The organism is Shewanella sp. SG44-2 (assembly GCF_014164215.1).
GTDB lineage: Bacteria > Pseudomonadota > Gammaproteobacteria > Enterobacterales > Shewanellaceae > Shewanella > Shewanella frigidimarina.
The window spans coordinates 1-57,671 of sequence record NZ_JACJEU010000008.1 but is presented as its reverse complement, the minus strand read 5'-3'; the positions used below and the strand labels follow the sequence as shown (position 1 = coordinate 57,671).

Here is a 57,671-nt window from a genome sequence, read left to right as displayed (position 1 = left end):
TTGCCCCAATAATCGGCAAATACAAGGATATACATATAAATGGCGCAAATTATTGTTGTCACATCAGGTAAAGGCGGTGTGGGTAAAACAACATCCAGTGCAGCAATTGCCACAGGATTGGCCTTAAAAGGAAAGAAAACTGTCGTTATCGATTTTGATATTGGCTTACGTAATCTTGACTTGATTATGGGTTGTGAACGCAGAGTCGTATATGATTTTGTTAATGTTATTAATGGTGAAGCTAATTTGAACCAAGCATTAATTAAAGATAAACGCTGCGACAAACTGTTTATCTTACCCGCGTCTCAAACACGCGATAAAGATGCGCTCACTAAAGAAGGTGTTGGTCGAGTACTTGAAAATTTAGCCAAAGATTTCGATTATATTGTTTGTGACTCACCTGCGGGTATTGAACAAGGTGCCATGATGGCACTTTACTTTGCCGACATTGCAATCGTGACTACGAACCCTGAAGTGAGCTCAGTACGTGACTCTGATCGTATTTTAGGCATGTTACAGAGCCGTTCACGTCGTGCTGAATTGTCTTTGGAACCCATTAAAGAATATTTATTGTTAACTCGTTACTCTCCAGCACGAGTCAAAACGGGTGAAATGCTCAGTGTTGAGGATGTTAAAGAAATCTTGGCTATTGAATTACTCGGAGTAATCCCTGAGTCTCAATCGGTACTGAAAGCATCAAACTCTGGTGTACCGGTCATAATCGACCAAGAAAGTGACGCAGGTTTAGCATACGGCGATACAGTCGCGCGCTTATTAGGCGATGATGTGCCTGTTAGATTTATTACAGAAGAAAAAAAGGGATTCCTTAAAAGGATATTTGGGAGCTAATTATGTCGATACTTGATTATTTTAGAAGCAGTAAAAAGCCCAATACCGCATCATTGGCAAAAGAACGATTACAAATTATTGTGGCTCACCAGCGTGGAGAGCGTGGTGCACCTGATTATTTCCCAAAGATGAAGCAAGAAATCATTGAAGTGATCCGTAAATATGTGCAAATATCAGATGATCAGGTCTCTGTGCAACTTGATCAAAACGATGATAATTTATCAGTGTTAGAGCTAAACGTTACATTACCTGATTCAAAGTAATCAGCCAAGGTTAGGTTGCCCTACTCTGCTTAAAACAAAAAAGGATACTCGCGTAATGCGAGTATCCTTTTTTAGTTTGGTGGTATTACTGAATAACTAGAGCTAAATTAACTAAAGCGTACTGGCTCTAGTAAATCACCTACCAACTGCCCACGCCAACCGACCAAGAGTATCGGTGTTGGCGTTTGTTTGTTGTGGTATAACCATAATAGAAATTCATGAATATGGCGTTTAGAACCAACAAATTCTAATGCGACGTTTTCACGCTCACATAATTCAGTTAAGACTGTTTTAACTTCTTTAAAAGCTGATTTATAACCAGACTTAAGCGCCACAACATCAACTTCTTCAGGGAGATTAATTAAATCTGCCGTCGCCATAACCGTTAATAAATCTTTGCCGTGAATACGTTTCTCTTGATCTGTTAAGTCATTTAAACTATTCAATTCCGCTAATGTGGTTGGTTGTTTTTTGGCTAATGCAATTAATGCATGGTCTTTTACAACAAAACCTAGCGCAAGATTACGGCTTACCGCTTTGGCTAAACGCCATTTAGCCAATACTTTTAAATAGGCTAGCTGCTGACTCGATAGTTGAAACGCATTTTTAACTTTAAGGTAGACGCTGTCGCCTTCTGGCAATGACATGCGCCCTTCGGTCATACGCTGACCTTCTTCAAACAACCATTCAACACGATTGTCTGCAGCAAGCTTCTGTTGCAGCTGTGGGTATAATTGATACAAGTAAAACACATCATTAGCCGCATACTGTAATTGTGCATCAGAAAGCGGACGATTCATCCAATCCGTGCGTGACTCACCTTTATCTATTTCGACTTGCAAGCATGCGTCAACCAGCTTGGCATAACCTAAACCGTGGCCTAAACCAGCAAAGCTTGCAGCTATTTGGCTATCAAATAGTGGGCTTGGCTGGCATTCACCGTAATGAGCAAATACTTCGAGATCTTCACTGCATGAATGCACTAATTTGACAATATTTTGGTCAGTTAATAACTGCCAAAATGGGCTTAAATCGGTAATCGCAACCGGATCAATTAAGGCTAAAGTTTTGCCATCATAGGCTTGAATAAGGCCTAATTTAGCATAATAGGTTCGAGTGCGGACAAACTCAGTATCTAGCACCAGTAAGGTGCTTTGTTGGTATTGTTCAACTAATGACAACAGGCTGGCATCATCACTGATATATTCAAACGTTAACAAAATAGGCTCCGCTAAAAAAAGGTGTGAGCAATACGATAAGCTGATAACAACCAAACATAAAAAAGCCGGCTCAGTTGCCGGCTTTGATTTTACGCTTTCTTAACTTCATCTCGAAGTTGTCGGCGTAAAATTTTACCCACATTGGTTTTCGGTAATTCGTCTCTAAATTCTACCAGCTTAGGAACTTTATATCCCGTTAAATGATGACGACAGTGCTTAATCAGCTCTTCTTCAGTTAATGATTTGTCTTTTGCTACCACAAAAATCTTCACTAATTCGCCACTGGCATCGTTAGGAACGCCAACCGCAGCGACTTCGATGACTTTAGGATGTAATGCAACAACCTCTTCCACTTCATTCGGGAATACATTAAAACCTGACACTAAAATCATATCTTTCTTACGATCGACAATGAAAAAGAAACCTTTTTCATCCATATAACCAATATCACCTGTGGCTAACCAACCGTTTTTGTCAATGACACTCGCCGTTTCTTCCGGACGCTGCCAATAGCCTTGCATCACTTGTGGGCCTTTAGCAAATAATTCACCAGTTTCGCCCTGGGCTAGAACTTTACCATCATCATCACGTATTTGAATGAACGTTGAAGGCGCAGGAAAGCCAATTGAACCATTGTAACCGCTGAGGTTATATGGGCAGCATGTGACCAATGGTGAGGCTTCAGTTAAACCATAACCTTCGAGTAGACGTGTCTTAGTTAGGTTTTGCCATTTATCAGCTACGGCGCGCTGCACCGCCATCCCGCCGCCAATAGACAACTTTAAACCAGAAAAATCAAGTTGAGTAAATTCTTCGTTATTCACTAAAGCATTGAATAAGGTATTAACACCCGTTAATACCGTAAACGGGTACTTTCTAAGTTCACCCACAAATGCTGGGATATCGCGAGGGTTAGTGATCAGTAAATTTTTGCTACCTTTATGTATAAACAATAAACAATTCACTGTTAGGGCAAAAATATGGTACAGAGGCAATGCTGTCACCACAAACTCAGCACCATCATCAAGCGCTGGCGAATAAGCACCACTAGCTTGTAAAACGTTACTTACTACGTTTTTATGGCTTAACATGGCACCTTTAGATACCCCTGTCGTTCCACCGGTATACTGTAAAAAAGCCAAATCCTCGCCACTAATATCGGCTTTAATGTACTGTAGGCGTCGGCCTTTAGAGAGTGCATCGCGAAATGATAACGCATGAGGTAAATGATATTTTGGCACTAATCTTTTAATGTATTTAACAACAAAATTAACTAAAGTGCGTTTAGGTGCACTGAGTTGATCACCAAGATTAGTAATAATGACTGATTCTATTGGAGTTTGATCGACAATTTCTTCTAGGGTATTAGCAAAGTTAGACACCACAATGATGGCTCTTGCACCCGAATCGACTAATTGATGTTTTAATTCCCGTGGCGTATACAGTGGGTTAACGTTAACCACTACCATTCCCGCACGTAAAATACCAAACAGAGCAATAGGATATTGCAGCAAATTAGGCATCATAATGGCAACACGGTCGCCTTTATTTAAGTGCAGTTCGTTTTGTAAATATGCAGCAAATGCTCGGCTTCGCTCTTCGAGTTTACGGTACGTCATCGTCGCACCCATGTTAATAAATGCAGGTTGGTCAGCATATTTTGCTACTGCATCTTCAAACATGTGTACTAAAGAACTGAATTGAGATGGGTCGATTTCGGCCGGAACATGTTCAGGTAAATTATTAATCCAAGGCTGGTCCACAGGTGTCTCCTAATAATGCCCACTGTGCTAAGACGTGCATTCCCCGTCAGTGGTAAAATATTTTATTGTCTGCGTATCATTAAAATTGTTTTCGCAGGCTTTATTATGTTGCTTGTAGTGAACTAAGTCATACAAGTGTTTTAATTTTCGATCATAATCACATAAATAAACTAAAAATAACAGCGTTTTTACCTATGGTTAACGGCTATTTAGAATAAATGCTCCAATCGATTTAGCAACTTGCTCGGCATTTCCCATGTGAAGATGATGGTCTCCGGCTAAATGAACGATATCAATATTGGAAAACCATTTATTGGCTTGCTCGGTTGATGCTGTTAATTGTTTAAAACCATCATGGCCAACAATAAGTAAAGAAGGCGTGTCACTTATTGTCATCAAAGCATCAACCTGTTCAAAGGTATATCGGTTAAGTGAATCTAATTTTAACCGAGGATCACTACGCCATGAATAATGGCCATCTGTGACTGCCATATTACGTTTGGTGATTATTTCGCACCATGGTAATGCTAATCCAGTGAGTTGATGGCGAGCCTGAATGGCAATATCCATTGAAGAATACGTTGGAGTTGCTCTAGCCAATTGACGATTAAAGCGTTGTTGTTGCTGTAAGCCTTTACGTAAGCGATCTTTAGCTTGTGTAGCAGATTCAGATAACGGTGCAAGGGCTTCTATTAAAATGAGTTTATGGATGTTGTCAGCAAGACATGCATTATAAGCTGACGCCACAATGCCGCCGAGCGAATGGCCCAATAAGATAATGGGACCTGTTTCTTGTGACAGAGTATGGATCACGGCTTGTAGGTCGTAAATATAATCAACCCAATGCAAAGGATAACGCCCGGGACGATGATCTGATAATCCATGCCCTGGCCAATCGATACATATCAGTTGGAATTTATCGAATAACCCTTGCTGGGCAAATGCCTGCGCCAAGGGGATAAAACTGTCAACATTATCAAGCCAACCATGCAAAGCCAATATTACTGGCTTATCGGCTTGACCATATCGTTTAGCAGCAAGAGTAATATGAGCCAACGGCAATTGAATTTCTTCTACATCAATGTTCAACATTGTTGGCTCACTTTGTAATAATTATTTAGCGGCTGTTTTGGTAAATTTGATTGTCATACGATCACTTTCACCAATATCAAGGTACTTCTGTTTATCTTGATCACCCAACGCTAAACGCGGTGGTAATGTCCATACACCTTTCTCATAATCTTTACTGTCTTTAGGATTAGCATTTACTTCAGAGCTGCCGGTTAATTCAAAACCGTATTTATTGGCCAACTCAACCATTTGATTTTGATCCATATAGCCACTTTCTGCCGCCATACCAATATTAGCTCTGTGTTCAACAATACCTAATGAGCCTCCAACTTTTAACACGTCGTGAGCAGCTTTGAATACACCTTCCAACTCTCCTTTCATTGCCCAATTGTGCAAGTTACGGAATGTTAATACGTGGTCTGCAGAATTATCTTTACCCAATGAAAACTTAGCCGGTGGATCTAACGTTACAAACTGTACATTGCCTACACTGGCTTTGTTATCGCTGACCCATTTTTCAAACTTTAGACCCGCCGATTTGTAATAAGCTGTTTGACGGTTTTCTTCTGCCGGTTTTGTTTCAAAATTAGCAGCAACATATTGACCTTTTTCAGCTAAGTAAGGCGCTAAAATCTCAGCATACCAACCGCCACCAGGCCAAAGTTCAATTACAGTTTGTTCAGGCTTTACATCAAAAAATGCTAATGTTTCAGCAGGATGACGATATTGATCACGTAATTTATTATCTGCAGTACGAAACTCGCTAGCCACTGCTTTAGCAAGGGCGGAATTAACCTGCGGTGCCGTCACTGTTTTATCGGCCATACTATCGGCTGCGTATATTGCAGTTGACATACCTAAACTTGATAAGCCAATTAAGGCTCCTAACACCATGTTACGTTTCATTTTGACACTCCCTTTTTTCGATCAACTTTACGCCAACAGAGCAACAGCATAAACCCGCTAAAGGCGAGCCATGTTATTACCCATATCCATGCAGGTAGCCAAGTCATTTCAGCTAACATAACCGCATCGCCTTGGCCGCTTAACCCTAATAACACCATCGGACTTGCCATGGCATTTAAAATAATCATTAGGCCTAATATACGCAGTAAGGTGTTTAACAGACTACTATTTTTTAATTTAAGTGGTAACAAAAAAAGTATTATCAATACGCTAAGAATAACAATAGTTAATACATCTCGAGCCCAAAAAAGTAATGATGCTGCCACAGTAAGCGCGAGTAAAGTCAGGGTAAATCTAATGGTCTGTTTTTGAGTTGCCATCAGAAATATTGAATAGCCCCACAATGCGGCGCCAAAATAGCCAGCATAAGCAATTAGTACGCTGCTGCCGCCTTGGCTAAAACAAAAACCTGCACCATTTGGAAATAGCTGAATATGACTAACAGACCCGCCGGTTAATAATGTCGCGATGCCATGAGATAATTCGTGAAAATAGCTTTCAAACCATTTAAAAGGAATAGAGATATAGGGGAATCGCGTCAGTAAAAAAGCCAACAGTAATTCAATCATAAAACGGCTGCGACTGGGTGTTGCAGACAACTGCACATTAGGCATATAAATCAATACCAACCATTTGTTGAATTTCGTCTCTTTTAGCAGAATGCTGGGTTGATAAATACTGCGCAATAGCACCACGTTGACTGTGAGTATCACGATCGTATTCTACACGGGCTTGCTGTTTGGCTGACAAAGTAGAATCATCAACAATGGCAATGTTGCGAGTTTCAATGCCTTGAACGTCACGTTCTTCAGCAGAAGGATTGACAATAATAGGTTCACGGGCAGGAGTTATCGGCCGATTACCGGCAACAGCTTGGCTCAGACTAATAGGGCCTGATTGATTATTTGCCATTGATAATGCTGCATTTATCGTCATTAACGACACCATTTACCTATATTCGTACCTTATACTCTATGTCAAATAACCGTCAATGGCTATTCTCGGCCCGGAAGTTTTTTCCATGTAACGGTATCACGAAGGTATACCGGCGAAAGTTCATCAACAGTAGTATGCAAACCTTGTTGATGACCTTGTTGTGCCAAAACTAACATAGCTTTCGCATCTGGATAAGTCGCTTCAATGCATGGTGTCATGTGTGGCGCTATCGTTAATAACTGTGGGTAAGCTTCAAAGCCAGTGCCACAAACACTAATATTTTGTTGTGTGTCGAGGATCAACTCAATCGCTTCAGGCGCACTAACGTGCTCTTCGCCTACTAACGTTGCAATGCCGTCTTTGGCAATGTATTGGCCCCAATAAACTTCCTTCATACGCGCATCAATACAGCACAAAACTTGCGTGGCACCTTGTTCTGTTATGGCTAATTGGGCCATTGCCGCTAAGGTCGAAATGCCAATAACCGGTAAATCGAGTCCTAAAGCTAAGCCTTGAGTCATACTGGTACAAATACGGATACCAGTAAAACTGCCAGGACCGCGGCCATAAGCAATCATATCCACATCGGCCAATGTCACTTTGGCTTGAGCGAGCACTTCATCAACCATGGGTAGTATTCGTTGGCTATGCTCACGTGGTGCATCAGCAATAAGCGAAAACACGTTGCCATTAATGGTTAACGCAGCAGAGCAAGTTTCGGTGCAAGTATCAAGAGCGAGAATGGTTAACGGCTTTGGCATTATGATGGGTTACCCAGTAAAAAAACATCAAATAGACTCAATATGATAACTGATGCGCACGGTTTTAAAAAGCTTAAGGGATTTGTTTTAAAAATTGTAATGCTAGGTCTAAGTCACGTGTGCGCTGCATTGGTGGCAACGAATTAATAAACGCCTGCCCATAAGCACGATTAACGATACGGTTATCGCACAAAATAAGCACACCGCGATCTTTTTCATCACGTATTAGCCGCCCGACTCCTTGCTTTAAACTTATCACCGCTTGTGGCAGAGAAATATGGCTAAAGGGATCAAGTCCCTGGCGTTCAGCATTAGCGGCCCGTGCTTTGTATAAAGCATCATCTGGCGATACAAACGGCAATTTATCGATAATCACGCAGCTGAGTAACTTACCGCGAACATCGACTCCTTCCCAAAAACTGCTGGTGCCGAGCAACACTGCATTACCTAATTGCCTAAATTTATTTAATAAACTTTGTTTGCTAGCTTGGCCTTGTACCAATAATGGATAAGCGACTTTACCTTGTAAAGCGGATGCAACTTGTTCGAGCATTTGATGACTAGTAAACAATATGAACGTACGGCCTTGAGCGGCGTTGATAGCTTGAACACACACATCAACTAATTGTTTAACTGTATGTTGCGACTGCCCTACTTTACCTAAATGGCGCGGCACACAAAATACCGCTTGATTAGGGTAATCAAACGGACTGTCTAAAATAATTTGCTTCGCGGATGATAAGCCAAGCTCGGTCGCAAAATGGCCTAAACTTCGGTTTACTTGCAAGGTCGCCGAGGTAAAAATCCAACGGGTTTTGACATCAAACAGCTGCTGGCATTGTTTGGCCACATTAATGGGGCTAAGCCGAAGCATGATAAAACGTGGGCCTAACTCGACACTATAAGCCGCTTGCATGTCTTTGCATTCAAAATAGTCTTGTAGCTTTTCAGCAAGCTCGTGTAATTGTTCAAACGCTAAATCGAGCAGGTCTTCGCGGCCAAGATGATGGCGAAGCACATTCGCAAGATCTGTTAATGATTGTTGTAGTGCCCATGACACGGTTGCTAATTGCTTATTAGCAAGCACTTTACGCCAATCTGACACTTGATTGTCATACATCGCATTGTGCCAATCACTTAATGCCACCAGCCCACGTTGCGATAGTTGCTGTATTTGAATACTGTCACGAATAACCTGTTTATGTATTTTGATGATGCCATTGAGTAACAGATCGATTTCGCGACTGGATATATGACTGCCAAAATAATTGATACAAATATCGGGTACCAAATGGGCTTCATCAAAAATAACCACATCGGGATCTGGCAATAACTCGGCAAATCCGGTGTCTTTTAGCAATCGGTCAGCAAAAAATAAATGGTGATTAACCACCACCACTTTGGCCTCCATTGCTCTAATACGTGCTTTACGGGTAAAACACACATCATAATGATCGCATTTTTTACCCGTACAGGTTTCTTTAGTGCTCACAACGGTGGGAATAACTTCTGAATGCTCTGCCACCGAGGTTAAATTGCCGATATCGCCATCTTTGCTCAAATGTGCCCATTGGTTAATTTTTAGCAAGTCATCAATATAATATTCGCTAAATTGACTGGCATTTTGCATTTGTTTTTCTAGGCGTAACTGACATAAATAATTGTTACGCCCTTTTAATAACGCAATAGGTACATGTACATCTAGCATGGCGAGTAATGCAGGGAGATCTTTAAGAAATAGCTGCTCTTGCAGGTTTTTACTGCCAGTACTCACAACCACTTGTTTACCGCTGAGTAAGGCCGGAATTAAATACGCATAGGTTTTACCCACACCCGTACCAGCTTCTAAAATCAGATTATGCTTTTTAGCAATAGCGTCACTTACCGCAACGGCCATATCTGTCTGACTTTGTCGGTGGTGATAATGATGCACATGTTTGGCTAACGCGCCGCGATCGCTAAATTCATGGATTACAGATTGGGTAAGTGTAGAGCTCAAAGCATCCTCAAATTATCGCGCTAACGTTGATGTAATGTGGTTTGGGCTATTATGCTTATAACGGCTTCATGTTCCAACTGTTTATCACCAAAAATTGTAAAGGCAGTTGTATTAACAATATCGATGATTTGGCTTATTAGGCCGGAAACAAAAAATGCTGGCCACCAGCGTGACTCAGCATTTTTGACTCGGATAAAATATAATCAATCGTTTATCTTTTAGTTATTCAGATAGCAGGTTTTAAATGTGCTGTTCAGGGGTGAGTTCAAACGCCATTTTTTGATTGGCCGCCTTGTGTTTCACACTCATGCTCATGACTTTTTCAGCCTCGGCTAGGCCAAACAAGTCAAATGACAATATATCGGACATAAAAATCACCCGTAAAACATATCTTCTATATCCACATTGCCATTTGATCTTTAGTGGGTTTACTGCCTTTATGGACCACTTTCTCATCAACGACTACCGCTGGCGTACTCATTACGTCATAAGCCATAATTTGCGCCATATCGGTTACTTTTTCGATTTTTATAGCAACACCTTTTTCGTCGGCAACAGCTTGGGCAAGCTCTGCAGTTTCAAGACACTTTTTACAACCAGAGCCTAATACCTTAATGATTTTCATTTAATGTTCCTTATGACTAACTCGTAGATGATAGCAACGGAGCAAATGCATTAAATATCCACCCCACTAAAGTGAATGAAACTAATAGCATGCTGAATAATATCGCCAGCAAGCGCCATTGCATCACTTGTTTTAACAAAATAAACTCAGGAAAACTGGCTGCTACGGTACTCATACAAAATGCCAATGTAGTACCAATCGGTAGCCCATTCACAATCAGGCTTTCCATAATAGGAATAACGCCTGTCGCATTGGAATAAAGTGGAATACCCAACAGTACCGCAGCGGGTACAGACCACCATTGTCCGTCGCCCAAATGCGCTTCAATCCAACCATCTGGCACAAAACCATGTAATGCGGCGCCTAACCCCACACCAATAATGACCCATTTCCAGACACGGCCGAATATATCTAGCATTTCAGTTTTGGCAAATTGATGTCTTTGTTGTAACGACATAGTTTGCACATTGGCACTCTCATCAGCCGTATTGCCAACCCCCTTCTGCTGGCCACGCTTTAAGGCTTCGGCCGCAAACGATTGTAGCCAACGTTCAGCCTTAATACTGTCGAGAAACAAACCGCCTAACATCCCCACACTCATTCCAACGGCAATATACAATAAAGTAAATTTGAGTCCCAATAAGCTCATCAATAGTAATATTGCGACCTCGTTGATTAAAGGCGAGGTAATCAAAAAGCTCATAGTGATCCCCAATGGGATCCCGGCAGAAGTAAAGCCTAAAAATACAGGAATGCTCGAACAAGAACAAAATGGCGTTATGACACCAAAACCAGATCCCATTAAATAGCCTAATCCTCGGTGCTTTCCAGCTAGATAATCTCTGACCCGTTCAACATTTAACGAAGCCCGGATTAAGGCAATGAAATAAATCATCACCAGTAGTAAAGCAAAAATTTTAGTCACGTCTTCAACAAAAAAATGCAGCGCATCACCGAGTTTTGTCTCAGCAGACAACCCCAATACACTATAAATAAGCCAAGATGCAAAATCAGAAAATATCTGAAACATAAGTCATTACTCAATAAAAACGCTACTGTAAAGATAGCCTTATTTGAAGTCGCAGTATAAGATCCAGATCTCGATTTTGTTGATGATAGGAATAAACACAGAGTATCCGAAATAATATGTGGTTAATTCTTGTCTCAGTAGAACGTCTCTTTTTTGTCCGTTTTACGAATCATGACTCGTTCAAACTCAAAATTTAAATGTCGATAACAAATACATATGAAAGTTAATGAGTTAACTATCTTTTCATGACATTAATTACTGTATGATTCATTGCAATGTAAACAGCATCATAATAACGTAGCCTAAAGAGAGATTTGTTCATCGGCAACAAGCTTAAGGAAAAGCAATAATGAAATGGTTAATCGTAGTGGCAATTAGTTGGTGTATCGGGTTTATCAGTTTTCCGCTGATATGGCCTAATGACACCCCAAACACTACTGAACATCGCGGTTTACTTTCTAAAACACAACCAACTAATACTTCAAAATCTGTCTCTACAGGACAATCTAATATTACCTCAGAGAATAATTTACCCCACAATACTCACGACCGGGAAGCATTTAAGGCATCGTTAAGCAATGATGAAACGCCTTACATGTCGATTTTTCGTATCATGCAACTGGCCGAACAAGACCCTTTAGAAGCATTACTCGTTGCCGAAGAAACTCAACATGAAGACTTATATGGATTAATTTTAGAAATAGCTGGCAAAATGCAATTTTCAAATGTCATTTCATGGCTAGAACAGCAAAAATCGACTGAACAGTATGAGTCATTACTCGACGGTTATTTGCGTGGTTTAGCGTCTGTAAATCCGCAACAAGCATTAAGCGATGTCGAGTTATTGGCAGTAGAACCGATGAAGTCATCGATCATCATGTCGATTGTAGACTCATGGGCCAATACCGATGCAATTGCCGCATTTGAATGGTTAAAGCAGCAAACAGAAACTCAATCAACGTTAAAAATGTACTTAAATACCATGTATTACTATATTGAACAGTCACCTAATGAAGCCGCAAATCTTATTTCATCACTGCCACTAAATGAGTCGACTAATTATCTTATAACGTCGATGGTATATCAGTTGGTTGAAAAAAATACTCAAGATGCTGTTGACTGGTTAGATACGATTGCCGTTGAGCAACGTGCCAGCGGGATATATATTGTCTCACGAAAAATGGCAGAAACCGATCCTGAGGCTGCTTTAGTATTTTTAAACAATCAGAAACAAGCCTACGATTTAAACCAAGATTATTTCAACAGTGCCGTAGCTGAAATCGCCAGTGTTGAACCCAATATGATGTTAGCGCGAATAGATAATTATGAAGCTAATGTTCAGCGAGATATCATTATCAACGCCAGTTATGCCCTCGCAGAACATTCGGAAGTCGATTTTTTGCAGGTTATTAATTCACTGTCTGATGACAACAAAGACATTGCATTTCGTCAACGATCGGCACAATTGAGCCAAACGGATCCTCAACAAGCGTTTAATGTAGCCGAACGTATTAATGACACTACCATTCGATTAGAGTCTATTGCTGGTACCGTCAATGTGTGGAGTGGTTTTGACAAACGAGCAGCGCTGACGGCGATTGATAACTCAACCCTATTAACTGCCAGTCAAAAAGCCGAAATAAGCAGTCAAATACAATTGCAGCTAACATCATCAAATATAATTTATCCTTGAGTAGCCATTTGATTATTTGGCTAATTAACTTGTTCTATTGATTCCCATAACAGCTAACATCTTGTATAGAAATCTGCTTTCAACACAGATGCATAGAGTCGTTATGTTGATTATGATGACGGCATTAAATATTAAGTTAATGCAGATCAAAGAGGCCACATAATGCAACGCAGACAGTTTTTAAAAGTAAGTGTAATGGGTGCCGCTGTTGGAATAACTAGTGCCAGTGCAATATGGTTAAGCCAAGGCAATGCTCCTGAGCAACTCACCATTACTGCACTATTAGCCAAATTGAATCAGTTAACAATGTTATCTACCGAACAACTTGCGCATTTAAGTCACGGAAAATGGAACAGTGCTGAAGTGTTTGCACATTGCGCGCAAAGTGTTGAATTTTCAATGAGCGGGTTTCCTGAACATAAATCAGCACTGTTTAAACAAACCGTTGGTGCACTGGCATTTACGGCATTTGCCACCAAAGGCGCGATGTCACATAACTTAGCCGAACCAATTCCTGCGGCGCCGAAGTTAGATCGTAATCTTGATGTTAATTTAGCGCTTGCTAGGCTGATACAATCTTTAACTGATTTTCAACAATATCAAGCTGAGTTTGCTCCGCACTTTGCATATGGTGAATTAAACAAAGCTGATTACGAACTTGCCCATGTACTGCATTTTTATAATCACCAACAAAGCTTTACCAAAATGAGTTAATTTCTCCCAGCACCTAATCAAAATTAACGGCTTGTGCCCACTGAAACCACAATGCTAATTCAACTTAGATTGCCTACTTTTAGCGATATTATTAACTCGCAATGCCCAATTACCATTATGTTGCTGCTCACAAGCGGTTTCAGTATCAAAACTAACATGTTGATTAATGTCTCTGAGGTTAATCTGGTATTGAGCAAGAGTACGTTGAATTAACGTTAACAGTACCGCTTTATCGCCACTTTGGTTAAATTGCGTTAGCAGTGACTCATTGTCAAATATACAAATAATCTGTAAGCTTTTAGGGAATAGTGTGTAATCAACTACGTGTGTAATCCATGCAAAACCAGGATAATTATCCAATGCATGTTCACATACGGCAGTTAATCCCTCTCTTAATTGATTATCTATTTTTTTATCAGTTTTACGCATACTTAAAATATCATTCCTTATCTGTACAACTAAATGAATTCAGCGCCTTATTAAACACTATTAAGCAAAATTTTGTTGTGGATAGCACATCGAAAACCATCGCTCTGATTGTAATTCATGAAGACCAGCTACTTTCAAAAACGTCTTGTTCAAGTTTAAAGCCCGAGCAAAATAAAGTTAGGCAATAACACTAGGTAGCATCGTCTACACCAACATCAACTCGGTTACCGCCGGCATTTTTTGCTCTATACATTGCTTGATCTGCATACTGAAGTAATTGCTGCTCATCATCACCATTATCTGGGTAGCGAGCAACACCGATACTCGGTGAAAGTTGCAAATTAAGATCATCAAATTGATAAGTTTTTTCGAGCTGAGCACGAATATTTTCAGTAATAACCAGCACATTATCAAATGAATCTATGCCATTTAACACCACCACAAACTCATCGCCGCCAAAACGTCCAACCGTATCGGACTTACGGACACAATCACGTAAACGTTGAGCTATGTTCTTAAGTAGCTTATCACCTACAAGATGACCATAACTGTCATTAACATGTTTAAACCCATCAATATCAATAAATAACAACGAAAGATGGCTACCTTCACGACGAGCTAATCCAAGTGACGTTTGTAAGCGACCAAACAATAATGCTCTATTAGGTAATTCAGTTAATGGATCATGTCCTGCAATGTAATGCAGTTGTTGCTCCATTAATTTTCGTTCAGTAATATCGTGAGCAATCGCAATTCTAAATTGGTGATCTTCAGACCATCTAGCCGACCAAAGAATGTCGATAATTTTGCCATCTTTACGGACCCAACGATTCTCAAAACGAGGTTGTTTTTTACCCTCCATCAATGATTCAACAACTTTAAGTGTTTTTATGCCATCTTCTGGATAAACATGGTCAATCATGGGTTTGCCTATCACTTCGTCTGGCGAATATCCAAAAATATCTTCAAATGCAGCACTAACAAAAACAAAAGTTCCCGCTTTATCAACCACGCAAACAGCATCTAGCATCAAATCCATAACATCTCTAAGCGCCACTAAATCAATGGTCTTCATACAGTGCATACCTCGAGGCGTTAGCTAAATTAATAAAGAGTAATACACGCCAGCTTATAAGTAGCGTCCAATAAACTCAATGGCTTATAACGATATGATTTAAACATTGCGATTCATAAAGACTGAAGGAACAAGTTTCATCACACTAAAACATCGTTTATCCCTTGAATAATCGACTAGCACACGGCTCTTGTTGCATAAGAGTCAAGCCATTAAACGGTATCATTAACCTAAGTGATGTAGAGTGCCAAATGGGAGGCGTCATTACGCTAACGGTCTACCTATGTATTTATTGAGTTCTCAAAGTCATTTATCGACAAACAACAAACAACAAACAGAGGTTTATCCCCAGGGACATTGATAGCTAACATATTAAGCCGTTGTGCTTTTAACGCTTTGCTTAACTGGCTCTAATGATCACCAATCGACAAGAAAGCATATCTTATGCAAAAATATGGTAATTAAATAACATTAATGCTTTGTTCACTCTTGCAAACAAGCATAAATGAGGTTAAGTTAACAGCGAGTCGATAAATACGACTTCAATGAGTGCATAAAACCTCATTTAAACTGATTAACTAATATCAAGTTAATATCAAATAAAGAGTATTGAAATGAACATCCAAGTGACTACAATCCACCATCATCACCATATGCGGTAGCCTTCGGATGCTAACTGCCGAAGGACGTTATCCTTCTGGTGGTGAACACTTATTCACATAAACCCCTGGAAGGAATTTCAGGGGTTTTTTGTTTTTTTAAATTTATATTTTTAATTTTCAACAATTTATATTTTATATATTAAGGAAGTACCATATGAGCCAGTCAAAGCGTTTACGCATCGCCATTCAGAAATCGGGCCGTTTATCTAAAGAGTCTCAACAGTTACTTAAAAGCTGTGGTGTGAAATTTAACGTCAATGAGCAACGCTTGATTGCACACGCAGACAACATGCCAATCGATTTATTACGCGTTCGTGATGATGATATTCCAGGCTTAGTCATGGATGGTGTTGTTGACCTAGGTATTATCGGTGAGAACGTTCTAGAAGAAGAACAAATTGAACGCCAGCTAGCTGGAAAACCAGCTGAATGCACCAAATTACGTGAATTAGATTTTGGTTCATGTCGTTTATCACTTGCTGTACCCAATGAGTTTGAATACAAAGATGCCAACTCACTTGAAGGCCTTCGCATCGCGACCTCTTACCCAAACTTGCTGCGCCGCTTTATGCAAGAAAAAGGCATTAACTACAGCGACTGTATGTTGAAAGGCTCAGTTGAAGTAGCACCACGCGCAGGATTATCAGATGGCATTTGTGATTTAGTCTCTACTGGTGCAACCCTTGAAGCAAACGGCTTATATGAAACCGAAGTCATTTACCGCTCAATGGCGTGCATCATTCAATCAAATAAAACTCAATCTACTGAAAAACAAGCACTCATCAACAAAATCTTATCGCGTATTAATGGTGTTATCCGTGCCCGTGAAAGTAAGTACATCTTATTGCACGCCCCAGTTGAAACTTTAGACCAAATTGTTGCCCTGCTCCCAGGCGCTGAAAACCCAACAGTATTACCACTCAATGACGACACCAATCGCGTGGCTATTCACGTTGTAAGTACAGAAGATTTGTTCTGGGACACCATGGAAGAGTTAACAGCATTAGGTGCCAGCTCAATTCTAGTGATGCCAATTGAAAAAATGATGGGGTAACACACATGCAAATTCTCGATTGGGCTTCTTTATCTACCGAACAACAACGACAAACGTTAGCGCGCTCGCCATTAATTGGTGATACAAGTGTAGAACAACGTGTTCGTAACATTATTGAGCAAGTGAACGCTCAAGGTGATAGCGCGTTACTGGCTTATAACAAGCAATTTGACGGTGTTGAACTGACTCAACTAGCGTTATCAACTGACGAGATTGCTGCAGCATGTGCACGAGTAGGTGACGACGTCAAACAAGCTGTTGCGCAAGCGGTGAATAACATTGAAACCTTTCATAAGGCGCAAGTGTTTCAGGGTGTTGATATAGAAACTCAAGCGGGAATTCGTTGTGAATTGCGCAGCGAACCCATCGAGCGAGTCGGCTTATATATTCCCGGTGGTACTGCGCCATTAATATCCACTGTGATGATGTTGGCGTTACCAGCAAGAATAGCCGGTTGCGAAAAGCGTGTATTAGTCAGTCCACCGCCGATTAATGATGCGATTATTTATGCTGCTAATGTATGCGGTATTACAGACATCTTTCAGGTCGGTGGTGCCCAAGCCATTGCAGCATTAGCATTTGGGACAGAATCGGTGCCAAACGTAGACAAAATATTCGGTCCGGGTAATCGTTATGTGACTGAAGCAAAACGATTAATGTCACAGGACAGCCGTATTAGTGTGTCAATAGACATGCCTGCAGGTCCGTCTGAAGTACTCGTTATTGCCGACAAAGATGCAAATCCTGGTTTTGTTGCTGCCGATTTATTATCCCAAGCAGAACACGGCGTTGACTCGCAAGTAATGTTAGTTACCGACTCATTAACACTGGCAGAGCAAGTCAACCAAGCCTTAATAGAACAATTAGCGCAGTTGAACCGTAAAGACATCGCCGCACAAGCGCTAGAATGTAGCCGAAGTATTATTGTTAGCGATATGGCTCAAGCCGCAAAAGTGTCAAACTTGTATGGCCCAGAACATTTGATTATTCAAACTGCGGCACCTCGAGACGTATTAACGCAAATTCGCGGTGCGGGTTCAGTGTTCTTAGGGGCTTATACCCCTGAGTCTGTAGGCGATTATGCTAGCGGTACTAACCATGTATTGCCGACTTATGGTTATAGCCGCTCGGTTTCAAGTTTGTCATTAGCCGACTTTAGTCGCCGTTTTACGGTTCAAGAGCTTAACCAACAAGGGCTTAAAACCTTAGGTAACACCGTCATGGTGTTGGCAGAAAATGAATTATTAGATGCGCATAAAAATGCTATCGCCATTCGCTTAGCCAGCTTTGAGTCTTGAGTCATTCATATTGTCAGCGCTATCGCTAAGCGCTAGTTAGCACCTTATAGAGTAGAAAGTAGAGAACACCACCATGAGCCAAACCTTAGCTGCGCCTTTTGATCCAAAAACGTTGGCCAGACCCGAATTATTGACGTTGACCCCCTACCAGAGTGCACGACGAATTGGTGGTCGTGGAGATATTTGGATTAATGCCAATGAATCACCATTCAATAATAGTGAGCTTGATAAAGTTAATCGTTACCCTGAGTGCCAGCCGCCAGCATTAATCAATGCTTACAGCGATTATGCTGGCGTAAAAGCCAGTAACGTGATTGCTAGCCGTGGTGCTGACGAAGCAATTGAATTGCTCATTCGAACATTTTGTATTCCTGGTGTAGACAGTATTGCTTGTTTTGGTCCGACCTATGGTATGTATTCAATTAGTGCAGCCACGTTTAATGTGGCGGTTACCGCGTTAAGTTTAACCGATGACTATCAATTACCTGATGCATGGTCAACTCAAATCGGTAGTGCCAAAATTGTATTTATTTGTAATCCAAATAACCCAACAGGTACAGTGATAGCTAAAGATAAAATTGAACAGGCTATTCAAGCGGCGCCAAATGCAATTGTGGTGGTAGACGAAGCCTACATTGAATTTTGCTCAGACTACAGCGTGGCTGATTTACTGGGTACATACCCTAACCTTGTCGTGTTACGTACATTATCAAAAGCATTTGCGTTAGCGGGCGCACGTTGTGGTTTTATGCTCGCAAATGATGACATTATTGATTTAGTCATGCGAGTTATTGCTCCTTATCCGGTGCCATTACCAGTGTCAGACCTTGCAGTAAAAGCGTTAAGTCGTGCTGGTATCGACACAATGCGAACTCAAGTGGCCAGTTTAATTGAACAAGGTAAACGTTTAAGTACTGCATTAACCGCTTATGGCGCTAACGTATTACCTGCCAACGGTAATTACGTATTAGCTAAATTTGACGATGTAAATGCAGCAGCAAAAAGACTCAGTGATTCCGGTGTGGTTGCCCGTGCGTACAAAGATCCACGCCTTGCTGATGCAATTCGTTTTAGTTTTACCTCAGCCAAAGAAACCGATGTGATTATTCAGTTATTTCGTTAAGGCACGTTACATATCGGCCAATACCCTATACATCATAAATAAGAATTAGATATCACCATTTAAGGTAGTTAGCATGAAACAGAAAATCCTTTTTATCGACCGCGACGGTACATTAGTTGAAGAACCAGCCATCGATAAGCAACTCGATAGTTTGGCCAAATTAGTATTTGAGCCAAAAGTGATCCCAGCGTTACTTAAATTACAGAATGCAGGTTTCCGCTTAGTGATGGTCAGCAATCAAGACGGTTTGGGCACACCTTCGTTTCCAAAAGAAGACTTTGATGCCCCGCACGACATGATGATGCAAATTTTTGCAAGCCAAGGTGTGATATTTGACGATGTGGTTATCTGTCCACACTTTAATGATGAAAACTGCAGCTGCCGTAAGCCCAAACTGGGCTTAGTAAAAGACTACTTAACCCAAGGCAAAGTGGATTTTACCGAATCGGCAGTCATTGGCGATCGTGAAACCGACGTTGAACTTGCCAATGCCATGGGCATTAAAAGCTTTAAATATAATCGTCAAACACTCGACTGGGACACTATTGCCAGCGCGTTACTGAGTAAAGGTCGCGTTGCTACGGTCGTGCGTACCACCAAAGAAACTGACATCAAAGTCACCATCGACTTAGACAGCCAAAGCAAAGGTAAGATTGATACTGGTATTGGCTTTTTTGACCACATGCTAGATCAAATTCAAACCCACGGTAACTTTAAAATGGACGTCCATGTTGACGGCGACCTAGAAATTGATGACCACCACAGCGTAGAAGACACAGCTCTCGCGATTGGCGACGCAATTCGTCAAGCCTTAGGCGACAAGCGCGGTATTGCTCGTTTTGGTTTCAGCTTACCGATGGATGAAGCCAGTGGCGAATGCTTAATGGACATTTCTGGTCGTCCGTTTATAAAATTCAGTGCTGATTTTGACCGTGAAATGGTGGGTGAAATGGCTATCGAAATGGTACCTCACTTCTTCCGTTCATTCGCTGATGGTCTGCGTTGCACATTGCACATTGGCTCGAAAGGCGACAATGATCACCACAAAGTGGAAGCGCTATTTAAAGTGCTAGGCCGCACACTTCGCCAAGCGGTGAAAGTGGAAGGTGACATACTGCCATCAAGCAAAGGTGTGCTGTAAGGAGTTCATGTGACACAAATATTGAATGCTTCAAGCTCTACCAATGATCTTACTGTGATTATTGATACCGGTTGTGCCAATTTAAGCTCTGTACGGTTTGCTTTTGAGCGCCTTAACGCCAATGTTATTGTCAGCGCTGACTTTGATGTCATCCGCAGCGCCGCAAGAGTAGTACTGCCTGGTGTTGGCACCGCAGGTGCGGCCATGGACGCCCTAAAACAAAAGAACCTTATCGAGCTAATTAAAAGCTTAACACAACCTGTTATGGGTGTGTGTTTAGGCATGCAAATGCTGGCATCTTTGTCTAATGAACATGGCGGTCGCAGCGAACAAGATATCACCTGTTTAGGATTAGTGCCCACTGATATTGGCGACTTAGACAGCAAAGGCTTACCGTTGCCGCACATGGGCTGGAATCAAATTGAGGTAAGCGACCATCCTTTATTTGTTGGTATAGAAAATGGCAGCTACGTGTATTTTGTTCACAGCTATCGTGCACCAATCAGTGAGTACACCTTAGCCAGCAGCACATATGGCGAGTCATTCAGTGCAGCCATTGGTAAAGGTAACTTTTTTGGGGTGCAATTCCACCCGGAAAAAAGTGCCAAAGTGGGCGCGAAAATTTTACAGAACTTTTTACAGATGGGGTTAAACATGGGGGCACCACAATGATTATTCCTGCCATTGATTTAATTGACGGCCAAGTGGTGCGTTTATACCAAGGTGACTACGACAAACAAACCACCTTTGACTTAAGTCCACTGGCACAGTTGCAATCTTATCAAGCCCAAGGGGCAAAGCTGCTGCATATCGTCGACTTAACGGGAGCTAAAGATCCTAATAAACGCCAAACTAAATTGATTGCTGAACTTGCTGCAGGGCTTAATGTTGATATTCAAGTGGGCGGTGGTATTCGCAGCGAAGATCAAGTCGCAGAATTGTTGGCCATTGGTGTCAAACGCGTAGTTATTGGTTCGCTTGCGGTTAAAGAACCTGAGCTGGTAAAAAGTTGGTTTGTAAAATACGGTAGCGATGCTATTTGTTTAGCGCTGGACGTTAACATCAATGATAACGGCGACAAGATTGTTGCGGTATCGGGCTGGCAATCTGGTGGTGGTAAATCGCTAGAGTCATTAGTTGCTGAATTTGAAACTGTCGGCCTTAAGCATGCTTTAGTGACCGATATCAGCCGTGACGGCACCTTAACTGGCGCTAATACTGAACTTTACACTGAGTTAGCCGCGACTTATCCAAATATTCTGTGGCAAGCCTCTGGCGGCATTGCAACGCTCGATAACGTCGCTGCGGTACGCGACAGCAAAGCATCGGGTATCATTATCGGTAAAGCACTGTTGATTAATCAATTTACCGTTGAGGAGGCAATACAATGCTGGCCAAACGCATAGTTCCGTGTCTTGACGTACGTGAAGGTAAAGTAGTTAAAGGAGTGCAGTTTCGTAATCACGAAATAGTTGGAGATATCGTTCCCCTCGCCGCCCGTTATGCAGAAGAAGGCGCTGATGAATTAGTATTTTATGACATCACCGCCAGCGCCCACGACCGTGTTATCGATAAATCTTGGGTAAGCCGCGTTGCTGAACAAATTGATATTCCATTTTGTGTCGCTGGTGGTATAAAAACCATCGAGCAAGCCCGTGAAAAGTTAGCCTTTGGCGCGGATAAAATATCAATCAACTCGCCCGCATTAAGCGATCCGAGTTTAATATCACGCCTACAAGATGAGTTCGGCCGCCAATGTATTGTCATCGGCATTGACTCATTTTACGATGCTGTTAGTGATAGCTATAAAGTAAAACAGTTTACCGGTGACGAAGCGGCAACCAAAGACACTCAATGGTATACCCAAGATTGGGTTGAAGAAGTGCAAAAACGTGGTTGTGGCGAAATTGTATTAAACGTCATGAACCAAGACGGCGTGCGCGGCGGTTATGACATCAAACAGCTCAGCATTGTGCGCGCGATTTGCGATGTACCGTTAATCGCTTCAGGCGGTGCTGGCACAATGGAACACTTTAAAGCCGTGTTTGAACTGGCTAAGGTTGACGCCGCATTAGCAGCTAGCGTATTTCACAAAGGCATTATTGATATTGGTGAGTTAAAGCAATACTTGCATGCCAATAACATTGCGATTCGTTTATAGGCTTACGCTTAACGACCAAACCAAACAGTAAATAGCCTCATCAAATAAGAGATTACACATGACAAGCATTACATTTGATAGCACAAGCCTAGATTGGGACAAGCAACAAGGGTTAATCCCAGCCGTTGTACAGCACCACCTAACTGGCAAAGTACTTATGCTAGGTTACATGGATAAAGCGGCATTAGAGAAAACCTTAGCCACTAAACAAGTGACCTTTTTTAGTCGCTCTAAACAGCGTTTATGGACTAAAGGTGAAACCTCAGGTAACACACTTGATCTCATCGCTATCGACAAAGACTGCGACAACGACAGCTTTTTAGTACAAGTCATCCCTAACGGTCCTACATGTCACACGGGGACAGAAAGCTGCTGGAAAGATGGCAACGCTCACCCTTTTATTGATAATCTGACCAATTTGATTATTTCGCGTAAAGGCCAAAGTGCAGATTCAAGTTATACCGCATCACTATTTGAAAGTGGTACTAAACGTATGGCGCAAAAAGTGGGTGAAGAAGGTTTAGAAACCGCCCTTGCTGCTGCGACTCATGATAAAGAGGAACTTGTGAATGAAGCCTCTGATTTGATGTATCATTTAATTGTGTTACTTGAAGACCAAGGCTTATCAATGGCTGATATTAATAGAAACTTATTAGATCGCCATAATAAAGCCAAGTAGCTTTTAAGCGTTAATCGCACAATAAAAAAGACGCATTTGCGTCTTTTTTATTGGAGGTAAACTCAGAGCTGATTTTTATGACTTTGAGTTATCGTCAAATGTCCATCTACATGCAAGTCGCGCTGAGGGTATGCTATAGACACATTATTCTCATTGAATAGCTCGTACATTCTAAAGCGAATTTCGCTACGACGGCGGCGGATATCTGTTTCTGACACGGCGCTGACCCAAAATATCAAGTCAAAAATCAATGCGTTGTCGCCAAAGTCCTCAAATAAGACTGAGGGTTTAGGTTGCGGCAAAATATCATCCCGTTCAGCAATAACTTGATAAATCAGCTCGCGAACTTTAATCACATCCGAACCGTAAGCGACACCAACACGAACAAATGTTCGTGCATTTTTATCAATCAAAGTCCAATTGGTCACTGTATTTTCAAGCAGTTGGCTATTTGGAACCAACATGTGCACCCCATCATTACGGCGTATCAAGGTTGAGCGAGTATTAATACACTCTACAACTCCACGGGCTTCACCAACTTCTAAAAAGTCACCGATTCTAATTGGGCGTTCCCACATTAAAATCCAACCACTGATAAAGTTATTGATGATGTTCTGGGCACCAAAACCAACACCAATAGCAATAGCACCAGACACAAATGCAAAAGCGGTTAATGGAATATTTAACATTTCCATACTGGTGAAAACCAACACCGCAATACTGATAATAAAGTACATGCGAGTGAACAAGTGAATGGCATCAGCGCCCACTTTACGTCGCTTTAGTGCTTTAACAATCAATCGCCCAACACGAGTAATAATAAACCACGCTAAAAATAGGTAGAGAGGTACTTGCAGCAGCTGCAATAAAGTTATTTGATGTTTATCGTAGGTGAATACCACAAACGATAAAGACGTTAATAATTCATTAAAATCCATATAAACCTCTTATTATTTTTGTGTTCATATTATGGTGATAATTATATTTTAGTAAAATTCTTGCTCACCTGGAGGGCGAGTTTTGAGCAATTTTAAAAACCACATATATTGTTCTGGATAAGCGTTAACGACCTGCTCAACGACTTTGTTTAATACGATAGCTTCGTTTTTTTTGCCAATCATTTCATCAGGATTAACCGCTGGCATCACCGTCATAATAAATTGTTTAGCTTGTTGATCGTATCCAATTTTAACAGGCATAACTTGCGCGTTACCTGCTTGAGCTAAGCGCCCTACTACGGGTAACGTCGCTTTAACCGTACCCATAAATGGTGCAAACACACTCTGTTCAGGGCCTAAGTCTTCATCTGGTAAATAGAAAAAGCTGTTATCATTTTTTAACTCTGCTAACAATGCTCTGATGCCTGCTTCACGCATATATACGCGACCATTTTGACTGCTGCGCATCCGATTGCTAAACCAATTAAATAACCCATTGCGATGAGCCTTAGCCATAGTCACTAAAGGTATTTCCATGTTAATACGAAGACCTGCGTACTCCATCGGCCATACATGCGGCATGATGAAAATAATCGGCTGCTTAGCATCGCGTGCGGCTTTAACATGCTCAAAACCATTAAGTTGGATACGTCGTTTAAGGTGCGCGGTAGAACGAATAAGCAGCTCTGCTTGCGATAATAAAGTAATGACAAATGTTTCAACATTTTTTTTGATTAATTCATCGACTTGTTCAGCTGATTTTTCTGGAAAACAATGGGTAATGTTCACCTTTGCTATTCGCAATGGTTTTTTGGCCACTTTCATCACGACTCGAGCCAACAATCTCGCAATGGGATCTCTTACGCTTGCGGGAAGTACGCCAAATAGAAACAACACGGCGATAGCTAGCCATGTTCCCCAGTAACGAGGATGCAATAGTGATTTATTAAAGCGAGTATCAAAATGTTTTGCTTGTCGTGCCAAAAGAAACTCCAAATAAACTGACCGTGACCCACGGTGAAAAATCATATTATAACGATGGCATTATACTAGTGATTAATGAGTGTGAAACAGAAATTATACCAGACAATTCCAAACGTCTGTGTTGCCATACAGTCAGCTCCGTTTTATAGAACAGCTTGGGCAATATTTATCAGATAACAAAGTGACCATGCCAATAACAAGCTGATGGTATAGACGAGGGCATACATTCACCAAATTCAAAAACAAAAGAGCCACTCAATTAAGAGTGGCTCTTCGTAATACAGATCCGTTCGGATTGGCGTATTAACTAGTGAACTATTTTTTACCCGAGTTTGCCGCTTCGACACGTGATTTTAACTTCTGTCCAGGACGGAAGGTAACAACACGGCGTGCAGAAATCGGAATATCTTCACCAGTTTTCGGGTTCCTTCCCGGTCTTTGATTCTTGTCCCTAAGGTCAAAGTTGCCAAAGCCAGATAACTTGACCTGCTCACCACTTTCGAGTGCTTCACGAATTTCTTCAAAGAAAGACTCGACCATCTCTTTAGCCACACGTTTGTTAATGCCTAATGTTTCAAAAAGATGTTCTGCCATTTCGGCTTTGGTAAGTGCCATACTTTAATCCCTCAACGATGCGTTGAACTCGGTCTTTAGAGCCGATACTACTGATTCCATAGTCTCAGTAATATCTTTATCTTCAAGTGTACGAGTAGTGTCTTGTAACGTAAGTGCGATGGCTAGGCTCTTTTTGCCTGGCTCAACACCTTTACCTTGGTATACATCGAACAAGTTTAAGCCAACCAACTGATTTTCGCCAACTTTTCTTATCAAATTCATAACATCAGTTGCAGAAACTGTTTCATCTACTACTACCGCGATATCACGGCGATTGGCAGGAAACTTAGACACAGCTTGGGCTAGCGGCAAACGGGCGTGCAATAATGCATCCAGTTCTAACTCAAAAACAATTGTTTTTCCATTGAGTCCAAACGGCTTTTCCAAACTAGGATGGATAGCACCGATGTAACCAATGACTCGATTATTTCGTAATATTTCAGCACATTGACCTGGATGCAGCGCAGGATGTGTTGCCCCTCTAAAGCTAAATTCTGTAGAGGCAACTGTCAAGCCGATTATTGCTTCTAAATCACCTTTTAAATCAAAGAAGTCGACTGTTTTCGATTCCATTGACCAATGTTCTTCGTTTTGAGCACCAGAAATAACCGCGCCCAGCATAGCTTGTTGACGAACACCAGAATCTGCTTGTGCATCAGGAACAAAGCGTAAACCTGTCTCAAATAAACGTACTCTATTTTGCTGGCGGCTCTGGTTATAGCCTACCGCGGTCAATAAACCCGTAAACATTGATAAGCGCATTGCTGACATTTCGACAGAAATCGGGTTAGGCAACACCATCGCTTCTTCGCCAGGATGAACAATGTTCTGCATCTTTGGGTCGACGAAGCTGTAGGTAACGGCTTCTTGGAAACCACGAGCCACAAAGATACTGCGCACACGTTTTAACGAAATATCCGCTTCTTTGTGATCTGGCATGCTTAACGCCGCTTTTGGTGCGGTATTAGGAATGTTGTTGTAACCGTAAATACGGGCCACTTCTTCGATTAAATCTTCTTCAATCGCCATATCAAAACGATAAGTCGCGGTTGTCACATTCCATACATCACCGCAGGTTTGCACGCTAAAACCTAAACGTTCTAGAATTTCAACCACGTCAGAGTCAGGAATAAAGTGACCTAAGGTTTTATCTAACTTGCTACGACGCAGAGTTATTTTAGCCGCTGTTGGTAAATGCTCAGTAGACACAGCTTCAATCACTTGCCCTGCTTCACCACCACAGATATCCAATACAAGGCGAGTAGCGCGGTCCATGACCTTATGTTGCAGCTCAGGGTCTACACCACGCTCAAAACGGTGTGACGCGTCTGTGTGTAAGCCTAAACGACGAGATTTACCCATAATGGCTAACGGTGCAAAGAAGGCGCACTCTAAAAGAATGTCTTGAGTGTTTTCATTCACACCAGTACTTTCGCCGCCAAACACACCCGCAAGCGCTACCGCTTGTTTGTCGTCTGCAATCACTAAGGTATCGCTTGGAACGGTAATTTCGTTGCTATCCAGTAAGGTTAGCTTTTCAACACCATCAGCTAAACGCACGGTAATACCGCCGTTTAAGGTATTTAAATCAAACGCATGCATTGGCTGACCAAATTCGATCAACACATAGTTGGTGATATCAACGATTGGATCAATTGAGCGAATACCACTGCGACGCAATTTTTCTTGCATCCATAATGGCGTAGCAGCCTTAACATTGATGTTTTTAACCACACGGCCTAAGTAACGTGGGCACAAATCTGGCGCAACAACATTAATGCTAAATGGCGCGTCAATCGTGGCCGTTACCGCGTCCCAAGAAGGTTCTGTCACTGCTTGGCGATTTAAGACACCCACTTCACGTGCAAGTCCTGCCATGCCTAAACAATCAGCACGGTTAGCCGTTAAATCAACATCAATAATGGCGTCATCTAATTGCAAGAATTCACGTACATTGACACCGATTGGTGCATCAGTCGGTAGCTCAATAATGCCATCGCTTTCGATGTCGATACCTAACTCGCCATACGAGCACAACATGCCCATTGACGGTTGACCGCGCAACTTAGCTTTTTTAATTTTAAAATCGCCAGGTAACACAGCGCCAACCATTGCTACAGCAACTTTTAAGCCTAAACGACAGTTTGGTGCACCACAAACAATGTCGATAAGCTCATCGCCGCCAACATTGATTTTGGTGACGCGTAATTTGTCTGCATCTGGATGTTGGCCACATTCAACCACTTCACCAATTATCACGCCGCTAAAATCGGCAGCTACGGCATCAATACCGTCAACTTCAAGACCGGCCATGGTGATTTGGTGTGATAATGCGTCACGACTTACTGATGGGTTAACCCACTCACGAAGCCAAGATTCACTGAATTTCATCTAATTTTTGCTCCGTTATTTGAATTGCTTAAGAAAACGTAAATCGTTTTCGAAGAAGGCACGTAAATCATTTACGCCGTAGCGCAACATGGTTAAACGCTCAACACCCATACCAAAAGCAAAACCAGAGTATTTCTCAGGGTCAATACCAACACTGCGCAGTACATTTGGATGTACCATGCCGCAGCCTAATACTTCTAACCATTTGCCATTTTTACCCATCACGTCTACTTCAGCAGAAGGTTCTGTAAATGGAAAGTAAGATGGGCGGAAACGGACTTCTAAGTCTTCTTCAAAGAAGTTACGTAAAAAATCATGCAAAATGCCCTTAAGCTCTGCAAAGTTAACGTTTTCAGCAACCATTAACCCTTCAACTTGGTGGAACATTGGCGTGTGAGTTTGGTCGTAATCATTACGATAAACACGGCCTGGAGAAATGATCCGAAGTGGCGGCTTTTCATGTTCCATCGTGCGAATTTGTACGCCCGATGTTTGGGTGCGTAACATCACTTTAGGATTAAAGTAAAAAGTGTCATGATCGGCACGAGCAGGATGATGCTCAGAAATATTTAACGCATCGAAATTATGGAAATCATCTTCGATTTCAGGACCTTGCTTAACAACAAAGCCTAACTCACCAAAGAAGGTTTCAATACGTTCGATAGTACGCGTAACCGGATGCAAACCACCGATATCTAAGGTACGACCGGGTAAAGTCACATCAATATTTTCAGCAATTAATTTGGCTTCTAATTCCGATGCTTTTAATCCGTCAATACGCTCAGTCAACTGCTGTTGAACGGCTTGTTTAGCTTGATTGACTGCGGCACCAAAGGCAGGTTTTTCTTCTGCACTTAATGATCCCATCATTTTCATCATGTCAGTGATTTTACCTTTTTTACCAAGGTAATCGACACGGATATCATCCAATGTCTTTAGATCACTGGCCTTATCAATGACTTCTAAGGCTTGTTCTACGATCTCGGTTAACTGCTGCATGTTATCATCCACTGCATTTTTGCATTTAAATGCGATTGGGCGTCTTGTCGGCTATGCGAGTACACAAAAGTGAAACTCGGTAGTGAGTGACGACGCGGTAGTTTGACGCTTATTATGACAAATAAACCATCAAAACTGGGGTTAAAATAAAAGAGTGAAATTTTACGTTAGCGAGTCTAAATTTACTAGTCATTATTGGTATATTTAATGGCAAATAGTTGTATTTACCTGCAATTAACCCACTTAGCATGTATCGGTGACGACAAGTAATAAGCTAACAGTCTTGCTAAGCAAAATCGTCGGTCTACTGATGATGAGAATGAATGAATATCTATTGGGCTTGTATGTAACAATTTGGAGGTGTCGAAAAGTTATCACAAAGGACGTTTTGTATGGAGAAAGCACAATAAAAAAGGCGCATGTTACGCCTTCCTTATTATTTGTAGCGAATATTTATTCACAAATCGACAATATTGACCTATCTAAAATTGAGTGTTGCAGTGTCTTTTTCACCGTCATTATCGACAACCGTCAGTGACACAGCTTTATCGCGACGACTGAAACTAAACGCGATTGGCCCATGTGCTTTACGACCATTGTTAAATAGCCAGTTTTGACGTTTAATAAAACCGTCTTGGTCATAGCTAGTTGAAATAAATAATTTCATAAACCATAAGTTGACCAGGTGTATTTGCGCAGTAGGCGCGATATTAGTCGGTTCAACAACCACATTGATGGTTTTAACGGTTGTCACAACGTCGCCTTTATTGTCAGTAACAGTAAGCTGGACTTGATAATTGCCTGATTGCTGATATTGATGCGAAGCCGTTTCTCCATTAGCAACAGTACCATTAACGATAGTACCATCACCAAAATCCCATTCTAATAACGTAATGTCACCATCATTATCAATAGAGGTAGACTGAACCTTTAGCTGACTACCATTAAGTTGATGGTCAAAACTGGCGATTGGGAGCTCATTTTGGATCTCAAATTGCAGCGAAACAATCACTGGATCATGGTCTGAAGAACGGAAACCATCAGCTTGATACAAGTCTAGTATCTGAGCTGCTGATTTATACTCTTCGTTATAATCAAGGATCCTTGGCTCGTCAGCATTAATATGCCATTCCGTTATCGCTAATACATTATCCAATAACGCTTGGTTTGCTAATGCATGGTCTAATTGACCTGACTCACCCGAGAACACGTAGGAGTACGAATTAACATTACCAAAATGCGCATTAAGCTCGCTATAGCCATGGTTGGCAAGTTGAGTGAGTGGATTTTCTTTGGCATAAGCATTTAAATCACCTATTACCAAGATTTTTTGCTCTGGATACTGAGCCATTAACCATTGCCCAATGGCATCTGTTGCTCGAGTACGAGTTAAATTACAGTTTCCTTGGCCATCAAATAAATCGGGGTCATTGATACTGTCGCAACTGCTTCCTTTTGATTTTAAATGGTTTACGGCAACAACAATGCTGTCATCCCGATCATTCAACATAAATGATTGAGTTAACATTGGACGGTTTTTGCCGTCATCGAATAACGCGGTGCCATTTCCATCAACAGGCGAATTAGCTGATGATAATATTTGAGCATCACCTGTTGGAGTTATTTTATCAGCACGATAGATCATTCCCACTGCAATTGCATCGGTACCTATTTGTGTCACTGAAGGCACAACATAAGCGTATACCTCAGCCCCCATAGCTTGGTTTAATCCGCTGACTAAGTCGTTAATGGCTGAATCGCTACCATAACCGTCATTTTCAATTTCCATTAAACCAAATACATCAGCGTTAATGGCATGCATTGCACTGATAATTTTAACGCGTTGACGCTCAAATTCAGATAACGTGTCGGCGCCGCGATCGGTCGGAAATCCATTGCCATTCCCATCACCGTTGAAATAATTAAGCACATTGAAACTGGCGACACGAAGATCTGCGTCAAGCGGTAACTCTGGAGTAGATTGGCGCTGGTTATTTTGCACCACATTAACCACTTGAGCTGGTATCACTCGGTATTGGCTAAAGCCATAATGCATTATGCCCTCGAGCCCAGAAACAGAATCCCCTACCCGTAAAGTATTTGTGGCTGATAACCCAGGAGCTGGATAACGAATTTGTTCCGGATTTTGACTGGTTAAGCCATCATCCAACAAGATACTATCTTTGGCATTTGCTTCTGTCACAGCCAGAGCAGCAGCACCAGGTAAAGCAACTTGAGTACCTATAAAATGGCGACTACTGCCTAAAGACACTTCACCATAACGGCCCAAATTATACACTTCATTGACCACTAGAGATTGATCGAATAATACACGCATGCCTTCAACATGCTCAAGTTGTTGATTGTCGGCTAACGGCAATGTGACAGTAGCAACCACAGGTAATGATTGATTAGTGCCACATAGAGAAAATTGAGTCACATTAGATAACTGAGTTGTACCTTGGTATTCGGCAACAGAAGCTTGTAAACGAACTCGATCTCCGGCATTCACATCCAATGGTTGATTACCGCTGTAAACAAAAATACCTTCTGAGGTGTTAATGTCAGTATCGACTTCGCTGTCGGCCATTTGGATAAAGATACCCTTTAGCCCAGCTTGTTGATTACTTGTCACAATAGCTTCAACCACCACGTCTGAACCCACTAATGGGCTTGCGGCATCTATACCTTGAATGTCATGGATTGCGACAGCACTTTGTGAACACACAAATTCAATTGGGTCAGTTGGATCAACAGGATCTGTTGGGCCTGAATCATTACCTGCGAAAACACCTAAATCACTGATGTCATCTTGAGTAAAACCTTGCCAGCCTGTTAAGGTGACTTCATCGTCAATAATGGCATCGGCAACTAATTGACTGGTGTCACGACGAAGAGTGTTATTTTGAGTCGATAAATCACCCGTACCCCATTGTGATCCGGGGTCTGTACCCACTTGCCCTAGGGAGTCGATAACTAGGTTATTGTGACTGAGTACAATGGCATCATCACCATTAAAAAAGCTCGCAGTACTAATCTGTTGGGCAAGCGCAAGGATTTCTGCTGATGCATCATTATCGGCAATAACAAACGTTGAGTTGGCTGCAACATTACCATCCAATGTAATATTGGTTGTCGCTGCAGTATTGCCATTAAAATAAAATGACAACACATAATCACTCAAATCTATCGCTGCCGAACTTGGATTGTACAATTCTATAGCTTTGTTATTACTGCTTCCTTCTATGTACTCTGAAATAAGCACATCTTGGGCAGCAACATTGAATACCATTAATGATGATATCGACATCGCGAGCAACGACTTTTGAACTAACATAGTGAACCCCTATTCATTATCCATAAATCCAATGAGTTAATTTAATTATTCAATTGATATGTTATTGATTGCTATAACCTCAGCTCGGATTAATCGTTGTAATAAACATATAAAGATCCGTTTATGTTCAAATCATCAATATCAAGCTTGCCATTGTTTTGCTAACAAACCGTATTGACGAATCAATAGTGTGCGAGTTGTCATTGATACAACTGCGATAGCGGGGTAATAACTGCCTGTTTGATAGGTATTTACCATCCTGCTATGAGGTTACATCGCTCAATCAGCGCCTACTATATCGATTACGGATGACAATAAGGTTGCAAAGATGTTGCAGTGAATACAAAAGTAATTTCAGTCCACACGCGCTCCTAACTACCGCTTCTCCTCTGTCAACGATATTGTTTGGTTACCTAGGCGTGAAAAACAGCCAAAAAAATACCGCTCATAATGAGCGGTATTGTTAGCTGATGTTATTGATCAACGTTATTGACCAACGTTATTAATCCATAATAAGCAATTAATGTTTTTTAGACACATCAACCATATAGTGACCCTGTAACCAATTTCGGCCAATTAATAATTTATAACCCATTTTGGTACGATCTTTAAGGTTCACATCGACTATAAATTCGTGACGAGGCTCACCAACACTTAACCTCACCATATAACGTCTTTCTGTACCTTGTGCATTACGAATTAACGATGTACCCCTAATTTTAGTGCGTACATCGGCTTTTTCGCCTTTTTCATTCGCTGTAGTAAACGTAATCATCTTACCGATGTTATTTTCAATGTTCACTTTATCTTCATTTTCGACTCGAATATTCACAGCGTGTAATGAGTTTTCTACGGCACCGGTGTCAATACGCGTGTTGTACATTAAGCCAGTTTGTTTAATGCTTAACTCGGCTAAAGGACCTATGGTCTTTTTGTCTGATACATCCACAATGTAATTGTGCTTTAAAAAATTACGTCCGATGAGTAGTTTGTAATTCATGTGGCTACGGTCGCGTAAATTAACATGAATATCATGCAACTCACTGGGAAAACCGACATCAAGTTTCACCATATAACGAGTTTCAATACCTTGAGAATTCTTCACCCTTGAAGTACTAACAATTTCGGCTTGAATGCGTTTTTTCTCACCGCGTTCATTTTCAGTGGTGAATTCGACAATTTTGCCAACATTGCTTTTCATTTTTTTAGATGCACCGCCAATGATTTCTAAATCGACAGCATGCAGTGAAGTATTTACGGCACCTGTATCAATGCGGGCATTATATTGTAGTCCTGACTTAGCGACGGTCATGGTTTCAACTTGACTTAAAACGGTTTTATTACTCGCAAAAACAGATATAGAAAGCAAACACAGCAGAGTCGAAATCACAATTCTTTTAAACATGATCAATCCCAAAAAATCTACAAATCGCTTTATTAGCGGCCAGTTGTAAAACGTTTATTGCAATAAATGATCAACTTCTTGATCGAATAAATTTTTAATCAGTCCAGAAAATTCAGTAATAAAGATACTCTGTTCAGGGGTGGCTTGTTGATTGGAGACAGAGGCTAAAATCTCTTCTAAATCATATACAATTGCGTCAATTTCGCGGATCACCATATTACGCTGTGCGAATGATAATTGCGGGTTTTGACCACATACCATGATGATTTGAGCAGATAACTGCTCTTCAAACAGTTCCATGACGGTTTCCGTTGCAGCGGCATTATTCTGGGACGACTCAAACAGCCCTAAATGTTCAGTTAAATACTGAATTAAATGCATGTATCCGTCTTTGTCAGTAACCATTTTATACCACCCTTATTAAAAACTTCTTAACAACAAATGGCTCTCAACCTGATGATTGAAAGCCATTAACAACCACGTATAACTATTGCGCTAAGGTTAGCACAAATGACACTGGCACTGCTAAGCTGATGCTCGGCAATCCCGCCATTTCTTTAAGTTTTTCGACACCGGACACTAAATCAAATTCATTTGCTTGAACAATTACTGGCGCTAAACTTGAAATCACCATTTTCTTGTCAGACAATTTAGCCACTAACACTTCAAAACTTTTCTGTTGTTTCTGACCATGTAATTTTATGGTCGCCTCAACTTGAGTCGTTAACGTGTCACCGACTTTTAATCCAGCTAGCAATTTCGGATTAACTACCGCATCCAAAGTTAACTTTGGAAATTGTGCAACTTCAAATAATACCGTCTGCATCCGTTGATCACGAATTTCTATTCCGGTATCAACACTGCTTAAATCAATCGATAGAGAAAAGGCACCTGCATCCGTTAAAGCACCTGCAACTTGTTTAAAATGATGCACTTCGGCAACATCGGCCTTCTTAATCGAAATGAAGCTCACTCGAGAATGATCTTGATTGACTTGCCAATCGCCTGCCATCACTGATGTACTCAGCAAGCTCGCGGCTAATAATGGTAACCATTTTTTCATCATAAAGTCCTTTGTATAGAAAGTCAGATTAAGTATAGAGTAATCTTTGGTTATATCTTGCTGGGGATCAATCTCGCCAGCCATTTGTCCAACGCTTGTGCAAATGCATGTTTATCCGTTTGCGAAAAACTATTCGGACCGCCAGTATGGATTCCACTGCTGCGCATTTCTTCCATAAAGTCACGCATCGTCAGAATCTGCTTTATATTTTCAGCGGTATACACCGTACCACGAGGGTTTAATACTAATGCGCCTTTATCAACCGCATCAGATGCCAGAGGAATATCAGCAGTAATCACTAAGTCCCCTTTCACTACTTGTTCCACAATGTAGTTATCTGCTTCATCAAAACCCGAACTCACCCTTATCATGCTAACTAATGGTGAATTAGGTACGTTAATCATTTGATTGGCCACTAACACTAATCGAACTGATTTACGCTCAGATGCCCTAAATAACATCTCTTTAACTGGGTTAGGGCAAGCATCAGCATCAACCCAGATTTTATTGGTTATCACCGCAAAATGCTCCACTTCATTAACACTCATTAAGGTGCCAACCGATCAATATTCCAATCCGCATCGGTTTTAGTGTAAATAAATCGGTCGTGTAACCGATGTTCACCGCCCTGCCAAAACTCAATGCTGGCTGGTCGCACTAAATATCCACCCCAAAACTTAGGTAATGGAACCTCACCTTGGGCAAATTTAGCTTTCATTTCAGCAAATTTACCTTCTAGAGCCTGCCTTGCGCTAATCTTGCTTGATTGTTTAGATACCCAGGCAGCGATTTGGCTGTCTTTTGGTCTAGACATAAAATATTTAGCCACATCCAACATCGATAATGGCTCCGCTTCCCCTAATACAGCCACTTGACGTTCTAGTGGATGCCAGGGAAACAGTAAACTGATTTTACTGTTAGTGGCAATCTGTTTTGCTTTGCGGCTTTCTAAATTAGTAAAAAATACAAAACCGTTATCATCAAACTTTTTTAGTAACACAATACGCTGAAAAGGTTGGCCATCTTCGTCCACCGTCGCGACGCACATGGCCGTCGGGTCAGAAAGTTGGGCATCTTTTGCCTGTTGCATCCATTGTTCGAATAGATCCATTGGGTTAACAGGCAAATTCGCTCGTCTTAATCCACCTTGGGTATATTCACGGCGAATATCACTTAAATCACTCATATTGGCTCCTCATTAAACCTTTCTGTATCTATTCTACGCTGAGCCGACACAAAAAAGCCAACGTCAACTCGTTGGCTAATGTGTTTAATTACAAAGTTGAAATTACTTTTTAATTAAGCCTTTACCTTCAGTCCAGATGTGTAGCATTTCAAGGCACAGTGCTACTTCAGCAAGAGCGGTAATATATATAGAATTGTAAGACGGTGCCACTTCAACAACATCCATGCAGACAACGTTTATACCGAGTAGACCACGAATATCATCATCACTTTATTGCTAGATAATCCGCCACAAATAAGCATAGCTCTTTAAGGTGCAAATTGGGGTCTAAACAACCATTGACGGTAGCGGCTTCAACAATACTTTTACTCAGGCTAAAATCTCAAGGCCAACGGTTTTTCACCAGAGCCGCCGGTTGTTCCCTATGAAAAGGTAAACCGATCACCACAACGTCTGCGTCAGACTCGGTTGATTTAAAACCGAGCGATTAGCGTAAATAGCTTAATGCGTTTGAATAAAGCGGATAATCAGTTTTTTGCAAAAGTAGTCATAAACGATCCAAAAGCAGGCAACTGCAGGTAATTACAAGAGTGTCGGGCTTAGCACTTCTAAGCCATTTTGCTGATAGTGGCTGAAGTGTATGTTGAAACCTTGCTCAATTGTCATCGCGCAATGGCTTAAACACAAATAATGTGGGAAAGGCTTGTTGGCAATATGACTATTAAAACCAATAATGTCGCAGCTATTAGGCTGTAATAATCTCACCAGTTCAGCAAAAATATCAACCTGAGTTGAGCTGATATCAATGTTAGTTTCAACACTCACATAAGAGCTATTTTCTTGTGGCGTAATGTGTATTGTAAAATATTCAGTACCGCGAATACCGTTGATTGAATAACCTAACGGACTGAATAAATGCTGATCAACACTAAAACCATTAAATAATTGTTGCAGTTGCAGCATCTGACTAATTTGAATAGTTGATTGCTGATCGCCTCGTAAATAATCAGCCACTGTCCCACTAATATGGTACATCAGTAATTCATTGGTGGTATCAAGTCGACTGGCTTGATAATGCTTATCGGTGGTAAAAATATAATGATGATGACTGTCTAAATGCCCCATTCGATAGGCCTGCCCTGCAATAAAATGCCTTAATCTGAGCACATCATCGCTAAAAGAGCTGGCTTGTAAATGAGCGTAATATTCATTTTTACGTTGATAACATACGTACGCAATCGCTTGTTCGCCTAAATGTTCAATGCAGTAACAAGCTGATTCTGCCAACGTGCTAGCTCCGCATGTGAGCATTACAATACGATCATCCCAGACAAATAAACTCGATTCACTCAGTAAATAAGCATCACAATATTCATTACTTATTGACGATAAAATGTCTGCATTTGAGGCAGCCACAAGCTTCAGCCAAAATGTTCGATCTAAAGATCGTAATTTAGGCGCTGATGCATTCACAATTATCTCTAATTTTTTTTCTGAACCTTCAAAAAACATGTGTTACTACTCAGCATCCATTCAAATTAGAGATGTTTGTATTAAGATGTAATGTAAATGCTCAGGCTAGCTTTATTCAAGGTAAAAACGCAGTTTTAGTGGTTCAAATGAGCATTTTTCAACGATGAAATACCTATTAATGGTAACTGTCTGAGTCGTTACACGTATCTTAGCAACTTAAAAGCCTAGCAACCTGAGGTCACTAGGCTTTTTAAATAACAAGTTAACATCACTTAGTCGATAAGATTAAAAATCTTCTAAGTAAGTGTAACCTTTAAGCCCTAACTGTAACTCTTCTAGAATGCTAGCACGCTCATCTTCAACAATATGTTGATTCACAAGCTCTTCATAAGTGCGCATAAAGTCAACCGCATCTAAGTTTACATAACGTAAAACGTCAGCTACCGTATCGCCTTCTAAAACAGATTCAATCTGGCTTAATCCACGCTCATCAATACGCACAACCGCAGAGTTGGTATCACCAAACAAGTTATGCATATCACCCAAGATTTCTTGGTATGCGCCAACCATGAAGAAACCAATCAAATATGGGCTATCGGCGCTCCATGCTGGGACTGGCAACGTGGTTTCAATGCCTTGACCGTCAACATATTGATCAACAATACCATCTGAGTCACAGGTAATATCTAACATAACCGCACGGCGCTCTGGTGCTTTATCTAAACCCGATAACGGCAACACAGGGAACACTTGATCAATACCCCATGCATCAGGTAATGACTGGAATAAAGAGAAGTTAACAAAAAACTTATCGGCTAACTTTTCATTTAATTCATCAATCACTGGGCGGTGATAACGGTTATTGTTACTTAATAATCCCTTCACTTCATGGCAAACACGTAAATTAGCTTGTTCAGCCCAAGCTCGGTCAGCCAAACTTAATTGACCCACAGCAAACAATGAATGTGCTTCAGAAATATCACTCTGACTATCATGATAAATTTCAATAATCGCACGTTGATCATATCGACCGCTGATTTCTAACCAAGATTGCCACATATTGTGGAGCAATTGCGGCGCATCTTCACTTGGTTCCTGAATATTTTCTGGTTGATACGCTTCAGTACCAATAACATCAGTAATTAACACCGCGTGATGCGCCGTTAAATGGCGACCAGATTCAGAAATAATACGCGGCATTGGTTGCTCGTACTCATTACATAAATCGGTTAATACGTTGACGATATTGTTGGCATACTCATTTAAACCATAGTTCATTGAGTTATTGCTTTGGCTACGAGTACCGTCGTAGTCAACCGCTAATCCGCCGCCCACATCGAAACAGTCAATGCTGGCACCGAGTTGGCGCAATTCACAGTAAAAACGACCGGCTTCACTTACGCCTTGGCGAATGTCGCGAATGTTGGCAATTTGCGAACCTAAATGGAAATGTAATAACTGCAGAGAATCAAGCATATTAGCACTTTTCAATTCAGCTATAACTTTCAACACTTGTGCAGCAGACAAACCAAATTTAGACTTTTCACCACCGCTGGCTTGCCATTTACCTTTGCCCTGGAACGCCAAACGCACACGTAAACCCAAGCGAGGTGTAATACCAAGCTTTTCAGCTTCAATTAGTACCATTTTAAGTTCTGACATTTTTTCCAGAACGATATACACCTTATGGCCAAGCTTTTCGCCGATAAGTGCTAAACGAATATATTCTTTATCTTTGTAACCATTACATACAATGACTGAACTGGCTTTTTGTGCCATCGCAAGTACAGCCATTAACTCTGGCTTACTACCGGCTTCAAGTCCTAACTGAGGGACTTCTTTAGATTTTTGGCTAGCTAAAATTTCTTCAACTACCGTTTTCTGTTGGTTTACTTTAATGGGGTAAACTAACAAGTAATCATTTTGATAATCGTACTTTTTAATAGCATCATTAAATGCTTCGCATAAACTTTCCACTCTATGGTGTAAGATTTGCGGGAAACGGACTAATACCGGTAACGAGACGCCTGCTTCGACCATACTTTTGGCTAATTCATTTAAGCCAACTTTATGATCAGGATTTTGTGGGTTAGGTGACACAGTCACCTCGCCATCTTCACGAATACCATAAAAACCTTGGCTCCAGTGAGTCACGTTATAACCCGAGCGAGCATCTTCGATAGACCAATCAGACATAATTATTTTCCGTATTTGTATCAAAGTTAGCAGTTAACCAAAAGTGGCTTCTGCTTGTTAAAAATTCAGATAGCACAATAAGGCTATCCAAGAAATAAAATGGTTTATCCAGCACTATGATTATGGCTGTAAAACCTGTGACAAACAAAATAAAGGCACTATACGTTGGCCCAATATCATATCGTCATTGTTATCATGTTTCGCATCTACTTATAGTAAGCATCTTACGCAGAAATTCATAAAGCATGCAAATTTTAGCTGCTGGACATCAATTGGCAGCTGTAACAAGTATTTTACTGATTAAGCCTGCAGTTAGTTCACTTTTTAATTGATAACCAACCACATTTTCAGCCTTTATAAAAACGGCGCAATTAAAACCTGCAATGGTGTGTAATGCAAGTTAATTACCGATTAATTACCATAAAAAATCATCTACAATCGTTGCCAGAAACCTCAACAAACAAGGTGATAAGCCTAAATGATTTTCGATAGCGATTAATTGGCACAACGTGAGCTTAATTTACGTGTATAATTACGTGTTTTTCCTAAGATCATCTTTTCATTTTTAATTAAAGTAGAGTCATTCATGATACAAATCGGTAAACGTTATTCATTAGAAGTTGTTAAACAAGTTAATTTTGGGGTTTATCTAAATGCTCAAGAGCTTGGACAAGTCTTGCTTCCTAATAAATTTGTCCCTACCGGTTGTAATGTCGGTGATATGGTAGATGTGTTTCTTTACCTAGACTCTGAAGACATTGTGATTGCTACCACCCAAAAATCGTTAGCTCAAGTGGGTGAATATGCTTATTTAAAAGTAATCGCCACGGGCCCATTCGGCGCATTTTTAGATTGGGGCTTAGACAAAGATTTATTACTCCCGTTTGGCGAGCAACATAAACCGGCCGAAGAAGGCCACTCATACTTAGTTTATGTCCATGCTAACCATGCCGACGAACGTATTATGGCATCGTCAAAACTGGATAAGTTTGTCGATAAAACAGAAGCGCATTACACCGAAGGTGAACAGGTTAACTTAATCATTGGTGGCACTACAGAGCTAGGTTACAAAGCCATTATTAACAACCTGCATTGGGGCGTAATTTACGCTAACGAAGTTTTCCAAAAATTGCGATTTGGTCAAAAAGTAACTGGTTATATCAAAACAATGCGCAGTGATGGCAAAATTGATCTTGTGCTGCAAAAAGGTGATAAAGACGAGCTAGATAAAAATGCCCGTTTGATCATTAATAAATTGCGAAGCGCTAATGGTTTTTTACCACTACATGACAAAACTGATGCTGATGTCATTTATGACAAACTCGGCATGAGTAAAAAAGCCTTTAAGAAATCAATTGGTGGTTTATTTAAAGCAGGTGAAATCACTATCGAAAGTGAAGGTATTCGCCTAACTGTGTGAACAATAATCGATTAGCCTCGGTAAACTAGTCCAATCCTTTGAGAAAAAGCATGCCTCTGTTATAAAAGTAATAGAATCATGCTTTTTATTAAAAGGATACTGTGTATGGAATTAACCTCACTGGAAGCTAGAGTTATCGGATGCTTACTCGAAAAAGAACTCACCACTCCTGATCAATATCCTCTGTCATTAAATTCACTCGCCTTAGCATGTAATCAAAAAAGCAGCCGCGAACCAGTGCTATCCCTGAGCGAGTCTCAAGTAAAAACAGTATTAGACGATCTTACCAAAAAACGCTTACTGAGCGAGCAATCTGGTTTCGGTAGTCGAGTCGTAAAATATAAGCATCGCTTTTGTAATACTGAATTCAGTGAATTGCAGTTAAGCAGTGCTGAAGTAGCAATAATTTGTGTGTTGTTATTGCGCGGTCCACAAACACCAGGCGAACTCAAAACTCGCACTAATCGACTCCACGAATTCGCTGATGTATCACAGGTTGAAACAGCATTATTGGCATTAAGCCAGCGTGAAAAGCCTTTAGTGGTACAACTTGCTCGAGAAGCGAATAAACGTGATTGCCGCTTCCTTGAGTGCTTTAGTGGCAACGTTGATGACTATCATGTGAACAGTAGTGATGCCATTGTCGTGTCGAATCACACTCAACAAACGTTACAGCAAGACTCTAAGATTGTAGAATTAGAACAAAGAGTTGAGTTGCTAGAACAGAAGCTAGCGCACTTAGAGTCGCTATTAAACTAATTAACGCTTTCCGAAACAGCTAAGCAAGGAAAAGTATATGGACCGTACCGCCTCTCCATCGACACTGACTCATATTTGGTTATTAGCAAAATATGAGCTAACCAAACGTTTTACAAACAAAAGCGGCATGATTTCTTTAATCGCCTTTATGTTAATTTGGGCTATTTTATTGTTGTACCCTATCAAGAGTGCATCTGAATTTATTATGCAGCCAAACTTTAAAGACTTTATTGAAGCCCTCTTTGGACCAGGAAGTTTGCGCCATCTGTTCGAATGGCCAGTTGAAGAGTTTGCAGTGTTCTGGTTAGCTGCACTGTACCTTTTTCCCATGTTCAGTATTTTTATTGCCGCAGATCAATTTAGTTCAGATAAACAACGTGGTAGTTTGCGATTTCTAACCTTAAGAGTCAGTCGTTCAAGTTTATTTTTTGGTCGTTTCTTAGGGCAAATGTTTATCCAATTGATGTTGATCATCTTAACGTTATTGGCAACCATCGTATTAGCATTATCTCGTGATATATCGTTGTTATTGCCATCAATAACAACTAGCTTAATCGTAATGGTTAACCTAGTAATCGTATTATTACCCTACACTGCTGCTATGGCTGTACTGTCATTACATGCAAACTCAGCAAGACAAGCCAGTATTTTTGCGGTTATCTTGTGGGCTGTAGTATCAATATTTATTGCATTAATTAATATGAATTTCCCACAATTAAGCTGGTTGAACTGGATGCTGCCTGGTTCGCAAATAGGCAATTTGATCAATACTCAAGGATTAGGCTCATTTGTATACGCTCCCATTCCATTACTGCAAACTGCGGTTATTTTATTTGCTGGTAAAGTCTTAATGAGTAGGAGTGCACTATGAGTATCATTCAATGTGACAACCTTTCTAAACAATACGGTAATAAACTTGCGCTCGACACTGTATCGTTAACGCTTACACAAGGCGCTCCTATAGCATTAGTTGGCCCCAATGGTGCCGGTAAAACAACGCTGTTCAGTTTACTCTGTGGTTATATCCAACCAACCAGTGGCAGTATTAGCATTTTAGGCCATAAACCCGGTAGCAAAGCGTTACAAGGGCTATTGTCGGCATTGCCTCAAGATGCAGCATTGGATCCTAATTTTAGTATTGTGTCGCAACTTCAGTTTTTTGCCCAATTACAAGGCATGACAGCAGCGGCAGCAAAGCAAGAAGCATTAAGAGTGCTCACCCTTGTCGACTTAAGTGACTCAGCAGAGGCTAAACCTAAAAGTTTAAGTCACGGCATGAGTAAACGAGTCTCTATTGCCCAAGCTCTAATGGGTTCTCCTAAAATTGTGTTACTCGACGAACCAACAGCGGGACTAGATCCTGCCAATGCGAAAAAGATTCGTCAAATTGTCAAAGAGTTATCCGACCATACAACTTTTGTGATCAGCTCGCATAACCTTGATGAACTTGAAAAGTTATGCGACCAAGTTGTCTATCTAGAACATGGAAAATTGCAGCAGTCGGTATCAATTAAAGCCAACCAAGCGACTGACTTTATTACGCTGACAATGAAACAATGCGACATGGACAGCCTTCATCAGCAGTTATTAGGTCTTAACGATATTATTGAAGTAAGGCGTATCGGTGATGAGCAATATGTTATCGAGTACCAGAAGCAATCCAGCTTTGCCATTGAAATTCAGTTATTTGAACTGTTTACTGCTAACCAGTGGCAATATAAAGCAATACTTAAAGGCCGAACCTTGGAAGAAACCTTGTTTTCTTAACTCACAAATATCAATCGTTCTGTCACTGATGTTAATCAATACTGATATCGAAATGAAAATGACTCACGACTTGGTATTTTAATTAGACGCACAATGCCGTTGTTTTTTAATTTGTGGTTAACACCCCTTGCTAATAAACAATGGTATAACCCAGTAAAACTGGGTGGCAATATCATCCAATAATATAGAAGCTGTATTATAGAGAACTCTTTCAAGCAACAATGTACTTATGACGGTAATGAACCACAAATAGTCCTGCACAAAAAAACTCGAAAAATAAAACACTAAAAACTGCAAACATAAACGGTAACACCAGCTTAGTGTAAATACCTTGCATTGGTTGTCATCCTTTCAGGTGATAAACTATGTACAATTTGCTTAAGCTATTTTACTCACAAATGACAAACTTCACGAGAAACCTCTAATGGTGAGTAACTAGGTATAAATGAAGCGCTCAAGGACGTTTTACAAAACTGGAAAGTGGAAAGTGGAAACACGAGTGAAAGTAACGGGGATGAGATAGACAATTAGCGTGATGATAACTGCAGATAAAATAAAAAAAACACAAAAAAAACTGCAGCAATTAATTGCTACAGTTTTAAATCTTTTAACACTTAGCCGAAGCTAAATACTAAACGATTGAAACGTTCTCAGCTTGAGGACCTTTCTGACCTTGAGTCACAGTGAAAGAAACTTTCTGACCTTCGTCAAGAGTTTTGAAACCGTCTGAGTTGATAGCACGGAAATGAACGAATACGTCTGGACCAGACTCTTGCTCAATAAATCCGAAACCTTTATCAGAGTTAAACCACTTAACAACACCAGTAACTTGAGACATAATATAAATCCTGTAAAAAAAAATAGTTAAAGCCTTAACGGCAGTAAAGCTGGAAAATGCCGGTATTACTTATGTTTACAGGACGAAACTGTTCGTATTGATAAATATAAGCCCAACCTTCAAGCTGAGTAAACTATAAACCATTTTCGGGATAAGTCAACAAACATCAACCAAACAATGGTATTTAATTAGTGTCATGACAAAACGGTTTATCTTTGAGCATCAAATAGTTATTTATATCAATTATCTGATCGTTTATTGTTCGCGTTTATGAATTTCGATTTTAAAATCTATCTCACACTCGAGCCCTTGCTCTATTATCTGAGACTTCTGTGAATCACTCAATTTCCATGCGTAAGGTGTCATATTAAGGAAATGATCAATATCTTCCGCACGAGTTAATGTTAATGAATAGGCTAACGCTTGGTGTCCTAAGTAAGTAAAGCCATCTAACACCATAGGCTCTTGTGGATGCAATTTGGGTTCACTATAAATTTTCTTTTTTAACGCATAGTGATGCATCGGCCCAGGAGAAACGGTAATGAGTATTCCGGTTGGTTTTATCACCCGCTGTAACTCTTCAATTTTAGACGGCGCATAAATACGTATCGCTAAATCAAAACTGTCATCAGCAAAAGGCATTTCAAATGCACTTGCCACACAAAAATGTAACCCAGAATAGCGTTTAGCCGCATAGCGAATGGCAGACTTAGAAATATCTAAACCATAAAACTCACTCTGGGGGTTAACCACAGATTGCAACGTTTCGAATAATCGATGACTGTAATACCCTTCGCCACAACCTATATCGAGCACCTTAGTAGCATCTCCAGCAAATTCTAGCGCTAACTGATTTACTTTGTCGCTTAACGGTTGATAAAAGCCTTGATTAAGAAACTCTCGTCTAGCGATCATCATTTCTTTGTTATCACCGGGATCTTTAGTTTTCTTTTTTTGTACAGGCAGTAAATTAACGTAACCTTCTTTAGCACAATCAAATTGATGGCGCTGTTCACATTGCCAAGAATTTTGTTGTTGTACTAATGGTGCGCTACAAATAGGGCAAATATAAGACATGGGTGGGCTCTAGAGTTACTGAAAAATTAAAGATCGTCATCACACAGCTTATTGACCATTTCCGACACGTCTTTAGGGGCTAAAAGTTCAAAACAATCCAATTTACGTTGTAATTGTTCATTATTAAAAAATTGTTCATTAGACGAGCGGCCTAAATTTGAACGCTCTAATGACTGATGATATGTCCGTAATAACCATTGATGCTTATTTTGCAATAAATGATCGAGTTTTAGTAGCTCAGTTGAGACACCTGGATGGATTTTGCCCGACTCGCCCCGAAGATAATCACGTAATTCTCGTCGAACTTGCTCTAACTCACTTATGTGAACCGCAAGCATGGTAGAAGGCTCATCATAATCAAACTTACGTCCTAATATCGCTTTAGCCATTACTAGGGCTTGAGGTTCACTCAATATCCGCAAGTCATTTTCTAACGTCACTAGTTCAAAACGGGCTTCGGCAGATACGCTAAAATGAACATCTCCATCAGCGTGAATATTAATCGTCACTCCATTTCTGAGTTGCTCAATACACACACGTGGAGCAACTCCCATTGAAGGATATAATTTAATCCCCTGCCCCACGAATCGTGGTTGAGTCGGCGTTTTAATATTTGTTGGTGTATGCTCAAAAGCAAAAGTCAAAAACGGTTGGACACGTAAAATGAGTGTTGTTTGCTTATGCTCAACTTGACTAACCACAAATTCAACTAAAGGATTACTCATCGTTGATAGTACTAATAAATCACTCACACTGTCTGGTAAACGAAGTGTCAACGCCGTCGGTTGAGTTATTTCACTAACACTTGGTTGAGTAAATACATGATGATGCATACAATATTCCTTTGTTACTTCAGTAAATTGTAACCAGCAAATCCACATTAGTCATCAGTAAACAAGGTTATATTAGAAAAATCATATTGAAGGCTACCTCATTATCATTTTTTTATGCTGATAAATGTTAACATTGTTCTAATCGCGAAAAGGATCTTATATTTACTATGGCTAACGCAATTCAACCCACGTTATTCTGGCACGATTATGAAACATTCGGGGCAAACCCAAGCAAAGATCGTCCGTCTCAGTTTGCGGGTATTCGAACCGATCTAGAACTCAACATTATCGGCGAACCTGAAACCTTTTATTGCAAACTCGCGCCTGACTATTTACCGTCTCCTGAAGCCATATTAATTACGGGGATAACCCCTCAACTGGCCAACCTTAAGGGTGTACCAGAAGCTGAGTTCATGAAACGTATTAATACGTTATTTAGCCAACCCAACACCTGTGTTGTGGGTTATAACTCATTACGTTTTGATGATGAGATCAGTCGTTATGGTTTCTATCGTAATTTTATCGACCCTTATGGGAGAGAATGGCAAAATGGTAATTCTCGTTGGGATATCATTGACTTGGTTCGGGCTTGCTATGCATTTCGCCCAGACGGAATTAATTGGCCAAAGAAAGAAGATGGCTCACCGAGTTTTAAGCTCGAGTTGCTTACCCAAGCGAATGGCTTAAGTCATGAAAAAGCCCATGATGCCATGTCAGATGTTTATGCCACTATAGCAATGGCTAAATTGATAAAGCAGACACACCCAAAGTTGTACGAATACTATTTTAATTTAAGACGTAAACAAGCAGTTGCAGACCATATTGATGTCCTAAAGATGCAACCTTTGGTTCATGTCAGTTCAAAGATTAGTGCGTTACAAGGCTGTACTACATTAATTGCGCCTGTTGCGTATCACCCAACTAATAAAAATGCGGTGATATGCATTAATTTGGCCATGGACATCTCACCATTATTAGAACTATCAGCTCAAGAAATCAACGACCGCATGTATACATCGCGTCAAAATTTAGCTGAAAACGAGCTCGCGATACCACTCAAACAGATCCACCTCAACAAGTGTCCTTTTATCGGTTCGCCAAAATTACTTGACGACGAGGTAGCTGAAAAATTACAGTTTGATAAAGCATTCGCACGTGAGCAATATAAACGCTTAAAAAACCATCCAGAATTGCGCGAAAAGCTTAACCAAGTATTTGAGCTTGAATCAGATCGTAAAGCGATAACCGATCCTGATTTAATGCTATATAGCGGTGGATTTTTCAGCCATGCTGATAAAACCAAAATAGACATTATTTGCCATACCGCACCACATAATTTAGCGGCATTAGCATTGCAGTTTGATGATCCACGGATCAATGAAATGTTATTTCGTTTTCGGGCACGTAATTATCCAGAAACATTAAGCGACAGTGAAGCCCGTAAATGGCGAGATTTCTGTCAACAACGCTTATCGGATGCCGATTATGTGATTAAACTCGAAAACCTGGTTGAAGAAACCAGCGAGAATGAACACAAACAAAAGCTATTAAAAGCCCTATATCAATATTTACAGTCGTTATAGTAAATTTTATTTTTATCCAATTTATTTCATCTAAGGATTAAGGGAATGCAAAATCGTTTTTTAGAGAGCATTACTCAACTAGACAAGCCTTTGGCCAATGCGCTGGTACCATTATTACATGACCAATTTTGCGGTCATATTGATGCAAGTCAATTTGCAGGCCTAGTTAATGCAAGTGGTAAAACAGAGCAACAAGTGCTTATGGATTTATTACCTATTGCCGCAGCACTCGCTAACCCACCGATAAGTGAGTTTTATGTCGGCGCTATTGCAAAAGGTAGCAGTGGCGACTTGTACATGGGCGCTAATTTAGAATTACCCGGTGAAGCGTTATTTCACAGTGTTCATGCAGAACAAAGTGCCATCAGCCATGCATGGTTGAGCGGTGAAACTGAAATTGTTGATATTATTGTAAATTTCAGCCCTTGTGGTCATTGTCGTCAATTTATGAACGAACTGGTCAATGGCAGTAAGATTAATATTCACCTGCCAAATCAAGAGACCCAAACATTAGCGCATTATTTACCTTATGCGTTTGGACCGTCAGACTTAGATGTGACCGTGCCATTGCTATGTAAGCGCGAGCAAGAATTTAATTGTGATTCAGATGACCCAATGATCATCGAAGCCATTGATCAAATGGGCCTCAGTTACGCACCCTACACTAATAACAATGCAGCTGTAGTATTAGAAACCAACGATGGCGCCACTTTCTGTGGTCGTTATGCTGAAAGTGCGGCATTCAATCCATCAATGCAACCGATGCAAATGGCTTTATCCAATTTAATCCGCAATAACCGTCAATACAGCGAAATAAAACGCGCGGTATTAGTTGAATCATCAGTAGGTAAAATTACCTTGGTCGGCGCTGCTATGGATGCTCTGCATGCAATTGCACCTATTGAGCTTCAACATATGGTTGTAGAGCCATTGCTTGGATAAATAACAGTAACTTATTATCTTGAATGTTAAGATAAATGAAAGGCGCTAATGAGCGCCTTTTTTGTTATGTTTTCTCTGCATAAAACCGAGATTAATAATGTATTATATTTTAACAATCTACAGCTAATACCATGCTAAGCTAATTAACACTTTGATGTGCATAAGATTAAGTTTTCAATGTACATAAGATTAATCCTCTGTGTACACAATATTAAGCAAACAATTGTTTATTGGGCGATTTGATTATTTAACAACCAAAAATTTCAATCTAAAATGACGGTTAATCAACAATCGCTGACACACATAGTATCTCGGTTGAAGATCAGATAATGAATAAAGTTATGACCATGAGCGTGTTAATCAATCTTGTAGTCAAATTCAAATGAAAAAAGCGACATTATTAACGGGCACATCGTTATCCATGAACAAGCAAACATAAAGCGAGTCACTATTGCGCATATCGACCCTTAACAAGATTTCACTCTTTGTTCTGTTTTGTACGGTAGCGTTAGTGTGGGCCATTATTGAAAATGCCAAACCTCTTACGGTCAAAATACTCAACAACTTATTGGCCGACAACCACATAGAAGTGCTTAATTTTGATGCCGAATATGTCTCATTTAATCATATTCGGATCCCCAGATTAGTCTTAAAAATTGAAGACAGTCATATTGCCATCCAAGAGTTTAATCTTGAGCTACGCGACAGCCTGCAAATTCTTAAAAACCAACAAATCAACGCCGACGATATCGTTAGCATCAAAACCCAAAGTGTGTACGTTGATTTAGGTGACAGTTTTTTCATTCGTCAATCACAACAAACTGAAGAATCACCAGCGGCGATGCAACTCAACCTCGCAAAATTACCTACGATTGAGTTAGGTGAAATTAACATTAAGCTGCCAGTGCTGGATAAAGATCTCCCACAGCAACACACTTTAAAGATGGACAAGCTTACCTTGACCCAAAAAGGTCAACTAAATACCTTGTGGCGCTTTAATGATTTCCCGCTATTTAGCCTAGATGCCACCTTAGACAAGCGTGCCTGGCAATTTAACACCCTAGTTGATTTAGGGCTAAGCTATCAAGGACTTAATTCGTTAGAACTGTATTTAAACTTATTAAACAATAAGCAGCAATCACAACAAGTGCAAAGCAATAATATGCTTTATGGCTTGCATAAGCAGCTATTACAACTTCTACAACCTATTCGTCAACAACAAGTCACCATCGAAGGCCAATGGACGGCCAATAGTAAAATTAACTTAATCAGCGGCGAGATGAGCAGCCAGCAATCAATAGACGGTTTATCTTTGCACTCACCACTGTGGCCCAGTGTTTATTTTTCGCCGCAACAACCTGTTAAAGCAATGTTGAATTTGGGCAATTACCCTGTAACGGCTTCACTAGACAACAGTAAAACCACTGATGCCTTCGCAGTAAAACTAGATATTGCACCGCTAAATTATCAACTGTCGCCCTCACAAGACGACAGAAGTAAATTAATTGCATTATTAACTGGTGAGAACGCCAATCAAATAATTCATATCATTGACAAATTAACCCCTAAATCGACTTCTCAGCTAGCCAGCATCGATGTCGATATGGCTTATCCTATTGAAGTCGTTATCCCGCTGCAAAATGATGATCTACCTCTGCAGGTGTCAATTCCTGACCTAAGCGTCAGCATTGAAGGGTTATTGCTCCAAAGCAAATTAAAGCTGGCGCACACCACATTCAATAGTCATCAACAATTTAGCAGTCACTTCGATTGGGGTATGGCATTGTCGACCCTGGAAGCAACAGCCAAGACAGAACAACAGCCAATCAACACACTCGCCGCTGACGATATAACTGTAACGGCCAGTGAGAATGTATCCTTACCAATACCAGTAACCGCAATAGCTCCAAGTCTTATCGATATTAAAGCCTTATTCCCTGAGATCCCGTTAGAGCTGTTGTCTTTGTCTGATGCTAAAGTCAGTCTAGTCGGTCAAATATCGCAGTGGCAACAACATCAACTCGAATTATCATTACTGCCGAGCTCCAGCGTAGCTGTCAACAACACAAGTATATTGCGCAGTATTAACAGTGAGAATGAACAACATACCAAGCAGACCAAAAAAACTTCTGCACAATTGGGAGCATTCGGGCTTGTACTCAATGACACCTCGACCATGTCATTCAAACAAAATAATACTCAACTCAATCTATCTCCGTTTACGCTGCAAATTGGCCAATTGATTGTTCAACAAGCTACTCAAGTGGACAACAGTAAGCTATCGACTACACTGGCCTCGGTTAAAAAAGCCGATATTGCTATCAATCAAGGAATAACCTTAGCGTTACTTCAGGATGAGCCCATCGACAAGTCGCTAGAACGTTGGTTACAAAACCCTGCAACCAACGACATCGCTTGGCGAATCAATAAACTCGATATCACCAAGCAACTAGGAAAAAGTCGCCGTCAACCACTACTTGCACTGGATAAGATTACGGTTACTCAGCAACTCAATTTATCCAAAGGATTACTGGTCGGTAGCGAACAATGGCAACTCGACACCCTTAACTTAAGCAGTTATCACTTACTTAAATTTGCCGATAAAAAAAGCCCATTATCATTAGCTGGCCAATGGACTTTTGATACCGATATTGAAACAGCAATCAAGACATTACAAAAAGTCCAACCCCTGCCAGATAACTTTACAATTCAAGGCCACAGCAAACTAATCGCAGGTTTTGCGTTAAGCGAAATAGGCAACACCAGTCAGTTTGAAATGAAAATTCAACAACAGTTGTCATCTTTGTCAGGTCAATGGGAAGATAAAACCTTTAACGGTGGTGACGTGTTTGCCCAATGTCAATTTAACTGGCAGCAAACTCACGATCGCCCTAATACTCCAGCAGCAGAGAAACACTTTGCCCACAGTCAATTAGTCTGTCCACAAACCGCAATCAGTTTGCAGCAAGCTAAGCTTGGTTTATCGCTAACAAACTTAAATTTGAATGCCGATATCGAACTTAACAAAGACGGCAATAAAGCACCGGCCAATTGGTTACAGCAAGTTACAGGGTTAAGCGAGACCAACATCAACCTTACCGCCAGTGGCGACATGCTTGATGGACGCTTTTTATTACCTGAGTTTGTGCTAAAACTGCATGATAAATCTTATGGATACTTATTATTACAAGGGTTGAGTCTAGAAAAATTCTTAGAAGAGCAACCGCAAGTGGGTGTTAAAGCCAATGGCTTATTTGATGGCGTATTACCCGCGGTACTGGTTGATGGCAAAGTGACTGTTACTGGTGGCAAACTGGCTGCGCGAGCACCTGGAGGATTAATTGAAGTTGCCGGAAATCCTGCAATGGATCAGCTAGAATTATCTCAGCCTTATCTTGGATTAGTCTTTACCGCACTTGAGCATCTTAACTATACTGAATTGTCGAGCTCCTTTGACATGATACCCAACGGCGATGCACAGATTAATATTGCAGTAAAAGGTAACAGCCGTGACATTGAGCGCCCTGTTCACCTTAATTACTCTCACCAAGAAAACTTAATTCAATTATACAAAAGTACTCAGATCGGTAATCAGCTACAAAGCAAAATTGAAGCAAAAGTCCAATAGCAGCATAAAAGGATCGTCCACGTGAAATATTCATCGACATATTTAGTCAGTATCAGCACCATAATGGCATCGTTATGGTTATCAGCTTGTACGCCTACCGTAAAGATAGAGCCACCTGACAAGCCAATTGTCATTAACTTAAATGTTAAAATTGAGCATGAAATTAGAATTAAAGTGGAAAAAGAACTCAATAATTTACTTGAGAATGACGAGTTATTTTAAGCAGAGGTTATCAAGATGAAATCTAGATTCGCTTTAGCCACTGCCGTATGCTTAACCAGTTTATTATGGTGTGCCACTGCTTGGGCAATGACATTGCAAGAAGCCAAAACAGCCAGACTAGTAGGTGAGCAAACAAACGGTTATTTAGGTGTTGTTATTCCATCACCTGAAACACAACAACTAGTACTCACGGTTAATGCCAAACGCAAACACTATTATCAAATCATCGCAGAGAGAAATAAAATTAGCCTTGATAAAATTGCCACTCTTGCGGCTCAAAAAGCGATTGAAGCAGCGGAACCTGGGCATATGATCCAAACACCACAAGGGAAATGGCTAAAAAAATAACCACGAGAGTCACCTCTACGTGGTTATGTCACATCTAACAAACCATTACATGGTCGCCATAATCCAATAATCTAAGCGTTTCTGTGGGTCTGTTACAATCGATTTGCAAGAGTCTTTGTATTTTGACATCAATGCGCCTAAGTTATTCGATCCAGCTAATTTATCAATTTGCTTTTGTTTAGCTGCAACAACATCTTTTTCAACTTGTTCAGGGGCACGGTACTTACCCGCTATCGCCACGGCATCAATTGCGGAGGTTTTTAAACGATCACCCACCGCTTTCATTTGTGGGGCATTCATCGCAGCAATCGCTTCCGAGCTAATTTGATAATACGCTGCACATTCAAGTAGTTCATCAGTGAATGCTTTTTCTGCAGCATCTTCTGCATGTGCAGTTACACTCATGCATATAGCCGACACAGTAAAAACCCACATAGCAGATTTGTTCATGGTTGTTTCCCTTCGTTTTTAGAAATTTGGAGATAAAGTTAACGATTGATAATGCGCTAAACGAGAAGTTAAATACTGCTCAACTTGAGGCCATTCGGTTTCAATAATCGAAAACACTACAGTGTCACGAATAGTCCCGTCAGCTTGAATTTTATGATTACGTAATATGCCATCTTGCTTGGCACCCAATCGTGCAATCGCATTACGTGAGGCATGATTATGCCAATGTGTCCTGAATTCGACCGCGATCGCATCCAAAGTATTAAATGCATAGCGGAGTAATAATAACTTGGACTCGGTATTAATAGCACTGCGTTGATAAGATTTAGCGTACCAAGTGTAGCCAATTTCGAGTCTACGATTAGGTTGGTCCCAGTGGCAAATTCGAGTACAACCAATGATATTGCCAGAAACTTTATCACGCACTGCAAATGCGACCGCTTCACCTTGGTTTTCACAAGCTAAAGCGTACTCAACATATGCTTTCATGCCATCGGCATCAGGGATTTGCGTAAACCACAATTTCCACAACTCGCCATCACTGGCAGCCAGAGTTAACCCAGGAACGTGATCTAAAGACAGTGGTTCTAAGATAACATGTTCGCCCAATAAGCAATCTTGTCTATTAATCCAGCTCAAGTTAACGCTCCTTTTATTAAAAGGTTACATTACCTTAACTGCATATAGATTTACAGCCAGCAACCACAATGTTTTTATCCATAGCGTAAAAACATTGTTCTGTTACTGTTGCTACAACCAATCACTAAAGACCGATCCCTTGCCAACGATAGAATTAAAAACCGTGATTTGCGTTACTCACCCTAAACCAGCCGGCAATACTATTACGGGTTTTTGTGGTCGGCCTGACTTCATGCGGAAAGCGTTCACTTAAAAACAGTACCAAGGTACCAATGTTAGGATTAACGACTTCTAAAGGTGCATCAAACTCATCATAAATGATCAATTCGCCACCATCGCTGTCTTGCCAATCTGGATTCAAGAAAAATACGGTCGATAAAATACGATTTTGGCTGCCATGCAGCGCATCAACATGTTTTTTATAAAAAGCACCAGGCTCATAAACAGCATAGTGACTTTCAAAGTCAAACAGTCCCATAAACAAACGACGATTTAGCCCATCTTTCAATTGGCTCATAATCGATAAATATTCACGGTCGGTATGATCTTGATTGTCTAACCAGCTAATTTTATCCGAGCGAATTTCAGTATTGATTTGTTGTTCAATACCTCGACCAATGGCGGCTTTTTTAAAATCAATATCTTGCTGAGCTTGCATTTTTTCAAGCAAGGCTAAACTTACATAATCAGGAATGATATCAGATAAAAGGATATACCCTTTATCGACTAACGCATCTGCGATCACATCCAGCATTGCTTCACTTACTTGCGAAACCATATATGCCACATCCAACAGAAAGACTACGCTTTTTACTTTACTCAAGGGCACAGAAAGGAAATTAAGGGCCTGATTTTCGAGGGGGCGTCATTACAAAGTATGATTGCCATACCTTGGTTATTTTCGGCGATTTTATAGAATAAAACCGCCATGAACAACATTTATTAAAATCATTAAAATTCATAAACTTAAACTAAGCTAACACACAGTACCAGGTAAACCTAATGGTTAAATTTGACTATGTGTTAATACGGTCTCGGTTGAATCATCGCTATGACTATCATCAAGCTGTTGTGCTTCACAGGCTGCAACATGACTTTGTTGCATCTTTAATGCGAGATATAAATCTGAGCGAATAGTAATACCTTCTTCGCCCGACACCATATCTGTTTGTTCAAACCAGCTAATTAACTGCCGCTTACGCCCTGCCAACACTAAACTGACACCACGCTTTCTTAATAACACATCGATGTCGGTCAACATTGCCATTACGCTTAGATCTAAATGAGTAAAGCAAGGTACCGCATCTATAATCACACATTCGACCGTTTCAAGTTGGTTCTGCCGAGCAAAGCGTTCAAGTAGACGGCGCTTAAAATAGGTAGCATTAAAATAGGTCAACGGAGAATTGAACCGATAAATAAACACACCAGGTACCGATGAGGCTTTGTCACTGCTATCTAAGCTGCGAATAATGCCTTTTGCATCCAGCCCCAACACTTGATCCGTCGGTCGCATAACCGTACGAAGAAACTGAAACAATCCTAATAACACTGCAAGGGTGATCCCAGGGATCACGCCAATAAAAAGTACTGCGAGGAAAGTGGTTAAAGCTAAATAAAACGCTTGGCGATCACGTAAACGTAAGCCCCAAATCGCTTTTAAGTCGATAAGGTGCACAGACGCTATTACTAATACTACCCCGAGCGCTGCGCTGGGAATAAATTCTAACGGCGCGGTTAAAAACACCGCCACTACGGCGATTAACACGGCAGCAATTACCGACACTAATTGAGTTTTTCCGCCGTTAGCATCGTTCACCGCAGTACGAGAATCTGCACCACTCACGGCAAAACCTTGCGATAAAGCGGATGCAATATTGGCTAAGCCTAAGGCTTTAAACTCTTTGTCGGCATCAATGTCGTAACCATTTTTAGCAGCAAAACTGCGCGCGGTCAGCATCATACTCACAAAACTAACCATGGCTAAGTTAAGTGCCGGCATCACTAATTCACGCGCAATACCAATGTTAAACACAGGAGCTTGAAATGATGGCAAGCCACCTGCCACGCTACCAATAACCGCCACATCATAATCGGTTAAATGAAAAGCCCACACCAATGCACCACCTACTGCAATTGCAAACATTGATGCTGGCCATGTCGGTTTTAACCGCTTCATCACAAAATAAACAACCACCGTCAGAATGGCCATCAACAATGTCGGTATGTGAGTTTGTGATAAGTAACTTGGCGCACCACCTAGGCGTTCAAGTAAGTATTTTTCATCAAAGGTAAAACCAAATATTTTCGAGAATTGACCAACAATAATGGTAATGGCAACACCGTTGAGTAGCCCCATCAGAATAGGTTTGGATAAGAAGTCGGCTAACACGCCTAATTTAAATCGACTCGCAATCAAGCACCAAAAACCAGTCATAACGGTCATGGTCATCACTAATTGCCAATGTTTTAGACTGTCGCCAGCGGCTAGTGGCGTCACAACAGCGGCAATTACCGCACACGTTGCAGCGTCAGGGCCAACGATAAGTTGTCTTGAGGTGCCAAATAAGGCGTAAATGAGCATCGGTAACACGCATGAATACAAACCTACTGCTGCATTGACGCCCGTTAACTGTGCGTACGCTATTGCAACAGGTAAAGCGACGGCGGCAACAGATAAACCTGCACGAACGTCATCTTTAAGCCAGCTTCTCTCGTAACGAGAAAAGGTTTCTAAACCAGGCATAAATCCATATAACCGACTCAGCAACACAACAACCTCAATAATAATAAAGTAGGTTGTTATCATAGTTTTATTTCAAATTAATTACGACATATTCACTAACGATAAATAAAACTTCATCCTCAACAAAACGCCAAGCGAGTTAAGCTTGGCGTTTTCGTCACTCATTTATGGCTAAACAAGATGGTTAAACAAGAATAAGTAATACCATTTACATTAAATATGTGATCTAATTGCTCGTCATTTCCTTACTTCAGTATCGATGAATAATCTCAATCTTGCAGCATTAGTTAAATCTGAGAAACGCGCACGTAAACGTATGC

56 protein-coding genes (1 of these 56 running past the window's edge) are annotated in these 57,671 nt (G+C 40.7%); 22 read left to right on the top strand and 34 right to left on the bottom strand.

Annotated elements, in window-relative coordinates:
- The 3 genes in view from minC to minE are tightly spaced (at most 27 nt apart) and all read left to right on the top strand, a layout consistent with a single transcriptional unit that may run on beyond the window.
- Positions 1 to 12: the end of a septum site-determining protein MinC gene (gene minC, locus H5181_RS08440; protein ID WP_011637203.1), read on the top strand. The gene continues 654 nt to the left of window position 1, outside the view; the window shows 12 of its 666 coding nt (coding positions 655–666); the start codon falls outside the window, past its left edge; its stop codon occupies positions 10 to 12.
- A 27-nt stretch (positions 13 to 39) separates the two neighbouring features.
- A complete protein-coding gene (gene minD / locus H5181_RS08435; RefSeq protein WP_011637202.1) occupies positions 40 to 849 on the top strand; it encodes a septum site-determining protein MinD in 810 nt (269 codons plus the stop codon).
- Positions 850 to 851: 2 nt separating this feature from the next.
- Positions 852 to 1,112, top strand: coding sequence for a cell division topological specificity factor MinE (gene minE, locus H5181_RS08430; protein ID WP_011637201.1), 261 nt, complete (start codon positions 852 to 854; stop codon positions 1,110 to 1,112).
- A gap of 107 nt (positions 1,113 to 1,219) precedes the next feature.
- Here minE and rnd read toward each other — a convergent pair whose 3' ends face one another.
- The 11 genes from rnd to H5181_RS08380 all read right to left on the bottom strand — a co-directional run bounded on the left by rnd (position 1,220) and on the right by H5181_RS08380 (position 11,483).
- Positions 1,220 to 2,332 (bottom strand): ribonuclease D, encoded by a 1,113-nt coding sequence (rnd, locus tag H5181_RS08425; RefSeq protein ID WP_059745357.1) that lies wholly within the window; start codon positions 2,330 to 2,332, stop codon positions 1,220 to 1,222.
- Between the two features lie 89 nt (positions 2,333 to 2,421).
- Positions 2,422 to 4,095, bottom strand: a complete 1,674-nt coding sequence (fadD, locus tag H5181_RS08420; protein WP_011637199.1) for a long-chain-fatty-acid--CoA ligase FadD — start codon at positions 4,093 to 4,095, stop codon at positions 2,422 to 2,424.
- A 198-nt stretch (positions 4,096 to 4,293) separates the two neighbouring features.
- Positions 4,294 to 5,187 (bottom strand): alpha/beta fold hydrolase, encoded by an 894-nt coding sequence (locus H5181_RS08415; protein WP_123778333.1) that lies wholly within the window; start codon positions 5,185 to 5,187, stop codon positions 4,294 to 4,296.
- Positions 5,188 to 5,208: 21 nt separating this feature from the next.
- A complete protein-coding gene (locus H5181_RS08410; RefSeq protein WP_182750771.1) occupies positions 5,209 to 6,072 on the bottom strand; it encodes a class I SAM-dependent methyltransferase in 864 nt (287 codons plus the stop codon).
- A complete protein-coding gene (locus H5181_RS08405) occupies positions 6,069 to 6,746 on the bottom strand; it encodes a M50 family metallopeptidase (protein WP_182750770.1) in 678 nt (225 codons plus the stop codon). The genes H5181_RS08410 and H5181_RS08405 overlap by 4 nt, the downstream gene beginning before the upstream one ends.
- On the bottom strand, positions 6,739 to 7,068 hold the full coding sequence (locus H5181_RS08400) for a hypothetical protein (RefSeq protein WP_011637195.1): 330 nt from the start codon (positions 7,066 to 7,068) through the stop codon (positions 6,739 to 6,741). The genes H5181_RS08405 and H5181_RS08400 overlap by 8 nt, the downstream gene beginning before the upstream one ends.
- A gap of 59 nt (positions 7,069 to 7,127) precedes the next feature.
- Positions 7,128 to 7,829, bottom strand: coding sequence for a tRNA (adenosine(37)-N6)-threonylcarbamoyltransferase complex dimerization subunit type 1 TsaB (tsaB, locus tag H5181_RS08395; RefSeq protein ID WP_182750769.1), 702 nt, complete (start codon positions 7,827 to 7,829; stop codon positions 7,128 to 7,130).
- Between the two features lie 73 nt (positions 7,830 to 7,902).
- Positions 7,903 to 9,828, bottom strand: a complete 1,926-nt coding sequence (locus H5181_RS08390; RefSeq protein ID WP_182750768.1) for an ATP-dependent DNA helicase — start codon at positions 9,826 to 9,828, stop codon at positions 7,903 to 7,905.
- Positions 9,829 to 10,068: 240 nt separating this feature from the next.
- A complete protein-coding gene (locus H5181_RS20730; RefSeq protein ID WP_259397006.1) occupies positions 10,069 to 10,197 on the bottom strand; it encodes a hypothetical protein in 129 nt (42 codons plus the stop codon).
- 25 nt (positions 10,198 to 10,222) lie between these two features.
- Positions 10,223 to 10,453, bottom strand: a complete 231-nt coding sequence (locus tag H5181_RS08385) for a thioredoxin family protein (RefSeq protein ID WP_101087570.1) — start codon at positions 10,451 to 10,453, stop codon at positions 10,223 to 10,225.
- A 16-nt stretch (positions 10,454 to 10,469) separates the two neighbouring features.
- Positions 10,470 to 11,483: a permease gene (locus H5181_RS08380; protein ID WP_123883449.1), complete on the bottom strand. Its 1,014-nt coding sequence runs from the start codon at positions 11,481 to 11,483 to the stop codon at positions 10,470 to 10,472.
- 349 nt (positions 11,484 to 11,832) lie between these two features.
- On the opposite strand from H5181_RS08380, the gene H5181_RS08375 reads away from it, so the two are divergent.
- On the top strand, positions 11,833 to 13,176 hold the full coding sequence (locus H5181_RS08375) for a hypothetical protein (protein ID WP_182750767.1): 1,344 nt from the start codon (positions 11,833 to 11,835) through the stop codon (positions 13,174 to 13,176).
- Positions 13,177 to 13,338: 162 nt separating this feature from the next.
- The gene (locus tag H5181_RS08370) at positions 13,339 to 13,890 is read left to right on the top strand and encodes a DUF1569 domain-containing protein (RefSeq protein ID WP_182750766.1); all 552 of its coding nucleotides are present in this window, start codon (positions 13,339 to 13,341) and stop codon (positions 13,888 to 13,890) included.
- 54 nt (positions 13,891 to 13,944) lie between these two features.
- On the opposite strand, the gene H5181_RS08365 is transcribed toward H5181_RS08370, so the two are convergent.
- Positions 13,945 to 14,319 carry a Fis family transcriptional regulator gene (locus H5181_RS08365; RefSeq protein WP_182750765.1) on the bottom strand — a complete coding sequence of 125 codons (375 nt, stop codon included), beginning with the start codon at positions 14,317 to 14,319 and terminating at the stop codon, positions 13,945 to 13,947.
- 190 nt (positions 14,320 to 14,509) lie between these two features.
- Positions 14,510 to 15,394: a diguanylate cyclase domain-containing protein gene (locus H5181_RS08360; protein WP_182750764.1), complete on the bottom strand. Its 885-nt coding sequence runs from the start codon at positions 15,392 to 15,394 to the stop codon at positions 14,510 to 14,512.
- Between the two features lie 816 nt (positions 15,395 to 16,210).
- Between H5181_RS08360 and hisG the strand changes: the two genes are divergently transcribed.
- The 8 genes from hisG to hisIE all read left to right on the top strand — a co-directional run bounded on the left by hisG (position 16,211) and on the right by hisIE (position 23,512).
- A complete protein-coding gene (gene hisG / locus H5181_RS08355) occupies positions 16,211 to 17,110 on the top strand; it encodes an ATP phosphoribosyltransferase (protein WP_011637186.1) in 900 nt (299 codons plus the stop codon).
- Positions 17,111 to 17,115: 5 nt separating this feature from the next.
- The gene (gene hisD, locus H5181_RS08350) at positions 17,116 to 18,408 is read left to right on the top strand and encodes a histidinol dehydrogenase (protein ID WP_182750763.1); all 1,293 of its coding nucleotides are present in this window, start codon (positions 17,116 to 17,118) and stop codon (positions 18,406 to 18,408) included.
- A gap of 73 nt (positions 18,409 to 18,481) precedes the next feature.
- The gene (gene hisC / locus H5181_RS08345) at positions 18,482 to 19,531 is read left to right on the top strand and encodes a histidinol-phosphate transaminase (RefSeq protein ID WP_182750762.1); all 1,050 of its coding nucleotides are present in this window, start codon (positions 18,482 to 18,484) and stop codon (positions 19,529 to 19,531) included.
- 73 nt (positions 19,532 to 19,604) lie between these two features.
- Positions 19,605 to 20,672, top strand: a complete 1,068-nt coding sequence (gene hisB / locus H5181_RS08340) for a bifunctional histidinol-phosphatase/imidazoleglycerol-phosphate dehydratase HisB (RefSeq protein WP_182750761.1) — start codon at positions 19,605 to 19,607, stop codon at positions 20,670 to 20,672.
- A gap of 9 nt (positions 20,673 to 20,681) precedes the next feature.
- The gene (gene hisH / locus H5181_RS08335) at positions 20,682 to 21,344 is read left to right on the top strand and encodes an imidazole glycerol phosphate synthase subunit HisH (RefSeq protein ID WP_182750760.1); all 663 of its coding nucleotides are present in this window, start codon (positions 20,682 to 20,684) and stop codon (positions 21,342 to 21,344) included.
- The gene (gene hisA, locus H5181_RS08330; RefSeq protein ID WP_182750759.1) at positions 21,341 to 22,078 is read left to right on the top strand and encodes a 1-(5-phosphoribosyl)-5-[(5-phosphoribosylamino)methylideneamino]imidazole-4-carboxamide isomerase; all 738 of its coding nucleotides are present in this window, start codon (positions 21,341 to 21,343) and stop codon (positions 22,076 to 22,078) included. The genes hisH and hisA overlap by 4 nt, the downstream gene beginning before the upstream one ends.
- The gene (hisF, locus tag H5181_RS08325) at positions 22,060 to 22,833 is read left to right on the top strand and encodes an imidazole glycerol phosphate synthase subunit HisF (RefSeq protein WP_011637180.1); all 774 of its coding nucleotides are present in this window, start codon (positions 22,060 to 22,062) and stop codon (positions 22,831 to 22,833) included. Before hisA ends, hisF begins: the two co-directional genes overlap by 19 nt.
- Positions 22,834 to 22,891: 58 nt before the next feature.
- Positions 22,892 to 23,512, top strand: coding sequence for a bifunctional phosphoribosyl-AMP cyclohydrolase/phosphoribosyl-ATP diphosphatase HisIE (gene hisIE / locus H5181_RS08320; RefSeq protein WP_182750758.1), 621 nt, complete (start codon positions 22,892 to 22,894; stop codon positions 23,510 to 23,512).
- 62 nt (positions 23,513 to 23,574) lie between these two features.
- Here the strand turns inward: hisIE and H5181_RS08315 are convergent, their stop codons facing one another.
- From H5181_RS08315 to speA, 14 genes are all read right to left on the bottom strand, one after another.
- The gene (locus H5181_RS08315) at positions 23,575 to 24,450 is read right to left on the bottom strand and encodes a mechanosensitive ion channel family protein (protein ID WP_182750757.1); all 876 of its coding nucleotides are present in this window, start codon (positions 24,448 to 24,450) and stop codon (positions 23,575 to 23,577) included.
- Between the two features lie 48 nt (positions 24,451 to 24,498).
- Positions 24,499 to 25,434 carry a lauroyl-Kdo(2)-lipid IV(A) myristoyltransferase gene (lpxM, locus tag H5181_RS08310; RefSeq protein WP_182750756.1) on the bottom strand — a complete coding sequence of 312 codons (936 nt, stop codon included), beginning with the start codon at positions 25,432 to 25,434 and terminating at the stop codon, positions 24,499 to 24,501.
- Positions 25,435 to 25,749: 315 nt separating this feature from the next.
- The gene (gene ihfA / locus H5181_RS08305; protein ID WP_011637176.1) at positions 25,750 to 26,049 is read right to left on the bottom strand and encodes an integration host factor subunit alpha; all 300 of its coding nucleotides are present in this window, start codon (positions 26,047 to 26,049) and stop codon (positions 25,750 to 25,752) included.
- Positions 26,050 to 26,052: 3 nt separating this feature from the next.
- Positions 26,053 to 28,440, bottom strand: a complete 2,388-nt coding sequence (gene pheT, locus H5181_RS08300) for a phenylalanine--tRNA ligase subunit beta (protein ID WP_182750755.1) — start codon at positions 28,438 to 28,440, stop codon at positions 26,053 to 26,055.
- Positions 28,441 to 28,455: 15 nt separating this feature from the next.
- Positions 28,456 to 29,439, bottom strand: a complete 984-nt coding sequence (gene pheS, locus H5181_RS08295) for a phenylalanine--tRNA ligase subunit alpha (protein ID WP_059745381.1) — start codon at positions 29,437 to 29,439, stop codon at positions 28,456 to 28,458.
- Between the two features lie 478 nt (positions 29,440 to 29,917).
- Complete coding sequence (locus H5181_RS08290) at positions 29,918 to 32,776, bottom strand: ExeM/NucH family extracellular endonuclease (protein ID WP_182750754.1); 2,859 nt, start codon at positions 32,774 to 32,776, stop codon at positions 29,918 to 29,920.
- Between the two features lie 520 nt (positions 32,777 to 33,296).
- Entirely contained in the window at positions 33,297 to 34,181 is an 885-nt protein-coding gene (locus H5181_RS08285) for a RimK/LysX family protein (RefSeq protein WP_059745382.1), read from the bottom strand.
- 54 nt (positions 34,182 to 34,235) lie between these two features.
- On the bottom strand, positions 34,236 to 34,586 hold the full coding sequence (locus H5181_RS08280) for a DUF3802 family protein (RefSeq protein WP_011637171.1): 351 nt from the start codon (positions 34,584 to 34,586) through the stop codon (positions 34,236 to 34,238).
- A gap of 82 nt (positions 34,587 to 34,668) precedes the next feature.
- Complete coding sequence (locus H5181_RS08275; protein ID WP_041412905.1) at positions 34,669 to 35,244, bottom strand: YceI family protein; 576 nt, start codon at positions 35,242 to 35,244, stop codon at positions 34,669 to 34,671.
- A gap of 50 nt (positions 35,245 to 35,294) precedes the next feature.
- Positions 35,295 to 35,792 (bottom strand): YaiI/YqxD family protein, encoded by a 498-nt coding sequence (locus H5181_RS08270; RefSeq protein WP_011637169.1) that lies wholly within the window; start codon positions 35,790 to 35,792, stop codon positions 35,295 to 35,297.
- Positions 35,792 to 36,430 carry a pyridoxamine 5'-phosphate oxidase gene (pdxH, locus tag H5181_RS08265; protein WP_011637168.1) on the bottom strand — a complete coding sequence of 213 codons (639 nt, stop codon included), beginning with the start codon at positions 36,428 to 36,430 and terminating at the stop codon, positions 35,792 to 35,794. Before pdxH ends, H5181_RS08270 begins: the two co-directional genes overlap by 1 nt.
- A 102-nt stretch (positions 36,431 to 36,532) precedes the next feature.
- Complete coding sequence (locus tag H5181_RS20980) at positions 36,533 to 36,655, bottom strand: hypothetical protein (RefSeq protein ID WP_011637167.1); 123 nt, start codon at positions 36,653 to 36,655, stop codon at positions 36,533 to 36,535.
- Positions 36,656 to 37,012: 357 nt separating this feature from the next.
- Positions 37,013 to 37,942, bottom strand: a complete 930-nt coding sequence (locus tag H5181_RS08260; RefSeq protein ID WP_182750753.1) for an adenosylmethionine decarboxylase — start codon at positions 37,940 to 37,942, stop codon at positions 37,013 to 37,015.
- A gap of 246 nt (positions 37,943 to 38,188) precedes the next feature.
- Positions 38,189 to 40,099, bottom strand: a complete 1,911-nt coding sequence (gene speA / locus H5181_RS08255; RefSeq protein WP_059745387.1) for a biosynthetic arginine decarboxylase — start codon at positions 40,097 to 40,099, stop codon at positions 38,189 to 38,191.
- A gap of 586 nt (positions 40,100 to 40,685) precedes the next feature.
- Here speA and H5181_RS08250 point away from each other — a divergent pair.
- The 4 genes from H5181_RS08250 to H5181_RS08235 all read left to right on the top strand — a co-directional run bounded on the left by H5181_RS08250 (position 40,686) and on the right by H5181_RS08235 (position 44,045).
- Complete coding sequence (locus H5181_RS08250; RefSeq protein ID WP_011637164.1) at positions 40,686 to 41,519, top strand: S1 RNA-binding domain-containing protein; 834 nt, start codon at positions 40,686 to 40,688, stop codon at positions 41,517 to 41,519.
- Between the two features lie 105 nt (positions 41,520 to 41,624).
- Complete coding sequence (locus tag H5181_RS08245; protein ID WP_182750752.1) at positions 41,625 to 42,278, top strand: YceH family protein; 654 nt, start codon at positions 41,625 to 41,627, stop codon at positions 42,276 to 42,278.
- Between the two features lie 37 nt (positions 42,279 to 42,315).
- Positions 42,316 to 43,149 (top strand): ABC transporter permease, encoded by an 834-nt coding sequence (locus tag H5181_RS08240; protein ID WP_182750751.1) that lies wholly within the window; start codon positions 42,316 to 42,318, stop codon positions 43,147 to 43,149.
- Entirely contained in the window at positions 43,146 to 44,045 is a 900-nt protein-coding gene (locus H5181_RS08235; protein WP_123883434.1) for an ABC transporter ATP-binding protein, read from the top strand. The genes H5181_RS08240 and H5181_RS08235 overlap by 4 nt, the downstream gene beginning before the upstream one ends.
- Before the next feature lie 631 nt (positions 44,046 to 44,676).
- Here H5181_RS08235 and H5181_RS08230 read toward each other — a convergent pair.
- The 3 genes from H5181_RS08230 to H5181_RS08220 all read right to left on the bottom strand — a co-directional run bounded on the left by H5181_RS08230 (position 44,677) and on the right by H5181_RS08220 (position 46,793).
- On the bottom strand, positions 44,677 to 44,883 hold the full coding sequence (locus H5181_RS08230; RefSeq protein ID WP_011637160.1) for a cold-shock protein: 207 nt from the start codon (positions 44,881 to 44,883) through the stop codon (positions 44,677 to 44,679).
- A gap of 255 nt (positions 44,884 to 45,138) precedes the next feature.
- Positions 45,139 to 45,960 carry a 23S rRNA (guanine(745)-N(1))-methyltransferase gene (gene rlmA / locus H5181_RS08225; protein ID WP_011637159.1) on the bottom strand — a complete coding sequence of 274 codons (822 nt, stop codon included), beginning with the start codon at positions 45,958 to 45,960 and terminating at the stop codon, positions 45,139 to 45,141.
- Between the two features lie 26 nt (positions 45,961 to 45,986).
- Positions 45,987 to 46,793: a hypothetical protein gene (locus H5181_RS08220; RefSeq protein WP_011637158.1), complete on the bottom strand. Its 807-nt coding sequence runs from the start codon at positions 46,791 to 46,793 to the stop codon at positions 45,987 to 45,989.
- 167 nt (positions 46,794 to 46,960) lie between these two features.
- On the opposite strand from H5181_RS08220, the gene sbcB reads away from it, so the two are divergent.
- From sbcB to H5181_RS08195, 5 genes are all read left to right on the top strand, one after another.
- A complete protein-coding gene (gene sbcB, locus H5181_RS08215; protein WP_182750750.1) occupies positions 46,961 to 48,376 on the top strand; it encodes an exodeoxyribonuclease I in 1,416 nt (471 codons plus the stop codon).
- A 45-nt stretch (positions 48,377 to 48,421) separates the two neighbouring features.
- Positions 48,422 to 49,318 (top strand): cytidine deaminase, encoded by an 897-nt coding sequence (cdd, locus tag H5181_RS08210; RefSeq protein ID WP_102036479.1) that lies wholly within the window; start codon positions 48,422 to 48,424, stop codon positions 49,316 to 49,318.
- A 451-nt stretch (positions 49,319 to 49,769) separates the two neighbouring features.
- Complete coding sequence (locus H5181_RS08205; protein WP_182750749.1) at positions 49,770 to 52,946, top strand: YdbH domain-containing protein; 3,177 nt, start codon at positions 49,770 to 49,772, stop codon at positions 52,944 to 52,946.
- 63 nt (positions 52,947 to 53,009) lie between these two features.
- A complete protein-coding gene (locus H5181_RS08200) occupies positions 53,010 to 53,168 on the top strand; it encodes a YnbE family lipoprotein (RefSeq protein ID WP_081430160.1) in 159 nt (52 codons plus the stop codon).
- Between the two features lie 15 nt (positions 53,169 to 53,183).
- The gene (locus tag H5181_RS08195) at positions 53,184 to 53,516 is read left to right on the top strand and encodes a YdbL family protein (protein ID WP_123884549.1); all 333 of its coding nucleotides are present in this window, start codon (positions 53,184 to 53,186) and stop codon (positions 53,514 to 53,516) included.
- A gap of 45 nt (positions 53,517 to 53,561) precedes the next feature.
- Here H5181_RS08195 and H5181_RS08190 read toward each other — a convergent pair whose 3' ends face one another.
- The 4 genes from H5181_RS08190 to H5181_RS08175 all read right to left on the bottom strand — a co-directional run bounded on the left by H5181_RS08190 (position 53,562) and on the right by H5181_RS08175 (position 57,414).
- Positions 53,562 to 53,966, bottom strand: a complete 405-nt coding sequence (locus tag H5181_RS08190) for a hypothetical protein (protein ID WP_059745016.1) — start codon at positions 53,964 to 53,966, stop codon at positions 53,562 to 53,564.
- Positions 53,967 to 53,984: 18 nt separating this feature from the next.
- A complete protein-coding gene (locus H5181_RS08185) occupies positions 53,985 to 54,596 on the bottom strand; it encodes a GNAT family N-acetyltransferase (protein ID WP_123884559.1) in 612 nt (203 codons plus the stop codon).
- 163 nt (positions 54,597 to 54,759) lie between these two features.
- Entirely contained in the window at positions 54,760 to 55,383 is a 624-nt protein-coding gene (locus H5181_RS08180) for a 2OG-Fe(II) oxygenase (protein WP_041412891.1), read from the bottom strand.
- A gap of 228 nt (positions 55,384 to 55,611) precedes the next feature.
- Positions 55,612 to 57,414 carry a SulP family inorganic anion transporter gene (locus H5181_RS08175; protein ID WP_011637097.1) on the bottom strand — a complete coding sequence of 601 codons (1,803 nt, stop codon included), beginning with the start codon at positions 57,412 to 57,414 and terminating at the stop codon, positions 55,612 to 55,614.
- Between the last annotated feature and the right edge of the window lie 257 nt (positions 57,415 to 57,671).

Bases quoted from the DNA above. Each gene is read 5' to 3' on its own strand.
- hisD (WP_182750763.1), top strand. From the start codon at position 17,116: ATGCAAATTCTCGATTGGGCTTCTTTATCTACCGAACAACAACGACAA.
- H5181_RS08375 (WP_182750767.1), top strand. From the start codon at position 11,833: ATGAAATGGTTAATCGTAGTGGCAATTAGTTGGTGTATCGGGTTTATC.
- H5181_RS08290 (WP_182750754.1), bottom strand. From the start codon at position 32,776: ATGTTAGTTCAAAAGTCGTTGCTCGCGATGTCGATATCATCATTAATG.
- hisA (WP_182750759.1), top strand. From the start codon at position 21,341: ATGATTATTCCTGCCATTGATTTAATTGACGGCCAAGTGGTGCGTTTA.
- H5181_RS08235 (WP_123883434.1), top strand. From the start codon at position 43,146: ATGAGTATCATTCAATGTGACAACCTTTCTAAACAATACGGTAATAAA.
- H5181_RS08190 (WP_059745016.1), bottom strand. From the start codon at position 53,966: ATGAACAAATCTGCTATGTGGGTTTTTACTGTGTCGGCTATATGCATG.
- pdxH (WP_011637168.1), bottom strand. From the start codon at position 36,430: ATGAGTGATTTAAGTGATATTCGCCGTGAATATACCCAAGGTGGATTA.
- H5181_RS08250 (WP_011637164.1), top strand. From the start codon at position 40,686: ATGATACAAATCGGTAAACGTTATTCATTAGAAGTTGTTAAACAAGTT.
- H5181_RS08270 (WP_011637169.1), bottom strand. From the start codon at position 35,792: ATGAGTGTTAATGAAGTGGAGCATTTTGCGGTGATAACCAATAAAATC.
- H5181_RS08360 (WP_182750764.1), bottom strand. From the start codon at position 15,394: ATGAAGACCATTGATTTAGTGGCGCTTAGAGATGTTATGGATTTGATG.
- H5181_RS08365 (WP_182750765.1), bottom strand. From the start codon at position 14,319: ATGCGTAAAACTGATAAAAAAATAGATAATCAATTAAGAGAGGGATTA.
- tsaB (WP_182750769.1), bottom strand. From the start codon at position 7,829: ATGCCAAAGCCGTTAACCATTCTCGCTCTTGATACTTGCACCGAAACT.
- minE (WP_011637201.1), top strand. From the start codon at position 852: ATGTCGATACTTGATTATTTTAGAAGCAGTAAAAAGCCCAATACCGCA.
- hisF (WP_011637180.1), top strand. From the start codon at position 22,060: ATGCTGGCCAAACGCATAGTTCCGTGTCTTGACGTACGTGAAGGTAAA.
- H5181_RS08180 (WP_041412891.1), bottom strand. From the start codon at position 55,383: ATGGTTTCGCAAGTAAGTGAAGCAATGCTGGATGTGATCGCAGATGCG.
- minD (WP_011637202.1), top strand. From the start codon at position 40: ATGGCGCAAATTATTGTTGTCACATCAGGTAAAGGCGGTGTGGGTAAA.
- hisG (WP_011637186.1), top strand. From the start codon at position 16,211: ATGAGCCAGTCAAAGCGTTTACGCATCGCCATTCAGAAATCGGGCCGT.
- H5181_RS08285 (WP_059745382.1), bottom strand. From the start codon at position 34,181: ATGTTTAAAAGAATTGTGATTTCGACTCTGCTGTGTTTGCTTTCTATA.
- H5181_RS08280 (WP_011637171.1), bottom strand. From the start codon at position 34,586: ATGGTTACTGACAAAGACGGATACATGCATTTAATTCAGTATTTAACT.
- ihfA (WP_011637176.1), bottom strand. From the start codon at position 26,049: ATGGCACTTACCAAAGCCGAAATGGCAGAACATCTTTTTGAAACATTA.
- H5181_RS08195 (WP_123884549.1), top strand. From the start codon at position 53,184: ATGAAATCTAGATTCGCTTTAGCCACTGCCGTATGCTTAACCAGTTTA.
- rlmA (WP_011637159.1), bottom strand. From the start codon at position 45,960: ATGTCTTATATTTGCCCTATTTGTAGCGCACCATTAGTACAACAACAA.
- cdd (WP_102036479.1), top strand. From the start codon at position 48,422: ATGCAAAATCGTTTTTTAGAGAGCATTACTCAACTAGACAAGCCTTTG.
- H5181_RS08275 (WP_041412905.1), bottom strand. From the start codon at position 35,244: ATGAAAAAATGGTTACCATTATTAGCCGCGAGCTTGCTGAGTACATCA.
- H5181_RS08405 (WP_182750770.1), bottom strand. From the start codon at position 6,746: ATGCCTAATGTGCAGTTGTCTGCAACACCCAGTCGCAGCCGTTTTATG.
- pheS (WP_059745381.1), bottom strand. From the start codon at position 29,439: ATGCAGCAGTTAACCGAGATCGTAGAACAAGCCTTAGAAGTCATTGAT.
- sbcB (WP_182750750.1), top strand. From the start codon at position 46,961: ATGGCTAACGCAATTCAACCCACGTTATTCTGGCACGATTATGAAACA.
- H5181_RS08385 (WP_101087570.1), bottom strand. From the start codon at position 10,453: ATGAAAATCATTAAGGTATTAGGCTCTGGTTGTAAAAAGTGTCTTGAA.
- H5181_RS20730 (WP_259397006.1), bottom strand. From the start codon at position 10,197: ATGTCCGATATATTGTCATTTGACTTGTTTGGCCTAGCCGAGGCTGAA.
- H5181_RS08175 (WP_011637097.1), bottom strand. From the start codon at position 57,414: ATGATAACAACCTACTTTATTATTATTGAGGTTGTTGTGTTGCTGAGT.
- hisC (WP_182750762.1), top strand. From the start codon at position 18,482: ATGAGCCAAACCTTAGCTGCGCCTTTTGATCCAAAAACGTTGGCCAGA.
- pheT (WP_182750755.1), bottom strand. From the start codon at position 28,440: ATGAAATTCAGTGAATCTTGGCTTCGTGAGTGGGTTAACCCATCAGTA.
- H5181_RS08220 (WP_011637158.1), bottom strand. From the start codon at position 46,793: ATGCATCATCATGTATTTACTCAACCAAGTGTTAGTGAAATAACTCAA.
- H5181_RS08240 (WP_182750751.1), top strand. From the start codon at position 42,316: ATGGACCGTACCGCCTCTCCATCGACACTGACTCATATTTGGTTATTA.
- H5181_RS08370 (WP_182750766.1), top strand. From the start codon at position 13,339: ATGCAACGCAGACAGTTTTTAAAAGTAAGTGTAATGGGTGCCGCTGTT.
- H5181_RS20980 (WP_011637167.1), bottom strand. From the start codon at position 36,655: ATGGATGTTGTTGAAGTGGCACCGTCTTACAATTCTATATATATTACC.
- H5181_RS08315 (WP_182750757.1), bottom strand. From the start codon at position 24,450: ATGGATTTTAATGAATTATTAACGTCTTTATCGTTTGTGGTATTCACC.
- hisIE (WP_182750758.1), top strand. From the start codon at position 22,892: ATGACAAGCATTACATTTGATAGCACAAGCCTAGATTGGGACAAGCAA.
- H5181_RS08230 (WP_011637160.1), bottom strand. From the start codon at position 44,883: ATGTCTCAAGTTACTGGTGTTGTTAAGTGGTTTAACTCTGATAAAGGT.
- H5181_RS08260 (WP_182750753.1), bottom strand. From the start codon at position 37,942: ATGTTTTTTGAAGGTTCAGAAAAAAAATTAGAGATAATTGTGAATGCA.
- speA (WP_059745387.1), bottom strand. From the start codon at position 40,099: ATGTCTGATTGGTCTATCGAAGATGCTCGCTCGGGTTATAACGTGACT.
- hisB (WP_182750761.1), top strand. From the start codon at position 19,605: ATGAAACAGAAAATCCTTTTTATCGACCGCGACGGTACATTAGTTGAA.
- H5181_RS08400 (WP_011637195.1), bottom strand. From the start codon at position 7,068: ATGACGATAAATGCAGCATTATCAATGGCAAATAATCAATCAGGCCCT.
- H5181_RS08245 (WP_182750752.1), top strand. From the start codon at position 41,625: ATGGAATTAACCTCACTGGAAGCTAGAGTTATCGGATGCTTACTCGAA.
- H5181_RS08380 (WP_123883449.1), bottom strand. From the start codon at position 11,483: ATGTTTCAGATATTTTCTGATTTTGCATCTTGGCTTATTTATAGTGTA.
- H5181_RS08415 (WP_123778333.1), bottom strand. From the start codon at position 5,187: ATGTTGAACATTGATGTAGAAGAAATTCAATTGCCGTTGGCTCATATT.
- H5181_RS08410 (WP_182750771.1), bottom strand. From the start codon at position 6,072: ATGAAACGTAACATGGTGTTAGGAGCCTTAATTGGCTTATCAAGTTTA.
- H5181_RS08200 (WP_081430160.1), top strand. From the start codon at position 53,010: ATGGCATCGTTATGGTTATCAGCTTGTACGCCTACCGTAAAGATAGAG.